Source organism: Lysinibacillus fusiformis (genome assembly GCF_003049525.1).
GTDB lineage: Bacteria > Bacillota > Bacilli > Bacillales_A > Planococcaceae > Lysinibacillus > Lysinibacillus fusiformis.
This window is the reverse complement of the sequence record NZ_PYWL01000011.1, coordinates 57,672-115,342: the sequence shown is the minus strand read 5'-3', so window position 1 is coordinate 115,342 and position 57,671 is coordinate 57,672. Positions and strand designations below refer to the sequence as shown.

General features: G+C 36.6%; 51 protein-coding genes, 4 pseudogenes and 1 other annotated feature (2 of these 56 cut by a window edge). Of the genes and pseudogenes, 39 read left to right on the top strand and 16 right to left on the bottom strand.

Features of this window, described 5'->3' with window-relative positions; genetic code table 11:
* Positions 1–601 carry the 5' portion of a helix-turn-helix transcriptional regulator gene (locus tag C9J29_RS19475; RefSeq protein WP_107922638.1) on the bottom strand. 344 nt of this gene lie to the left of the window's left edge, so the window shows 601 of its 945 coding nt (coding positions 1–601); the start codon lies at positions 599–601; the stop codon falls past the left edge of the window.
* A gap of 100 nt (positions 602–701) precedes the next feature.
* On the opposite strand from C9J29_RS19475, the gene C9J29_RS19470 reads away from it, so the two are divergent.
* Positions 702–1,232: a dihydrofolate reductase family protein gene (locus tag C9J29_RS19470; protein ID WP_107922637.1), complete on the top strand. Its 531-nt coding sequence runs from the start codon at positions 702–704 to the stop codon at positions 1,230–1,232.
* 105 nt (positions 1,233–1,337) lie between these two features.
* Here C9J29_RS19470 and C9J29_RS19465 read toward each other — a convergent pair whose 3' ends face one another.
* Both C9J29_RS19465 and C9J29_RS19460 read right to left on the bottom strand, forming a co-directional pair.
* Complete coding sequence (locus C9J29_RS19465) at positions 1,338–2,360, bottom strand: serine hydrolase domain-containing protein (RefSeq protein WP_174804755.1); 1,023 nt, start codon at positions 2,358–2,360, stop codon at positions 1,338–1,340.
* A gap of 60 nt (positions 2,361–2,420) precedes the next feature.
* The gene (locus C9J29_RS19460; RefSeq protein WP_089987000.1) at positions 2,421–3,173 is read right to left on the bottom strand and encodes a class I SAM-dependent methyltransferase; all 753 of its coding nucleotides are present in this window, start codon (positions 3,171–3,173) and stop codon (positions 2,421–2,423) included.
* An 83-nt stretch (positions 3,174–3,256) separates the two neighbouring features.
* Here C9J29_RS19460 and C9J29_RS19455 point away from each other — a divergent pair, with 83 nt between their 5' ends.
* Positions 3,257–3,802 carry an AAA family ATPase gene (locus C9J29_RS19455; RefSeq protein WP_090002730.1) on the top strand — a complete coding sequence of 182 codons (546 nt, stop codon included), beginning with the start codon at positions 3,257–3,259 and terminating at the stop codon, positions 3,800–3,802.
* A 17-nt stretch (positions 3,803–3,819) separates the two neighbouring features.
* Here C9J29_RS19455 and ku read toward each other — a convergent pair whose 3' ends face one another.
* Entirely contained in the window at positions 3,820–4,641 is an 822-nt protein-coding gene (gene ku, locus C9J29_RS19450) for a non-homologous end joining protein Ku (protein ID WP_089987002.1), read from the bottom strand.
* A 108-nt stretch (positions 4,642–4,749) separates the two neighbouring features.
* Here ku and C9J29_RS19445 point away from each other — a divergent pair, with 108 nt between their 5' ends.
* Entirely contained in the window at positions 4,750–6,567 is a 1,818-nt protein-coding gene (locus C9J29_RS19445; protein WP_107922636.1) for a DNA ligase D, read from the top strand.
* A gap of 69 nt (positions 6,568–6,636) precedes the next feature.
* Here the strand turns inward: C9J29_RS19445 and C9J29_RS19440 are convergent, their stop codons facing one another.
* Entirely contained in the window at positions 6,637–7,599 is a 963-nt protein-coding gene (locus C9J29_RS19440; RefSeq protein ID WP_107922635.1) for an MBL fold metallo-hydrolase, read from the bottom strand.
* A 136-nt stretch (positions 7,600–7,735) separates the two neighbouring features.
* Between C9J29_RS19440 and C9J29_RS19435 the strand changes: the two genes are divergently transcribed.
* The 3 genes from C9J29_RS19435 (at position 7,736) to C9J29_RS19425 (ending at position 10,579) form a co-directional block, all read left to right on the top strand.
* Positions 7,736–9,211 carry a methyl-accepting chemotaxis protein gene (locus tag C9J29_RS19435; protein WP_107922634.1) on the top strand — a complete coding sequence of 492 codons (1,476 nt, stop codon included), beginning with the start codon at positions 7,736–7,738 and terminating at the stop codon, positions 9,209–9,211.
* A gap of 188 nt (positions 9,212–9,399) precedes the next feature.
* Positions 9,400–9,873: a GNAT family N-acetyltransferase gene (locus C9J29_RS19430; RefSeq protein ID WP_089987006.1), complete on the top strand. Its 474-nt coding sequence runs from the start codon at positions 9,400–9,402 to the stop codon at positions 9,871–9,873.
* 46 nt (positions 9,874–9,919) lie between these two features.
* Positions 9,920–10,579, top strand: a complete 660-nt coding sequence (locus C9J29_RS19425) for a hypothetical protein (RefSeq protein WP_089987007.1) — start codon at positions 9,920–9,922, stop codon at positions 10,577–10,579.
* Positions 10,580–10,767: 188 nt separating this feature from the next.
* Here the strand turns inward: C9J29_RS19425 and C9J29_RS19420 are convergent, their stop codons facing one another.
* Complete coding sequence (locus tag C9J29_RS19420; protein ID WP_107922633.1) at positions 10,768–11,421, bottom strand: hypothetical protein; 654 nt, start codon at positions 11,419–11,421, stop codon at positions 10,768–10,770.
* A gap of 523 nt (positions 11,422–11,944) precedes the next feature.
* Here C9J29_RS19420 and C9J29_RS19415 point away from each other — a divergent pair.
* Positions 11,945–12,493: a hypothetical protein gene (locus C9J29_RS19415; protein WP_107922632.1), complete on the top strand. Its 549-nt coding sequence runs from the start codon at positions 11,945–11,947 to the stop codon at positions 12,491–12,493.
* A gap of 223 nt (positions 12,494–12,716) precedes the next feature.
* Positions 12,717–13,403 carry a YetF domain-containing protein gene (locus C9J29_RS19410; RefSeq protein ID WP_107922631.1) on the top strand — a complete coding sequence of 229 codons (687 nt, stop codon included), beginning with the start codon at positions 12,717–12,719 and terminating at the stop codon, positions 13,401–13,403.
* A 253-nt stretch (positions 13,404–13,656) separates the two neighbouring features.
* Here the strand turns inward: C9J29_RS19410 and C9J29_RS19405 are convergent, their stop codons facing one another.
* Positions 13,657–14,046 (bottom strand): spore coat protein, encoded by a 390-nt coding sequence (locus tag C9J29_RS19405; protein ID WP_089987010.1) that lies wholly within the window; start codon positions 14,044–14,046, stop codon positions 13,657–13,659.
* Positions 14,047–15,116: 1,070 nt separating this feature from the next.
* Between C9J29_RS19405 and C9J29_RS24790 the strand changes: the two genes are divergently transcribed.
* The gene (locus C9J29_RS24790; RefSeq protein WP_008178632.1) at positions 15,117–15,347 is read left to right on the top strand and encodes a LuxR C-terminal-related transcriptional regulator; all 231 of its coding nucleotides are present in this window, start codon (positions 15,117–15,119) and stop codon (positions 15,345–15,347) included.
* Between the two features lie 232 nt (positions 15,348–15,579).
* Here C9J29_RS24790 and C9J29_RS19390 read toward each other — a convergent pair whose 3' ends face one another.
* The 3 genes from C9J29_RS19390 to C9J29_RS24515 all read right to left on the bottom strand — a co-directional run bounded on the left by C9J29_RS19390 (position 15,580) and on the right by C9J29_RS24515 (position 19,721).
* On the bottom strand, positions 15,580–16,608 hold the full coding sequence (locus C9J29_RS19390; RefSeq protein ID WP_008178634.1) for an alpha/beta fold hydrolase: 1,029 nt from the start codon (positions 16,606–16,608) through the stop codon (positions 15,580–15,582).
* Positions 16,609–17,487: 879 nt separating this feature from the next.
* Positions 17,488–18,717 (bottom strand): type I restriction endonuclease, encoded by a 1,230-nt coding sequence (locus C9J29_RS19385; RefSeq protein ID WP_107922648.1) that lies wholly within the window; start codon positions 18,715–18,717, stop codon positions 17,488–17,490.
* A 359-nt stretch (positions 18,718–19,076) separates the two neighbouring features.
* The gene (locus C9J29_RS24515; protein ID WP_089987011.1) at positions 19,077–19,721 is read right to left on the bottom strand and encodes an SHOCT domain-containing protein; all 645 of its coding nucleotides are present in this window, start codon (positions 19,719–19,721) and stop codon (positions 19,077–19,079) included.
* A 1,011-nt stretch (positions 19,722–20,732) separates the two neighbouring features.
* Between C9J29_RS24515 and C9J29_RS25185 the strand changes: the two are divergent.
* The 5 genes and pseudogenes from C9J29_RS25185 to C9J29_RS19340 all read left to right on the top strand — a co-directional run.
* Positions 20,733–20,843: pseudogene (locus C9J29_RS25185) on the top strand (hypothetical protein); the annotation flags it as partial.
* A 252-nt stretch (positions 20,844–21,095) separates the two neighbouring features.
* Positions 21,096–22,316, top strand: a complete 1,221-nt coding sequence (locus tag C9J29_RS19355; protein WP_164908716.1) for a stalk domain-containing protein — start codon at positions 21,096–21,098, stop codon at positions 22,314–22,316.
* 565 nt (positions 22,317–22,881) lie between these two features.
* A complete protein-coding gene (locus tag C9J29_RS19350) occupies positions 22,882–23,169 on the top strand; it encodes a hypothetical protein (RefSeq protein ID WP_089987013.1) in 288 nt (95 codons plus the stop codon).
* A 1-nt stretch (position 23,170) separates the two neighbouring features.
* Positions 23,171–23,893: a hypothetical protein gene (locus C9J29_RS19345; protein WP_107922628.1), complete on the top strand. Its 723-nt coding sequence runs from the start codon at positions 23,171–23,173 to the stop codon at positions 23,891–23,893.
* Positions 23,894–24,116: 223 nt separating this feature from the next.
* The gene (locus C9J29_RS19340) at positions 24,117–24,572 is read left to right on the top strand and encodes a GNAT family N-acetyltransferase (protein WP_090002718.1); all 456 of its coding nucleotides are present in this window, start codon (positions 24,117–24,119) and stop codon (positions 24,570–24,572) included.
* Between the two features lie 1,095 nt (positions 24,573–25,667).
* On the opposite strand, the gene C9J29_RS19325 is transcribed toward C9J29_RS19340, so the two are convergent.
* On the bottom strand, positions 25,668–25,838 hold the full coding sequence (locus C9J29_RS19325) for an Arm DNA-binding domain-containing protein (RefSeq protein ID WP_107922627.1): 171 nt from the start codon (positions 25,836–25,838) through the stop codon (positions 25,668–25,670).
* Positions 25,839–26,245: 407 nt separating this feature from the next.
* Here C9J29_RS19325 and C9J29_RS24995 point away from each other — a divergent pair, with 407 nt between their 5' ends.
* From C9J29_RS24995 to C9J29_RS19300, 5 genes and pseudogenes are all read left to right on the top strand, one after another.
* The gene (locus tag C9J29_RS24995) at positions 26,246–26,404 is read left to right on the top strand and encodes a CD1375 family protein (protein ID WP_307723801.1); all 159 of its coding nucleotides are present in this window, start codon (positions 26,246–26,248) and stop codon (positions 26,402–26,404) included.
* A gap of 219 nt (positions 26,405–26,623) precedes the next feature.
* Positions 26,624–27,001, top strand: a pseudogene (locus C9J29_RS19315) (BclA C-terminal domain-containing protein); the annotation flags it as partial.
* A gap of 94 nt (positions 27,002–27,095) precedes the next feature.
* Positions 27,096–27,500, top strand: coding sequence for a phage holin family protein (locus C9J29_RS19310; RefSeq protein ID WP_089987019.1), 405 nt, complete (start codon positions 27,096–27,098; stop codon positions 27,498–27,500).
* Positions 27,497–27,646 (top strand): annotated as a pseudogene (locus C9J29_RS24780) (XlyB); the annotation flags it as partial. The gene C9J29_RS19310 and the pseudogene C9J29_RS24780, both read left to right, overlap by 4 nt.
* A gap of 223 nt (positions 27,647–27,869) precedes the next feature.
* Positions 27,870–29,443 (top strand): annotated as a pseudogene (locus tag C9J29_RS19300) (IS3 family transposase).
* Positions 29,444–29,535: 92 nt separating this feature from the next.
* Here C9J29_RS19300 and C9J29_RS19295 read toward each other — a convergent pair.
* Positions 29,536–30,144, bottom strand: a complete 609-nt coding sequence (locus C9J29_RS19295; protein WP_089987390.1) for a hypothetical protein — start codon at positions 30,142–30,144, stop codon at positions 29,536–29,538.
* 145 nt (positions 30,145–30,289) lie between these two features.
* Between C9J29_RS19295 and C9J29_RS24390 the strand changes: the two genes are divergently transcribed.
* The 4 genes from C9J29_RS24390 (at position 30,290) to C9J29_RS19280 (ending at position 36,139) form a co-directional block, all read left to right on the top strand.
* Positions 30,290–30,436 carry a hypothetical protein gene (locus C9J29_RS24390; RefSeq protein WP_164908715.1) on the top strand — a complete coding sequence of 49 codons (147 nt, stop codon included), beginning with the start codon at positions 30,290–30,292 and terminating at the stop codon, positions 30,434–30,436.
* 188 nt (positions 30,437–30,624) lie between these two features.
* Complete coding sequence (locus tag C9J29_RS25095; RefSeq protein WP_307723802.1) at positions 30,625–30,846, top strand: YhjD family protein; 222 nt, start codon at positions 30,625–30,627, stop codon at positions 30,844–30,846.
* A gap of 761 nt (positions 30,847–31,607) precedes the next feature.
* Complete coding sequence (gene acnA, locus C9J29_RS19285) at positions 31,608–34,313, top strand: aconitate hydratase AcnA (protein WP_008178676.1); 2,706 nt, start codon at positions 31,608–31,610, stop codon at positions 34,311–34,313.
* Between the two features lie 41 nt (positions 34,314–34,354).
* Positions 34,355–36,139: an S-layer homology domain-containing protein gene (locus C9J29_RS19280; protein WP_237068880.1), complete on the top strand. Its 1,785-nt coding sequence runs from the start codon at positions 34,355–34,357 to the stop codon at positions 36,137–36,139.
* A 57-nt stretch (positions 36,140–36,196) separates the two neighbouring features.
* Here the strand turns inward: C9J29_RS19280 and C9J29_RS19275 are convergent, their stop codons facing one another.
* A complete protein-coding gene (locus C9J29_RS19275; RefSeq protein ID WP_107922624.1) occupies positions 36,197–36,781 on the bottom strand; it encodes a DJ-1/PfpI family protein in 585 nt (194 codons plus the stop codon).
* A gap of 139 nt (positions 36,782–36,920) precedes the next feature.
* Between C9J29_RS19275 and C9J29_RS19270 the strand changes: the two genes are divergently transcribed.
* The 4 genes from C9J29_RS19270 to ileS all read left to right on the top strand — a co-directional run bounded on the left by C9J29_RS19270 (position 36,921) and on the right by ileS (position 42,526).
* Positions 36,921–37,367: an Lrp/AsnC family transcriptional regulator gene (locus C9J29_RS19270; RefSeq protein WP_036148580.1), complete on the top strand. Its 447-nt coding sequence runs from the start codon at positions 36,921–36,923 to the stop codon at positions 37,365–37,367.
* A 517-nt stretch (positions 37,368–37,884) separates the two neighbouring features.
* A complete protein-coding gene (locus tag C9J29_RS24775; protein ID WP_237068879.1) occupies positions 37,885–38,235 on the top strand; it encodes a hypothetical protein in 351 nt (116 codons plus the stop codon).
* On the top strand, positions 38,232–39,074 hold the full coding sequence (locus tag C9J29_RS19260) for a DUF2785 domain-containing protein (RefSeq protein ID WP_107922623.1): 843 nt from the start codon (positions 38,232–38,234) through the stop codon (positions 39,072–39,074). Before C9J29_RS24775 ends, C9J29_RS19260 begins: the two co-directional genes overlap by 4 nt.
* Positions 39,075–39,133: 59 nt before the next feature.
* Positions 39,134–39,372 (top strand) — a binding site (T-box leader).
* 61 nt (positions 39,373–39,433) lie between these two features.
* Positions 39,434–42,526 carry an isoleucine--tRNA ligase gene (ileS, locus tag C9J29_RS19255; RefSeq protein WP_107922622.1) on the top strand — a complete coding sequence of 1,031 codons (3,093 nt, stop codon included), beginning with the start codon at positions 39,434–39,436 and terminating at the stop codon, positions 42,524–42,526.
* A 41-nt stretch (positions 42,527–42,567) separates the two neighbouring features.
* Here ileS and C9J29_RS19250 read toward each other — a convergent pair whose 3' ends face one another.
* Positions 42,568–43,170 carry a LysE/ArgO family amino acid transporter gene (locus tag C9J29_RS19250; RefSeq protein ID WP_107922621.1) on the bottom strand — a complete coding sequence of 201 codons (603 nt, stop codon included), beginning with the start codon at positions 43,168–43,170 and terminating at the stop codon, positions 42,568–42,570.
* Positions 43,171–43,277: 107 nt separating this feature from the next.
* Here C9J29_RS19250 and C9J29_RS19245 point away from each other — a divergent pair, with 107 nt between their 5' ends.
* Positions 43,278–44,714, top strand: coding sequence for an aminotransferase-like domain-containing protein (locus tag C9J29_RS19245; RefSeq protein WP_043990508.1), 1,437 nt, complete (start codon positions 43,278–43,280; stop codon positions 44,712–44,714).
* 188 nt (positions 44,715–44,902) lie between these two features.
* Positions 44,903–46,078: an oxalate decarboxylase family bicupin gene (locus C9J29_RS19240; protein WP_153062682.1), complete on the top strand. Its 1,176-nt coding sequence runs from the start codon at positions 44,903–44,905 to the stop codon at positions 46,076–46,078.
* A 37-nt stretch (positions 46,079–46,115) separates the two neighbouring features.
* Here C9J29_RS19240 and C9J29_RS19235 read toward each other — a convergent pair whose 3' ends face one another.
* Positions 46,116–47,267, bottom strand: coding sequence for an MFS transporter (locus C9J29_RS19235; RefSeq protein ID WP_089987383.1), 1,152 nt, complete (start codon positions 47,265–47,267; stop codon positions 46,116–46,118).
* 98 nt (positions 47,268–47,365) lie between these two features.
* On the opposite strand from C9J29_RS19235, the gene yeiL reads away from it, so the two are divergent.
* Complete coding sequence (gene yeiL / locus C9J29_RS19230; protein WP_008178698.1) at positions 47,366–48,028, top strand: transcriptional regulator YeiL; 663 nt, start codon at positions 47,366–47,368, stop codon at positions 48,026–48,028.
* 59 nt (positions 48,029–48,087) lie between these two features.
* On the opposite strand, the gene C9J29_RS19225 is transcribed toward yeiL, so the two are convergent.
* Positions 48,088–48,402 (bottom strand): hypothetical protein, encoded by a 315-nt coding sequence (locus tag C9J29_RS19225; RefSeq protein WP_107922620.1) that lies wholly within the window; start codon positions 48,400–48,402, stop codon positions 48,088–48,090.
* A gap of 283 nt (positions 48,403–48,685) precedes the next feature.
* Here C9J29_RS19225 and C9J29_RS19220 point away from each other — a divergent pair, with 283 nt between their 5' ends.
* From C9J29_RS19220 to C9J29_RS19185, 9 genes are all read left to right on the top strand, one after another.
* Positions 48,686–49,666 (top strand): diaminopimelate dehydrogenase, encoded by a 981-nt coding sequence (locus tag C9J29_RS19220; RefSeq protein ID WP_036126156.1) that lies wholly within the window; start codon positions 48,686–48,688, stop codon positions 49,664–49,666.
* Between the two features lie 143 nt (positions 49,667–49,809).
* A complete protein-coding gene (locus tag C9J29_RS24770) occupies positions 49,810–51,447 on the top strand; it encodes a winged helix-turn-helix domain-containing protein (RefSeq protein ID WP_237068878.1) in 1,638 nt (545 codons plus the stop codon).
* Complete coding sequence (locus C9J29_RS24765) at positions 51,354–52,997, top strand: AfsR/SARP family transcriptional regulator (RefSeq protein WP_237068877.1); 1,644 nt, start codon at positions 51,354–51,356, stop codon at positions 52,995–52,997. Before C9J29_RS24770 ends, C9J29_RS24765 begins: the two co-directional genes overlap by 94 nt.
* Before the next feature lie 96 nt (positions 52,998–53,093).
* A complete protein-coding gene (locus C9J29_RS19210; RefSeq protein ID WP_089987391.1) occupies positions 53,094–53,930 on the top strand; it encodes an alpha/beta fold hydrolase in 837 nt (278 codons plus the stop codon).
* Positions 53,923–54,474 carry a GNAT family N-acetyltransferase gene (locus tag C9J29_RS19205; RefSeq protein ID WP_107922619.1) on the top strand — a complete coding sequence of 184 codons (552 nt, stop codon included), beginning with the start codon at positions 53,923–53,925 and terminating at the stop codon, positions 54,472–54,474. The genes C9J29_RS19210 and C9J29_RS19205 overlap by 8 nt, the downstream gene beginning before the upstream one ends.
* Positions 54,475–54,565: 91 nt before the next feature.
* A complete protein-coding gene (locus C9J29_RS19200) occupies positions 54,566–54,982 on the top strand; it encodes a GNAT family N-acetyltransferase (protein ID WP_328005606.1) in 417 nt (138 codons plus the stop codon).
* Between the two features lie 611 nt (positions 54,983–55,593).
* Entirely contained in the window at positions 55,594–56,832 is a 1,239-nt protein-coding gene (locus tag C9J29_RS19195; protein ID WP_107922618.1) for a substrate-binding domain-containing protein, read from the top strand.
* Positions 56,833–56,891: 59 nt separating this feature from the next.
* On the top strand, positions 56,892–57,668 hold the full coding sequence (locus C9J29_RS19190; protein WP_025116332.1) for an ABC transporter ATP-binding protein: 777 nt from the start codon (positions 56,892–56,894) through the stop codon (positions 57,666–57,668).
* Positions 57,643–57,671 carry the 5' end (the start) of an ABC transporter ATP-binding protein gene (locus C9J29_RS19185; protein WP_008178717.1) on the top strand. It continues 679 nt past the right edge of the window, so 29 of the gene's 708 nt are visible here — the first part of the coding sequence; the start codon lies at positions 57,643–57,645; its stop codon lies beyond the right edge, outside the window. Before C9J29_RS19190 ends, C9J29_RS19185 begins: the two co-directional genes overlap by 26 nt.

The window sequence follows — 57,671 nt, the reverse complement described above, 5'->3', positions numbered from 1 at the left end:
GAATGCGATCGACTCGAAATAGAAGGGTTTTTTCTGTTTGTAAATGAATGGCAGGCATATACCATAAGCCGTCATGCGCATACACCCCAATGGGATGGACATGCTTAGTTGTGATGCCTGATTTTGATTCATATTGAATGTCTAATTGTGAATGGTTAATAATCGCTTCTAATACATCTGATAATAGTGGTGTAGATATAGCGCGTTTAGGGTTCCAAAAGGCTATATAGGATTGCAAACTACCTACCTTTTTTTGAGCCTCCTTCTGCAAGGATTCGTATAGTTTTTGTGACACGGACTTCATTTCCGTATTAAAAGGTAAATCACGATAATAGTGCAACGATTGGAACGCAAAGAAAATAGCGACCGCTTCTTCCTCTGTAAATAAAATAGGGGGAAGGATTGTACTTGAAAGCACTGTATATCCACCATTTCTTCCTTGCTCCGCATAAATTGGTAGCCCCATATCACTTAAATCTAACAGATAGCGATGTACAGTTCGTACCGAAATGTTGAAGGCATCGGCAATTTCCTGGGCTGTAAATTGCTTTTTAGCGCTGACAAATAACAAAATATCAATTAATCGTTTAGCCTTGGACATATTTTTTCACCTTTTTAATTAAACATGTCAATAGTTGTCATGTTTTATGTTTAGTATAGACGTTGTACAAAAGATTTTCAAAAGAAGAGGAGCTGACATAATGTCACGAGAAATAGTGGTATTTATCGGAATAAGTTTAGATGGGTTTATAGCGAAAGAAAATGGTGACTTACAGTGGCTGGAAGAAACAGAGGGAGAAGGGGATAATGGCTATACGGATATGTATCAAACAATTGATACAGTTATAATGGGAAAACGAACATATGATTATATCATGGAACATAATGATACATTCCCATACCCTGATAAGAAATGTTATGTGTTCAGCGAATCTCAAACGGGAAAAGTTGAGCATGTGGAGTTTGTTCAAGGGGATTTGGTGGCATTTACTAAGAATTTAACACAACAACCAGGCACAAAAATTTGGATGGTCGGTGGTGCTGATATATTGGATGCTTTTTTACAGGAGCAGTTGGTTGATGAATGGATCATCACCATTACCCCACATTTATTAGGGGCAGGTATTCCATTATTTAAACAGCCCCGACCTTTTGAAGATTTAAAACTGCTTGAGATAAAGCGATACGGTCAAATGGTTCAAATGCATTACAAGGTGAAGAAAGAAGCGTAAGATACTATGGATTAAAAGGAAAGGATAGATGATGAAAATCTATCCTTTTTTTCATGGGATCATTTATATAAATGTAAGACATCTTATATAGTCATTCACCTTTCGTTAAACCGACAAGACAAAGGAGCGGTAAATATCACCCATAATTCCTTGCATTTGATGGACACCTGAATCCGTGTTAGACATTACAACAAAGCCTTTTTCTAAATAGGGGTAAGCAACTAGCATGCACTGATAGCCAACACCCCAGCCTAAAGTGGAAATTTCAACTTGTTCACCTTGGCCATCAAGAAATACGCCAAGCCCTACAGATTCATTACAACCTTGTGCATGCATGAGTTCATGCATGGTAGGAGCTGTCAGACCTAGTTTTCCTTTTCCTTTAAATGTTTGCATCATATCGATTAACAACTTAGCCAAATCCGAGGGTGTCGTCCAAATGCCACATGCTGCATAATAAGGATACAACGGGTGGCTTGGTATCGTTCTAGTACCATCCTTATGATGCCCACTTGCTGTATGAGCTATTGGGAGTGAAGATGAAAAAAAGCTGTGATGCATAGCTAATGGTTGAAAAATTAGGTCGTCCATGAGAGAAGAAAAGGGCGTGTTTGTGACTTCCTCAATTAGCAATTGAATGATGCAATAGCCTGCATCAGAATAATGAAATTTTTGATTGGGTTCAAGTGTGCTTACGATTGGACTCTGACAATAAGGCGTTGCACCTTGTAATAAATCCTTCATTGATGGCCATTGAGCCAAAGAATGTAGGGGAGAAAAGCTATCTGCTGGATCAACAATACCAGATTGATGACTTAATAAGCTTCGTACTGTCACTTTTTTTGCCCGCGTATACTCACTCTCTGGCAACTTCCAAGAGAGAAGATTACGATTAATATCCTCATCTAAGTCGATTTTTCCTTGCTCTGCTAGCTTTAGCACTAAAATGCTTGTCAATAATTTACTAATCGAACAGGCATTAAAAATGGTTTCCTCATTTACATAATCCATTGACCCAATTTCTAACACTCCAAGGCACTCAGTTCTTTGAATCTCTCCATGTTTAATAAAAGCAAGACTAAGCCCTGTAATTTGTTTCTGCACCATACGGTCATAAATTGTCAGCATATAATATAGACTCCTAGTTTTTCTTGTATGATAACATGAGGAAGGAATGTATGTTCTTATCTATAGTGAACGTACATGAATAATCATAGAGGGACTTTGTGCATGATATTCATGTTTCTGCCATGTACCATATAGGTGTATCAATTCAAAGCCATTTTGCTGTAATAGTCTCATCATTTCCAGTGGGTATGTATAGCGCAGTAAAATGGAATCCTCGTAGGTTTTTCCACCTTGTTGATGGACGGCATGGCACGTTAAAATTTGCGTGACAGGGTTATATTCCTCACGATGGAAGGTGATTCGTTGTTTACCATTGCTAGTGACCGTTTGTTCCTCATATTCATCAATGACTGAAAGCTCATTTAAAATAGCATTTCTTGTATCGAAGAGAAACTCGCCACCTGGCTGTAAATGCTTTTTAACAGATTGCAATAAGGCGTTTTGACTGTCATTCGTTAAAAAATGTTGAAATGAATTGCCTGTCATATACATAAATTTTGTAGTGATAGGCAGTTGTAGCTGTGTACAATCTTGTACGATAAATTGTACTTCTACATTTTGTTTTTGTGCTTTTTCGATAGCATGCTGAATCATCCCTTCATGAAGGTCAATCCCAAAGACAGGAATTCCATGAGTAGCTAATGGAATAGCAATCCGGCCAGTGCCACAGGCTAATTCAATAATGGGGTCTTTTTTCGTACCAAGATAGCGTTGAATATAGTGATGGTCGTCTTGATAGTTGGCATAGAGAGCGTCATAATCGGATGGATTATTATAAGTCTGTAAATTATTTTCGAAATTGTGTGGCTTCATCTTGTCCTCCTATTTTCTATTATTTAAATCATTGTATAATAAAGGTAAAATTTCTACAAAGATACACGAGAGGTGATGCTACAATGGCAATGGAATTTCCGCAAAAAATACATATTATTGGCTCTGTTGGTAGTGGGAAAACAACATTAGCACGATCATTATCCAAAACTCTTCAGCTTCCTTTTCATGAATTAGACAATGTCGTTTGGATTCGCAAACCATCGGGGGATATGAGAAGGACGGAGCAAGAAAGGCAGGAATATCTACAAAGTATTATCCAAACGGATGGGTGGATTATTGAAGGAATTCATCAAGAGGAATGGGTGACACAAAGCTTCCAGCAAGCGGATTGTATCATCTTTTTGGATACGCCTTATAAAATTCGTACTGCTCGAATTATTAAGAGATTTTTTAAACAAAAAATAGGGATTGAAAAAGCCCATTATGAGCCAACCTTTTCGATTTTTTTTAAAATGTTTCGATGGAATAAACGTTTTGAGAAGGTGGGGAAGCCTAAATTTTTTAGCAATCAGGAAGACATAGTAGGTAAACTAGTAGTCGTTCGGCATAAAAAGGATGTAGAAAATTATTTTCGTCAGTTCCAACCAATAAAAAGCGTATCCCGCTGAATGGATACGCTTCTTGTTTAGGCATTTTTCTTTGTGCGTGTTGTACGCTTTCTTGTCGTAGGCTTTTTCGTTTTATCTAAGGATGCCTGTAGCGCTGTCATTAAATCTGTGACATTGTCAGGAACTGGTCGTTGCTGATCGCTCGTGGCTACCATATTGGTTGCTCTCTTCTCTTCGATTAATTCCAGCAATGCATTCCGGTAGTCATCAGTATATTTCTCTGGGTTAAATGTGGTTGTTAATTGGTCGACAAGCATTAGAGCTGTCTCTAATTCCTTTGGTACAACGTCTTGCTCGCTTGGAATATTCGGGACATCACCAACACTTCTTACTTCATCAGGATAATGAATGGTCTCCATCACGAGGGCATTTTGATACACTCGCACGACCGCAAGCTGTTCTTTTGAACGAATAATGATTTTAGCAATGCCAATTTTACCTGATTGCTCTAACGTTTTGCGCAATAACGAATAGGCTTTAGCACCAGTAGAATCAGGGGATAGGAAATAGGTGCGTTCAAAATATATCGGATCGATTTCCGTTAATTGTACAAAATCGATAATTTCTACGGCTTTCTCTTCATTTTCTTTTCGTAGGTTCTCTAAATCATCTTGATCCAGTACGACAAATTTATTTTTTGTATATTCATATGCTTTTACAATATCCTCATCTTTTACTTCTTGATTGCAGCCTTCGCAAACCTTTTTATAGCTAATTGGTGTATGGCATTCCTTATGGAGCTGTCGCAGTTTAATATCTTTGTTTTCCGTAGCGGCATGAAGCTTTACTGGGATATTGACAAGTCCAAAGGAAATGCTTCCTTTCCATACTGTATGCATATAATTGTCACCTCGTTTTTCTTACTATGATATATTTTGCAGTTTTTTATGTATCGTAAATCGAAATCGTCAAACACTGTAGATAAAAAGCAAGGTAGGTATTGTGTCATGAAACCAATGCTTTTAACAGAAACAAATGACATTCCATTAGGGGATGAGTGGCTTTATGAAACGAAATATGATGGCTTTCGATGCCTCTTACTATGGGATGAACAACCGATGCTTATTAGTAGAAATGGACGCAATTTAAATCATTCTTTTCCTGAAATTATAGAGTATTGTCACCAAATATATGCCTCTGTAAAAGCATTTTTACCACTCACCTTTGATGGGGAGCTAGTGTATTTAAACAATTCATATAAAAGTGAATTTTTAGTTGTTCAACAAAGAGGGAGAATGCAAAATCAAGATGTCATTGCCAAACATGCACAAGCTTTTCCGATGCGGCTTCTAGTGTTTGATGTGTTAACGTTGAAAGGGGAATCATTCAGCAATCGTTATTTAAAAACTCGTAAAGAGCAATTGGCGAGGCTAGCGGCAAAGGTAAAGCTTCCAAATGTAGATTATGAAGACAGAAGTGCCATACAAATTGTGCAGGCTAGTGAGGAAAGTAAGATTTTATGGCAGGCGATCAAGGTCTACAATGGGGAAGGAATGGTTGCAAAGAAGAGAACAAGTAAATGGCTAGATAACACACGTTCAAGCCATTGGTTGAAAATTAAAAACTGGCGTTATGTGTCGGTCATTGTGACGCAATATGATCATAGTAATGGTTATTTTCAAGGCTCGATTTATGATGAAGGACATTTACGAGAGGTCGTTACATTTAAACATGGCATGAAGGAGGAAGAGCATCAAACACTCGTTGCTTTTTTCCAGGCTCAAGGGCAACGTAAGAAAGAATTATGGACGCTAGCGCCCTCTATTTGTGTGGATATTGCCTGCATAGATTTTGATGGTAGTAAGCTCCGCGAGCCAAAATTTCATGCCTTTCGATTGGAATTATCACCATATAGTTGTCAATGGCAGCATATGCAGCGTCAACTGTTTCCTATTCCTGAAACAGTTCCCATTACACATCCCGACAAACCTGTATGGCCAGAAATAGGTGTGACAAAGGATCATTATTTATCGTATCTACAAAGTGTTTCGCCATACTTGTTGCCATTTCTTCAAGATCGACCATTAACAGTAATACGCTATCCACATGGTGTGCCAGGGGAAAGCTTTTATCAAAAGAGTAGACCAGATAAACTACCTAACTTTGTTGCCACTGCGATGATGGATGAGATTGATTATATTGTCTGTAATAATCTTGAAACATTGTTATGGCTGGGCAATCAATTGGCATTAGAATTGCACATTCCATTTCAAACGCGACAAACCATGTATCCGACAGAGATTGTCTTTGATTTAGATCCCCCTTCAACGGACCATTTTTCTTTGGCGATTGCAGGTGCTCTAGATTTAAAAGAAATTATTGATTACTTTCAGCTACAATCATTTGTCAAAACTTCGGGCGGGAAAGGCTTACAGCTCTATATCCCGTTACCTGCAAACAAATTTACCTATGAGGAAGTTCGTGTCTTTACTGAATTTGTTTGTCGTTTTTTATGCCAGCAAAAGCCACATCTATATACGATTGAGCGCTTGAAAAAGAATCGTCATAATAAATTATATTTAGACTATGTGCAGCATGCTGAAGGCAAGACAATTATTGCCCCATACTCCACTCGTGGAAATGAATTAGGCTTAGTCGCAACGCCACTCCATTGGGAAGAGGTTAATGACGACTTAAAACCTTATTACTTTTCGATTCCTGCTGTTATGGAGCGGATGAAGAAAATCAGTAATCCCTTTAAATACTTTCGAGAAGTAGGAGAACAACAGGATTTTCAAGTGGTTTTAGAGCGTTTAAAAGAATAAATTCTCTATATTGAAAGCGACTTTTCATCCATATAAAAAAGGAGATGCCTGAGACATCTCCTTTTACGATTAAAGTGGTACCTGTGCTTTCACTTTTTCTAAATAATCCAATATTCCCATCGATGACACAATGGTATCGAAAGGGATGGTTTGATAGACAGGGTGATTTGGCGGTATATCATTTGCTTGTAAATAGCTAAATAAAAGCTCTTTTAAGCGAGCATCCAAATAGTGAACTTGTTCCTGGAACTGGCTGGATGCTGCTTGTGCTTTACGGCCTTCTTCTAAGAAAAGAGGTGTCCAATAGCGTACTTGACGGTATGCCTCTGGTGGATTTTTATAAGCCCCATAATGACCAAAATATAATTCACTCGCCTGTAGCTTTTCGTACAATTGAATGGAGTTCTCCATCGTTTCAGGATTGTACTGGTTTGGGGAAGTGGAAGGTATGATTAAATCTATTGCTTCACCGTCCATTTCTGGGTAACGTACACCCGTTGTATCCCCCACAAAAAGGCCGTTAGTAGCGGAATAAAGCATAGAAACATGATGCTTGGCATGACCTTCTGTATGATAAAACGTTAAATGATGTTGTCCTAAATGGAGTTGTTGTTCATGGCTTACTTCAATAATTCGTGCTGCATCAATGGGCACAATCGGATCAAAAAGACGGTCAAATTCGGTCCCATAAACGCCTTTCGCGCTGGAAATAAGCCTGCTCGGATCAATCATATGTGCCGATCCTCTTGGGTGAACGACTAATTTTGCATGAGGACAGTTTTGTAAAAATAATCCTGCACCACCAGCATGGTCCAAATGAATATGTGTCACAATGACATAATGAATATCCTCTAAAGCAATATTTAATTCCTTCAATCCTTCCATAATGTATGGAACGGATGGACTAGCAGACGTTTCGATTAAGGTTATTTTTTCATCAATTAATAGATAGGAGCTTGTTCGCTGTTCCCTATTTAAATCATGTGTATCAATACAATAAAAATTTGCGGCGATTTGTTGGACTCTACTCAAATGAATTTCCCCCTTTAATTTCGAAAATGTGAAACATATGCTCTAAAAGTCAAATTTTAGCTACAAAAAGTAGTAGTTATACTATATAATAATAGAAAATTAAACTGAATGTCCATTCATTTTTAGGGGGAGCGTTATGAAGAACAAAATTCGTTATGATACAAGGAAGGTGCACCGAGTTAATTTGGCAATAATATCGATTTTAGCCATTCTAATTTGTGGACCTATGATCCTATCAAAAGGAATACTATTTTTATTTGTCGGACTAGCTGTCATCGCTTTAGCGGTGTGTAATTATTTCTTGCCGATTAAAACTTATGTGAAGGGATTTATCTTTGGTCTTATTCCATCAAGCGTAGTGTTTACATTATTTTTACTAGATAGTTTTTCATTGAATAAACATTATATTTTGCTGTGCACAATTGCTATTATTGCCCTTTATTTTAAAAAGGAATTAATCGTGTTTTTTGGAATACTGACTAATATTAGTTTTATCATTTTATATTTGGTCAACTCGTCATCTTTGTTAGGTCCGTTTGACGACATCATTGTTTTCGTCACACTTCTAGCGATTATGAACGGCGTCATTATTGCTTTTTATTTATTAGCTAAATGGGGCAATGAGCTAATTAAACATGCAGAAATTCAGCAAAATGAAGTCCAAGCTTCCTTCAATCAATTACAAAATATATTTCGGGAAATAGAGAAAAGTAGCCAGGCATTGGACGAGCATGTGACACAATTCCAACAAACAATGCAAAGTATTTCAAGCTCTAGTAAACAAATATTGGTAGCGACTGAGGATATTTCTGCAAGTATTCAGCAAGAGGCTTCTAGCTTGCATATGATTCATGGCACTATGAGTGATTCTGTTCATTTTGTAAATGAAACTTTGACGATTTCAAAGGACACAGTGGTGAAATCTACTGAACTTCAACAAGAGGTTTTAGCAGGATGGGCTAAAATGCAAGACGCAATGGCTCAAATGGGCGTGATGAGTCATGCGATGAGTTCAACCGCAGAAACTGTCAACGAGCTTCAAAATAGTTTACAAACAGTGGATAGCTTGTTGCAGGGTATCACACATATTGCACAGCAGACAAATTTATTGGCACTAAATGCAGCGATTGAAGCAGCTAGGGCTGGGGAGCATGGGAAGGGGTTTGCTATTGTAGCGGAAGAAGTGCGAAAGCTAGCAGAGGAAAGTGCAGCCATTACAGTCAGTATTACGAATGTGACGAAAACCTTATTTGAGAAATCGACGGAGGCTCATCAACGTTCTGATGATGGTGAAAAAGCATTGCAGCACGGGGAACAGCTTTTACAGGATGTCAGTCATTTCTTTAATATTTTAAAGGATTCATTTACGCAAACGAATACAGATTTGACGAGAGGCATGCACGAATTAAGCAGTGCCATCTCACAGTTTGAGGCAATTCAAATGCAAATTGAAAGGCTGAATAAAATGACAGAGCAAAATGCCACATCAACAGGTGATATATTGCTTTCTGTGGAGGACGAAAATCACCTCTTAGTGAAGATGTCGGATACGACAAATCGCATACAGACTTTAAGTCATACATTAAAATCATTGGTTATGGCAAAGATTTGAGGCAAATATTGAAATTGAAATAATTGGTAGGGTAAAATAACAGTATGATTAAACATCTTAGATCGAGGGTATAGTGTTGTTATTCATCTGAGATATCCGAATGACAAATTAAACTCATATGCATTGGTAGCGTGTTCTCTATAATGCTGACCAATTTAAAGGTGAAGTTGAAAGGGAGGAAGGATACCATGAATATTCGTAGTTTACAGAGTGCAGATTATTATACGTTATCGCCAGTGATTAATGAGTGGTGGGGCGGAAGGAATATGTCAGATAAACTGCCTAAATTATTTTTCGATCACTTTACGAACACAAGCCTCATTATGGAAAAGGATGGCGAGATTATTGGTTTTCTTGTCGGCTTTTTATCGCAATCCAACACAAATGAAGCGTTCATTCATTTTGTAGGGGTTCACCCTGATTACAGAAAACAGAATATTGCAAAAAGGTTGTATGATGTATTTTTCCATGTGGTGAAACAGTATCATCGTAATATCGTTAAGTGTGTGACATCACCTATAAACGAAGTGTCCATTGCCTTTCACACAAATATGGGGTTCAGAATGGAGAAAGGTGACAAGGTGATGGAAAATATGTCAATCCATAGTGGTTATGGCGGCGAAAATCAAGACCGTGTGTTATTTTATAAAATTCTACAGTAATTTACGGTACTGAACTTGCATATAGTCCCGAATAAGGGGGCTATAAATGTTTATCAAAAAACTATTTACCTTATGGTTTCTTCTTGCCATCATCGTTTGTGGTGGCTTTTTCTTTTTTGCAAATATACCTATTCAATATGCGGAGAAATCAAATGTTTCTCTATCGCAACCTACTAACGATGAACTAATAGATTATATGCAGCACTACCAATTTCTAATGAGTGATATTGCTATGGCCCTGCAAAAAGAATCTTATATCTTTTATGTAGATTATGGTGTACTGCCGAATAGAAAAATAGAGCTCCTTGTGTCAACACCTGAAAAGATAGATCAGTTGTCCAAACAAAAAATAGAGGAAATGATGCTTGAATGTATTCAAAAAAATGATTTAAATCCAATATCGTTTCAAATGACAATTAAAAATCTTTATGATCCTGTGACCATGAACTCGACCAGACTTAGCTATAATGATGTTATGGCTCATTTATTTGAAGCGATGACTGCACAACAAGTTGGTTCCTTTAGCATCGATTACACGATTTCATCAGAAATTGTCCACATCATCATCAATTTAACAGAAGAGAAAGATGATGTGATACAAAAGAAAGCTCGACAAGTAGCCGAAGATATCATCAAGCTTCATCAGCTTGATGTACAGCAATTCCATATAGAAATACAAAATAAAATGTTTGCGTACGATAAATGAATAAAGAAATGCCAGATTTCGAGCGCTCATTTTTAAATGCTGAGCAGACCATTATGGTTTTGCTCTTTTTTTGTAGAAAGAAAAGGGAAAAAGAATGAGTAAATATCTTTTTATTAAATAATTGCGCCCGATTGTTGAAATCAAGTCGGTGATTTGTCTTTTGCATGTTAAAGTAAAGCACCTGTTCGTTAAACAATTACTGTATTATCTTTCTTCTTTAATGTCCCTATCCAAATATCTCCTTTGTCGAGACTATATTGCAGGAAACCCCCAAATTCATTTTCAAATTTTATGGTTTCATAGGCTTTTCCCTTAATTTTTGACATTTCTTTTTCAGTTAAACCTCCTTCTTCTAACCATTCATTCAATTCGTTTTCATCGTAATAATCAGTCTCAATGTGCAAATCCCATTGGAATTCTTCTAACTTATCCCTCAAGGAATGAAATTTATTGAAAGGGAATTCCTTGTTTTCTTCCCTTATTTTGAAGGCTTTATTATAGCAATCAAAACAATCTCTATATGCAACGACTATCTGTGAATTGATAAAATTAGGGTCATAAAGCCAGATTTTTAAATAAAATTCTTCATTTTCATCCATCATTTTTTGATGCCACTCCAAGTAAACTTCAATCATTGCATCAAGTAAAAGTTGATTATACCAATTGGGAGGGTTTTTTCGTACCCATGCATAAAAGGGATGAATCCATAATTTTTCGTATTCTCTATGGTAATTCCTTAAATAGTGAATATCTAAATTTATTGCGTTTTGCTTCCATCTTTCAATTTTTCTCTTCTGTCTTTTCCAACCTCGTATTTTCTTCTTTTTTGAGTAATAGAACACTTGTACACTTCCTTTGGTAGCTTATATAACTCAATAATATTTTAACTTCTTGTTGAACTAAAACCTGCTTCTTTAGTTTAATTGAAAATCTTAACAGTTTCTTTCCTCCATAACGATTCCTTTAAATGTGTTACTCAAGAAAATGGCCTGATTGTAGAATAAGAAAAGATCCTGCATATCAAATTGATTACTTGTTTTTTATAGCATTCTTAATTAATGAAATTCTGAGGAATACATTCACGAACACCAGAATTTCTCAATGAGTTAAATAAAAATGATTAATAGAAATATTCTTAAGAGTCGGTTTCAGTATGACTACTAAAGAAAGATACGTTGAATATATGATTTTACTATTTATTAACGAATGGTCATCTTGAATGAAAGGTCGAAGGAATCTAACTGATTTGTACACAGATACTAGTGATCGATGAAAAGTGTTTTCTATATTAATAAATGTTTTTTTGTAATAGTTATAGTGAAATCCCTTCATATTCTGTATATTTGTGTATGAGGAGGAGATTTAATGGCTAGAAAATGGATGTTACCATTACTTTTATTACTAGGTGCTTTAATGGCTGCATGTAGTGAGGATCAAAAAAAAGCTGGGGACGTGGAAGTAACCATTCCCGCTTTATTTTTCGAAGGACAGGACATTGATTCTGTTATTTCTAAGGCAAAAAATAGTGGGATTAAAGAAATCATTAAAAATGATGATGGTTCTTTAACTTATAAAATGGCTAAACCAGAGCACGAAGAAATGATGAAAGGCTTAAAAGAAGGTATTTTAGCAAATGTAGACAAGATTAAAGCTAGTGATGATTTCAAATCTGTCAAAGATATTACATATAACAAATCCTTTTCAGAATTCACTGTATCTGTAAACAAAAAAGAGTTTGAAAGTAGTCTTGATACAATGGCATCAGTCGGGCTTGCTTTAACGGGTATGTACTATCAATTATTTAATGGTGCAGACGTGGAGAATTACAAAGTGACAGTAATTTTTAATGACGAATCAAGTGGAGAAGTGATTAATACCATGGTTTATCCAGATGTTTTAAACGAGAAGAAATAATGAAAGTACACCTGCATAAATGTTCTTTCATATTGTTGACGAAAGCCGTTGAGAAGTTCATTCTCGATGGCTTTTGTCATTTAAAATTTATTTGATCGTCGTACAAAATGCAAATTCTCAAAAATTTAGCATAAGAAGATGTTTCATGTCCATTCTAATAGTCAACAGAGATTTAAGGAGTTGAATAAAGTATGGACCATTTTTTTCATTAAATTTTTGGGAAATGACACTTAGAACCATATTATCCTTTTTAGCACTACTAATATTGGCCAGAATCCTTGGGAAGAAACAACTTGGTCAACTCACTTTTTTTCATTATATAACAGGGATTTCCATTGGTTCTATTGCATCTCAAATCGCTGCAGTCGCCGAAACACCCTTTTTAGATGGACTAATATCGTTAATATGGTGGTGTTTTTTAACATTTATAATAACCATCATTACATTAAAATCTAAAAAAGCACGTGTACTCTTTGATGATAAACCGACTATTGTCATTCAAAATGGTCTAATTTTAGAATCTGCTTTAAAGAAAAACCGTTTGCATATGGACGAACTAACAATGATGTTAAGGGAGCAAGCTGTTTTTTCTGTACAAGACATACAATTTGCAATACTTGAAACAGATGGCAAGCTTAGTGTTTTACACAAAACACCAGTTCAATCAGCTACAAAGCAAGATGTTAAAGCAGACGTTACACCTCCAATATATTTGCCAACAGAGGTCATCTCAGATGGTCAACTTATTGTCGAAAATTTGGTGGAACTTGAATTAACAGAAGACTGGCTTAATAAGAAGTTGAAAAAGCAAAATGTCCAGAACATAAAAGATGTGTATTTTGCACAAGTTCAAACAAATGGATCATTATATATCAGTCTTAAAGAAAAAAATAATCAATCAATTCCTTAACATTCTGTATCACTGTATGTATTCACTCTATACCAACAGTTAAAAGTCATATCCTAACATTGAAAATGATTGTTTGAGGTGTGTTCGCCTGAGGATATAAAGAGGATTTTAGTATGCATTACACGTGATAGTTCTAGTCATAGAGCATGTATAGATTTAAAGTATTGAGCCATCTCTAAAAAGAAGAGATGGCTTAAGGTTTTTTTGAGTGAGCAAAATCAAAGAAAAATGTTACTGAATGTTGGATTTTTTATTAATTAATGAAGTCTTGTGGAACACATTCACGAACGCCAGAATTTCTTAATGAGTTAAATAAAGCTGCGCTGATTCTTAAAATAACATTGTTATCAGTACCATTTTCTAAATCATAGATGACAAAGTATGAATTATCGACTGTAAAAATACATTTTCGTTCTAATGTAAATCCAGGTGGTACAGGAGGAAGATTAAAACGTGGTACAACTACAGGTGTATCTCCTTCATCTCTGATAAAATTGAAAGTTTGTTGGTCAATCTCATAGATATTAACTGGATCAATCTCCACACCTTGATCTGGAATTGTAATTTCATCTTCAACTAATAGGAAAAAGCGTTCATTTCTAAAGTTGAAAAGACTTCTCGCTCCAATTTCAAATGATGCCATTTTATATTCACCTCCTTTTCTAATTAATATTTTATTCATATCGAATACAGATGATTGGACAATTAGTAAGGTGGAGTGAAGATATAGTAAAAATTATTACTTCAATACTTATAATTAGCCATGTTGTATCTGGACCGAAGTCAATTCTATAGGGCACTTTTGAGTAAAGAAACTAAAAAAGGTCACTTGGGATATAAGTGACCATTAGTAAAAAGATTCGGATGTGTAAGGCTAAATTAGCTTCACATTACTATTAATATGTCAAGATAGCTGTATATTTATAGTGAATTGCCGTGAAATAAATTTAAAAATAAAAAAAGCTGTAGCATCACACGCTACAGTAAACTAATGAACAATATGAGTAAAGAAACTAAAAAAGGGTCACTGAGTGTGAGTGACCCTAAGTAACAATTCAGGAGGTTCTTGTTAAACTTGTTTAGCTTAACACTACTATTTATATGCTTAAATAATATGGGTTTTATAGTTAATTGCCTTTGGAATAGAAAAAGAGCGGTTAAAATATACCTCTAAAAAACTCAGAAAATCCCATATTGATTGGGATAGCCTAAATAAAGAATTCTAGCAGGGCAATTGGACCAAGTAAAAAATTATAAAACTTCTTAGGCAAAATATTTCCCAATAGAATTTTATAAATTACTGCACATCCTATCATTACAACAGGTAGCAATAACATCGGTGGAATGAAATATAGCAGATATCTACCAAGTGATAATCCTGTAAACATGTCCATTTATTTACCTTATTATGTATTTCGTGTAAATTATAACATGAAAAAGCCGCAGCGTTTGCATACGCTACAGCTCGAATTGGTATATGCCCTTTGAATAATGGCTTAGTCATTAGCATTATAACACAAATTAGGAGGGCAAACCTATGTTAAAAAAAGAACAATAACGATTACACCAGATGCATTAGATTCAATGATTACAGAATACATGGTTAACGCCATCAAAGAAATGTGATCAGAAATGGTTATAGGGGCAAAAACGGCATAGTATGGTATCGAGGCTACACTACCAAAGGCAGCAGGTGGCGTAGGCGATCCGATTATGCAAGATGCTATTAGACGTTCGAAAAATATAAAGCATGTTGCAGAGTATGAGAAGAAGCTATTAGAGGTACAAATGCTTATTGAACGAGTTACTGGCGACAGAGAGGTTCAAGTACTGAATTGGATGTTAGACGGCGATTCGCAACGTTGGATAGGCCAACATATGGCTTTATCAGCAACGAGTATTAAACGAATTAAGGATAACATTGTAAAACAGATGATTGCTTGATTTGGGGACATGTGCTCCATGAAAGATTTTGTACAGGCGGGTGAAGTAACGGAAACCATTGAAACTTGGTCATTTACGATGAACTACTAAGCAAATGAAATTGTCATTAATATAATTATCGGAAGAAAAATAATCCAATTAAGAGTGTGTGAATAATAAATAGGCATATACGAAAGAAATGCTACAGCACACATGCAAGAAAGCTTGTACATGGTGCCGTAGCATGGAAAAATTATCTACTGTCTTGCTTTACTTCTTCAATAAATACCCTGAGGTTTTCAGCGATTTCTTTTGATTGAGTATGGTGTAAATAATGTGTTCCTTCAAATGTCATCACTTTTCCATGTATAGAATCTTTTACTTGCTCTTCATGTAGTGTTGACCATCCTTCAATCGCTGCACTATTCGGTTGTAAAAAGAAAATAACAGGCAGGTTTTTTGGGAATGTTAAATTTTCAGCTGCTTTAAAATTAGGAGATCTATTTTCTATTTCATTCACAATAGTTGGATTTCTAAAGTTTTTGTAAGAAAGAATTCTCATTTGTTCTTTTGTTTCATCATCAACTGGTAGTGCAGCATATGGGTCAGCACTTAGTTTCATTATCAATCTGCCTAGACCTGATTCTTTGAGTAGTGTAATTACAGAATTAGGTATCGGAGATTCAACAACCTTATCACCATATTGCCTTGGAACACTGCTATCGATCCCGGCAAATGCACTCACTTCGTTTTCATATTTATTCACATAATCTAGTGCGTAAATGCCCGAAATGGAGTGACCCATTAGAATATAGCGGTCAATTTTAAGAATCTGTAAGGCTTCGTGGATTTCACTTACAATATTTTCTGTGCTCCGTTCTTTTTCGGTTATATCACTTAATCCATAACCGAAAGGCTCAATCACTACAACTTTGTAAAATGGCGATAACTCTTCTACTAGCGGCTTAAAATCAAGTGCTGGTGTTCCTGTTCCCAAACCTGGCAGTAGCACGACTGTTTCTGCGCCTTGTCCTTCAATCAAAACATTCATATTTTTCCCATCTACTGTTACAGACTGACCATAAGGTTTTATTTTTGCTGCTTCTAATTTGCTACTGATCTTATCAATCACAAAAACAATGGCTATAAAAACGACAATTATTATAACTATTGCTGCTAAAATTTTAAGTAAAATGATAAGTAATTTTTTCATCTTATTAGCTGGTTTTTTTTCTGTTGTTGTGTCCAATTCCATTTTTTCACCTCTCGTATTTTCACGCATTTCGTCTCCTATCGTTTTGGGCTACCTTTAAGTGCCCTAAGGAAAGCCTAACCGACGAAGATGAACTCACAGTGACGACAAAATGAACTGAGTATGAACAAGTGAAAGATATTGTGTAGTAACTTTTTTGGTAAAAGTTACCGAAATCAAAACGGTGAGGAAGATTTAATTTTATCTAAATAGAAATTATTGTAAGTCGTGAAAAAGGGAATGAATAAATGCACAGAAGGTGACATAAAAAAAATATTAATTTTTCCTTCTATATAAAATGGTAGCTGTCCAAAACTGGGGCACTTTTTTTAGAAAAATCTACATGTACATCAGAAAGTGTCCCAATTAAATACACTTAGTTAGATAGGTAGTACATAAAATTATTTGCCTTGAATTCCTGGTACTCACGAAATAGGGGATACATATGAAATTGATCGCCTGAATGAAATAGGGCATGTGAAAGCTCATGTCAAAAATTTTGCCATTGTTGCTGTGGCGATTGGTTTTTATTAAGGAAAATATAATATCGACCATCAATAAATAAGGCTTGACTCTTATCTGACCAATAAAAAATTTCAAGCCCATTCTAAAGGCTATTTCTTCAAAATTCAGTAGGACAGGGTCCATAATGCCCAAACGAGTGTAAAACTGTTGGACATAGTCTTCAAGGTGAGTATAGTGGAAGTGAATCAACCTCTAATAAGAAATTAAGAACGTAAGTTTTGTTTGAGAGTACAATAAAACCCCACTTTTGGGAAGTGGGGTTACTTGGAGATTAATGCTTGAATAAAAGGTATTTGGTAATTGTTGCAATTAAAGTCTCTTGGTTGTTGGCGAAAGCCTTGAACTCAGCATCGACTTTTTTCAGGTTGTCATATAGGAATTCGACTACTTGATGTTTCTAAAAAACTTCTCTGTGTCTTCAATTTTAGAAATAAGGTTAGGAATGTCTCTAAATGATAGGTTGTTTAGACAACTTTTCAAGAAGTACGTAGTCTCATTATTATTTTTATTAAACCGGGAACCTAATCGGGCGTTAATGAAACCAGTCTCTTTAAGAATAGGGTTTTCATCCAAAAATTTTGCTATTTCGTTTGATTTAACTGTATATAGTTTTATATCTTCCTTTTGATTAACATACTGACCAACTAAATACCCCACAATTGTAGAACCCTGTGTTACAACCGAAGAAATAAAGAAATCACTTAATGGATTACCTTTTTCAACTGAGTATTCTTCAGATGTTAACTTTAGTAATTTTATGTAAGAGTCTGGATTGGGTAATACAATCGTTACTCCCTCAAACTCTTCAAATTTCCCTAGTGAGTCAATTTCATCCTGAGTGAAGTAAACTTTTTTCTCTTCTTTTGTAACATCTTCTATGCTAGTAACAGCAATCTCTTGAGAAGATCGTGATGTATCTATATTAAATTTTTCACTAATTACTTCAGATATTGCCTCTTGAATACTCTTCACTATTAAAGGGCGAGAGGTGTTAATAAACTGTTGAGTTACCTTAAATTTAAACCGTTCTTTAATAACAAATTTGATAAAATCATCATTTGGGGATTCAAAAATTTCTTTTATTACAGATTTAAATGATTGAAAATATATTAACGATTCAGCGAGGATTTTTACTGTTTCTTGATCATATAAATTTTTAGAAAACTTAATCAGATTTTCAAAATCCTCTTCATTATGATTTATAATATTGAAGATAAAAAAGGGCTTAGAATCCATTATATTTGAGTTATTTAAATCAGTAAAAAAGTGATACTCAATTCCATTTGTTAGGATACCTAATTTCACACTAGGGAATGTGCTGAAATATCTACTTAATTGTGGGGCGCTTTTATTAATTTTCATATTGATCGATTTTGCCTCAATAAAAATTCGAGGTTGCCCATTGATTGAAATAGCATAGTCCACTTTTTCATTTTTTTTATGAAAATCAGCTGTGAATTCTGGAGTGACTTCTTGGGGGCTATAGGTATCGTAACCTAACCCTTTAAGCAATGGTAAAACAAGAAATTGTTTTGTAGATTCTTCGTTTTTAATTAGTTCACTATTTTCTGAAATCACGTTGTTTAATAATTCTATAGTTTCTTTTAGATTCATTTGAACACTCTCTCCCTTTGTGTTGAAATAATACAAGTCGCAAACTTCGGAATAAAAATTTCTCATTGGATTAAATCCATTTTTTATATCAGTAGTCAATAATTTTTGCGTAAATATACCTATAATGATGACAAAAAAATAATATAACATAATTAAGTAATTTTCCCAATAAGGGTGCTATAACAGGACATGTTTATGTCATGTCCTGTTAATAGAATGTTCAATTAGCTTTTAAAGCTCAGCTTTATCTTTCAATATCTCTCACAACTTACCTAGCTCTCAAATATTTTTAATAATTTTACTAAATATTTGTAAATGAAATGGAGTATTGATTATTATCTTCCACATGCCATATTGAATTAGCCTAAAATTTTTTTCTTTTCTTCTAAAAATTCTTCTTCAGTTAAAATCCCTTTATCTCGTAAATTCGCAATTTTTTCTAAGTCACTATATGGATCTGCTGAGGTTGATAATTTCTTTTTATCATTAGTCATACGAGGGTTATCTTTGCTATCTTGCATTTGTTTTTGCACAACATCTATAAACTTGTTTAAACGATCATCATTTAAAATATCATCAAATGTTGCACGTAAAGCAGGAGTGAGGATTGTCAATTCTTTTTGAGCAATACCATCAGAGGCAAGTAAAACTCCTTCCATATATTTATAGTTAAATGGTGTATATAATTGGAGATTACCAATTTTTGTAACAAAAACCACTCGCATATTTGTTGCTATCAAAAGACCTTTTTTTTCTAAATTTCCAAAATCGTATTCAGCTGGTAAAGAGGAGAGTACAATTTCATTGGCCAATTGCACAGTGTTTTCGAAATAATCGATTGCTGGCTTATAAAAGGTGTACTTCATCCCTCTATATAAACTAGTCCCCACATATTTCTCTCGCTGTTGGATATCCTCTTGTTTTGTACGTTCTTTTGCATCTATAACAGCTTGTCTTTCTGGAGTATTTTCAAATGTCCCCATTATTTTTTTGAAAAAGCTCATTTTGTCACCTCGTATTTATTTTCCTGAAATGATTAGGTAAAAGAATAGTATATAAACATAAATAAGTAAATTTCCCAATAGTGGTGCTATTAAAAGACATGTTTATAACATGTCCTTTTCATAGTTATTATTATGTTACTTTTAGTTTTAATTATAAATCGATTATTTGTTTCTCTCCAAATAACGATTACAATTCCCCTTTATCCTTCAAAATTCCCACAGCTTACGTAGTTTTTCTAAGTCCTCTTCTTTGATTTCGGTAGCTCCTTGTACCATTTTTCAAGAGTAGGATTGTTTGCGAAAGCCTGGAACTCTGCTTCGTCATTTTCGGTTTGGGTTTCGTCTGTAGAATTTGGTTCTAGGTAACCAGCCTTAACTATTAACTCTTTATAGTCCTAATTGTATGCTTTTGATAAAAGTTTCAGTGTTTCAGGGGTAGGGTTTACATGTTTTCCTGAACGTCTATTAAATCCTTTTTCGATAGTGTCTAAGTATGTATGACTAATACCAATACGTTTACTGGCGTTTCGTAAAGACTCACTACCTCTTAATTCATTCAGTAATTCACCTAGTGTGTTGTTTTCATGTAATCACCACCTGTAATACATACTTTACAATACTTTAAATAATTTATGTATTTAATTTAACTAAAATAAATGTTAATCATTGTTGACAATTAAGTAAACCTTGTATTACACCAAGTGCACAGTAGGTGTTATTCTTGGTTAACAAACTAAGGGATATAAGGATGAAAACAGGGATGTCAGTTTCAGAACTGGCTCGAAGTTAGCATTACAGATTGCTCAAACTTTAAATAAGGATGCAAAAGATATTTTTTTGGTGATTTTGTTATACATAGTTTACAAAGAGGCGTTATTTAAAATTACCTTCTAACAATTCAAAATCCACAAACAATATGAGGGGAGTGCCGTAAAAAGAAGTCATCTATACAGGTGAATTATTTGGGGTAGAATGGAAAATCAAAGTAGATAACATCATTATGATCGTGGATTTTTCAGCGATTTAAAGAGTACCCAAGAGCTTAGTAAACGATACTGGAGTGAGGAATATAATACTTGGGTTTCATTTGTACATGCCTTTCAATGCTGTGGCAGCTACTAACGACTTCGCTACAGCCAAATACAAGGGCGTACAAGGTAACAATATCACGTTTGTCATTCAGGCTAATGTACCCTATCAATGGCTGATAAAGCATGTGTCATCGGATCACTGTAAGTCAAAATTGAAGATGACAAAAAGCAGGGACGCGAAGTGAAACGTGGATCTCGAAAAGTTAAAAATTAGATAATTATGCTAGATAGCTATAGAGTAATCTCTTCTTATTATGTATATTTGTGTATAAGGAGGGGTATTATGAAAAGAATTTTAATACTTATATTCACTGTAGTTATAACACTGAATATATCTACTACAGCTTTCGCAATCGACGTATTTTACCAAAATAAAAAAGTGGAAATGGACGTGCAACCAAAAGTTGTTAATGGTAGTACATTAGTTCCGATACGTGCTATCAATACCGCTTTAAAAGGCGAAACAAAATGGAATCAATCAAAACAACAGGTGGAAATTGTTAAAGATGGCCATAAAATAATTTTAGAAATTGGGAAAAATAGTGCATTAGTTGATGCTAAGGTTGTAAACTTAATCACGCCTGCACAAGTAATATCGAATCGTACTTATGTGCCTTTACGCTTTATATCTGAATATTTTGGGCACGATGTTATATGGGATAGTGCCACCCAGAGCATTTTAATCGATACAGATATAGCTATAATTGACAAACAAGCAAACATTTCAACTCATTTTGATACTATCATAGATATAAATAGTATTGATTTCGGAAAAATTTATGAAGTCAATGGAACAGGAAAATATTCTGATTATAAAAAGTTAATTGGTTATCCATATGAAAATCATTATTCTATTTACTATACTGGAAACTCTTCTTCTTATAGTGTTACCTATGAAGATTTAAAGCCGAAAGATTTGAAAGAGAAAATCAGTTGGATATACGATGGGAAAACTTATACTCATACAAGAAGTCAACTATATAGTTTTTTCTCAGATATTACTACGCTAGAGCGTTTGTTGGGGCAGAATGACGGTATAATAAATCAAAATTGGTTAGCAAAAACATTCGGTGAAACATACCAGGATTGGTTTACCCAAGGTTTATATTCACAAGAAGCCACTAGAATAGTTGATAGATATCTAGAAGTTAAAGAAGGTATTAATATTATGGATAGAGATCCATTTAATGATATAGATTTAGAAAACATAGAACCCAATGAATGGATTTCATTGAAAGAGTTTCATATGAATTCAGAGGGAATGGATTTCTCTGCACATGCAAAACGAGTAGGGGATAAAACCGTTTTAATAATGGCTTTCTCAATAATTAGCCCTCTTACTGGCACTGTTGAAAAAGTAATATACGAAGTTCCAGATATGCCCATAGATTATCTGGATAATGAAAAAGATATTGAAACTACTTTTAACGGAATACGATTTAAAATTTTTAATGGAGATACTTACATTAATCGAGAAGATTTAAAAAATAAAGGCATTTTATAATTTGTAACTCAAGAACACCAAAACAGTGATTTTATGGTGTTCTTTTTATTTATGCCAAAAAAAGGTGAGATCATGGCAACAATTCACACTGCGATACTAATTGAAGATCGTTTGAGTCAACCTATTAGGGCTATGCACAAAAGCTTGCATTAGCTGAATCAGCAGAGGCATAACAACAAGAAAAAATAGAAAATTAATTAGCTATTGCAGAATTGGCGGAATTAATAGCAACTAAAGAGGTAATATAATGAATGTTGTGGCGGGAGGCTGTACAAACATTATTCGATAACGAAAACAAGTAGTCGTAGCATTATGCATTAATCTAAACCATTAACATTTTTGAAGAACTATTAACATTCATCAGTATATTTTCATAGATTTATTTATATAATTAGTAGTGGGGAAATAAGTACTATATTTACTGCTGACGGATCGCCGTATGCGATGAAAGTCGCCCGTGCGGTGAAGGCTCGTTATAAAACATAGAGACAGAGAAGGATAAGGCGAGAATAGCAATGTAGCTCCACAAATAACAAGTATTTATATCTATAAGGATATTAACAATTTGTACACTAAGGCAGAAATAAAGTTTTCACAGCCTGTTCAAGATTCGACTGTAGTGGCAGGGGAATTTCAATTTGGAGATATTTCAAGCCAATATTTTATGGGTTCTTCATTTAATACTTTACGCCCAAACCTACCATCTACACCAGAACAAATAAATGATGAGTTTATTACTGTAGAGTTTACACCAAAAACTACAGTGGCTACAGTAAAATACACTAAGGGATCCTTAAAAGGTGTAAATGGTGTAGAGGTTGAATCACAATCTGTGACACCAGTGGTAGAATAAGGTGAAATATCAACAGAATATTGAACAAGAATGGTTAATTGATGAACAAGAAAATTCATTAAATATTGTCGTTACTACTAAAGTAGGTAGTTCACACCTAGTAGAACTGTTAGCTCATTTTGCAGCTGAATATGGAACAAGTAATAAGGATATCTATGTCCAAGTATCTGAAGTGCAATTTTCTAAAGACAATGAGGTAACTGCAGGTAAATGGAAGAAGGAAATATCCCAGCATGTTTTTATACTGGATGCTTTGAAAACCAAAGACCTGCCAATCTTTAGTCGCAATCATTTAAAAGAAGGATTTACTGTTCATTCAATTCAAGAGTTAACACCACAAGAGGTTGATTTTATTCGAAAAGGTGAAAATGTTTGGTTTCCAACTAGATACCATCCACTTTGTTATGAAACAATAGCAGATAATAGCTTGATTTTACGCCGACATAATGAGTTAATAGGCTGGTGTGTTGTGTTACCATCTACCAATCAATTGCTGATGTATGATAATCTTTTTGTTAAAGAAAGATATCAATTATTGGGAAGAAGCTTATCATTGTTTTGGCACGCTATATCGATACAATTAAAGAGAACACAAATGAAGTATCTTACATTTGTAGTAGATGGAGAAAATGAAAAGATGTTAAAAGTCTTGCAAAATAAAGTTCATGTTCCACTAGTTGACCATCAAAAAGTGACTGTGTTTAAATTAATGAAGACTGTTTAATAGTGGACATAAACCGTAGTAATAAAATTACTTTTTGTTAAGGATGCGTCAGATTGACGTGTCCTTTTTATGCCTTTCACATTCATCTGTGGAGGGCTATTTTTATACAACAAGACCTAAAGCAATGCACTGTGCCGAGTTGTGCTAAAAACTAATTATAAGTGTAATTACGGAAAGCTTGAAAAAATGTTAAGATTAAAGGATAGATTAGGAGGGAAATAAAGTGATTTCTTTAAAACCTATGAACCACGAAGAGTTCAAACAATATATTAGTTATGCAATTGAAGACTATGCAAAAGACAAAATTGCTTCCGGAAATTGGAGTGAAGATGAAGCGATTGACTTGTCGAGGGAATCATTTGAACGACTACTACCCAATGGTGAGAAGACCGAAAATAATCATTTATCGTCTATCTTTCATGACGATATTTTAGTTGGAATGATTTGGATTTCGCAAAAAACCCCTAATGAAGGTTTTATTTATGATTTTGTGATTTTTGAACAATATCAAGGGCAAGGGTATGGCAAGAAAGCAATGAAAGAAGCTGAAATTATTGCTAAACAGTTAGGTATGAATAAAATTGGTTTAAACGTTTTTGGTCATAATAAAATAGCTCGTGGGTTATATGAAAAAATGGGTTATGAAATTACGAATATAACAATGGCTAAAACAATTTGATAATGTAAGTAAATGCCCGTTATCTAAATTGGTAATGGGCATTTTTATGTTTTTATTTACTGCCTATCTTACTTCTTTATGTAAAACCAGAAAATCTTTAAGTGACCAAATGAAGAAAAGTAATGGTAAACCAGTGATGAATAAAAATCCTAAAATGAATGAAACCATAGGGATTTCTCCGCTATCAGTTGCCATAACACCGATAAAAAGCCCTAATGGACTAGTCGCACTTAAAATCAAGAAATTGGTCACGCAGGTAAATTTGTAATACTTTAAGGTGGATTCTTTAGGTTCTTTTTTTCTGAAAAAGAAGTAAAAGATAATTTGATAAAGATAAAAAATGGGTATACATAATAGTCCAAACGATGCGAACGTCATTTAAAAATCACCTCAATATCAATTTTGGGAATTTCGCATAGAATGTTGAGCTATAATATCTTAACAATGTATTGCTCTATTTCATATATGTAATTATTTCCACAAAAAATACTTCTCAAAATATAAACACTCGTACTATAAAAAGCAAACGAAAGTTCTTATTGAGAGGATGGAGTTGTATGTTGAATCCTGAGCAAAGGCGACTATTTCATAAATCTTTAATTCTAAAAATGGCAGTTCAATCATTAGTGACGTTCATATAGCTATAGCTGGTAATGATGTGGTACTCAGATATGCTAATATGGCTTTGAAAACTCAGGTTGAAAAATTATTAATCAGTCATTTGAATAATCAACAGGCAATCGAGTGACTAGTATTAATGATTTTTAATTTTCAATTATAAATGGGTTAATAATAATCCATAAGTAAAAGTTACTGTAAATAAAATTTTTTCTTCTATTTAATAAAATAGTTCCTGTCCAAACTTTTTTTATTATCATTTATCTGGGTACCTTTTTTAAAAAAAACTACGAGTACCCCAAAAAGTGCCCTAGTTAAAATACACTTAGTTAGATAGGTATAGAAACCCTTTTAAAAACAAACCCTTTTTATTATGCACATCAAAAAATTAAAAACATCAGGATAGCAACCAAGGTCATAAGTTATGCTTATAGTTTTTTTTTATAGAATCCTTGATTATCAAGGGTTGGGGAGGGGCTATGCTTTTTCAGCCTCTGTGCTTGTGCTAAAATTCTGTCTTGTTTTTTCTCTACGTACACCAGTATGATCATAAAATTTGTAACGGAAGGCATATTTCTTTTTCTTATTTGTATCATAATACCAATAAATATTTTCCTTTTTAGTACTATTAAGTTTCTTTCTAACCATATTGTCCACTTCCTATCTAACTGACACGGACAGGTACATAAATTAGAGTTTAAGGACAATTAGAACATCACTCCTTTCACAGTAACTATTAAGCAGATAAGCCATATTAAACTCACTTATGAACTGTCCTATATCTATCATCTCATATTTAAAAATGACATATTATGCAACCTCTGCATATTATGATTATTGTTATATTGTGTTAATCTTCTATAAGCAAAATCGTACTCTACGTTAAAGATTTGCATTACTTGAATAATTGTTTGTGCTGTATGATTATGTATCAACAATTCCTCCATTTCATCAGCCTTTATGATGTTATTAAGTAAATAAATCTGATCTGTTTCAGCAACTAGCTTACGAATTTCAGCATCAGTTTTAGCATCCACATTCCATAACGGATTAAATTGTATCTCCCATTGGCTAAATTATATTGGGATTTAATTAAAATGAATTTGAGAACAGTTGACCAAGTGCCATTATTATGGCGTGAAGATGTACAAGCATTACTCGATAACGAAGTTAAGAAAACGCAGCATAAGCTAGCGTTATTTTTTATAAATTAATCTAAACCATTAACATTTTTGTAGAACTATTAACATTCCTCAATATTTTTTCTTTGATTTATGCATATAATTAAAAGTAGGGGAAATAAGTTATAATATCTACTTCTGACGGATCGCCGTATGCGATGAAAGTCGCTCGTACGGTGAAGGCTCGTTATAAAACTTAGAGATAGAGAAGGATAAGACGAGAATAGTACAGTTTTAAACTCTGCCAAAAACACAAGTGGGTCAGTAATTGCTGTGATATTGAGTGGAACAGATATCCCATTACCTAACGATCAACAGTTAAATAATGTGAATGTAAATGGAGGAAGTACTACTTTTACAGTTCAACAATCAGGAACTTATGAACTTGAGTATCATGTTTATCTCACGACACCTTTATTGGTAAATTCTAGAATAATATTAAATGGCACTGAACTGCCAGATAGTGTGATAGTACCAGTAACAGCTATGGATCATTTAACTAAAAAAGCTACAGTAAACTTAAACGCTGGTGATACTTTAAGTTTGCAATTATATAATCTTTTGGGTGTAGCTATTTTAACTCCTGGTGATCCGACTAAGGTTACTTTATTGAGTATTACAAAGAAATAAATTTTACAAAGGACGCTCATATTGAGTGTCTTTTGTTTTGCCTTCCACAACTATCTGTGGAGGGCTTTTATATTGGGAAAAGGGAAGTGTTCATATGGAAAAATGGATTGCTGTAGTAAGTGGAACAATAGGCACTATCATTTCATATTCAGTGGATGGTCTAGGAATGGCAGTTACTGTTTTGATTGGCATTATGGCTATTGATTACCTTACAGGAATTATGGGTGGTATCGTTAATCAAAATTTAAACAGTCGTACAGGCTTCAACGGTATCATTCGAAAAATTTATTACTTAATGCTAGTTGGCTCAGTTTACTTATTATCCGTTGTAATTCCTGGCATCGAGTATGCAGGGGATGGGGCAGCTATAGCATTTTGTGTACTAGAATTCATTTCAATTACAGAAAACGGAACAAAGATGGGCTTGCCAATGCCTGACTTCATTAAAAATATTTTAGCAATCGTGAAGGATAAAACAGGAGAGGGTGAGGTTAGATGAGCTACGTATTTAAACAGACTTTTTTACCTTCAAACAAGTATTCATTAAAGGCTCCATATACCATGGCACCACAGTTCATTACCGTACACAATACAGCTAATGATGCACCAGCAGAAAATGAAATTTCGTATATGGTTGGCAATAATAAGATTATATTCAACAAGCAGTCGATAAGGGTTTGATTGATAAATCTTGGTTAGTTAAATTCGAAAATGGTACTATGACGAGTGGTGATTTTGAAGGCTTGATAATTATTATTGCACAGCGTAGTAATTAAAATGTAAAGACCAAGATAGCTTAATTGATACGCTCCCTATTAGGTAGACAGATGAAAAAATAAAATCTGTTTATCTAAGGGGAGTATTTTTTATGGGGCGATGCAAACATCCACTCGAGTTGAAACTACATATCCTTCAATTGTTCGAAGAAGGTCACTATTCTATCAATGAATTGTGTGAAAGGTTTTCAATAGATCATCAAACTTTTCATAGATGGAAAATGAAATTTGAGGCAGGTGGACGTGAAGGATTACAAGAAGCTACTTCATGTAAGTTCTATTCAAAAGAGTTAAAATTAGCGGCTGTGGAGGACTACATTCAACGAAATTATTCACAGATGGAGGTGTTGGCGAAATACGAGATTAGCAGTACCTCCGTTTTAAAAAGCTGGGTAAAAAAGTATACTAGTCATAGTGAAATAAAAGATTCAGGTAAAGGAATGAGTCAAGCTATGACAGAAGGAAGAAAGACAACTTTTGAAGAACGTATTGAGATTGTCGAGTACTGTTTGAAGCACCAGAAAAATTATTAGTTGGCAGCGCACACCTATGGTGTTTCGTATCAACAGGTATATCAATGGACGAAGAAATTTGAAACGAACGGTGAAGAGGGATTACGTGATCGTCGTGGTCGCACAAAAGATGAAGTCGAATTAACCGTTGAGGAGAAATTGAAATTAGAGATTCAACGTATTGAACGTGAAAATGAACGTTTACGTGTAGAAAATTTATTTTTAAAAAAGTTAGAGGAAATCGAAAGGAGGCGTCGCTAAGCCAAGTACGTCTACAGCAACGCTATTTAGCGATTCAAGAATTACATAGAGAGGAAGAACTTTCGATTCTTTTACTATGTGAAATAGCTGATGTTTCGCGTGCAGCTTACTATAAGTGGCTAAGTCGCAAGCCTTCTAACAGAGAAGTTGAAAATGAAGCAATTTTAAAGGACATTCATCTCCTTTACCAACAAGTAGATGGTATTTACGGCTATCGTCGTACAACGTTGACCATCAATCGTCAGCGAAAAGAAAATAATCAAACGATGGTTAACGAAAAGCGTATTTATCGTTTAATGCAGATTAGTGGATTGAAGTCTGTTATTCGTAGAAAGCGCAAGCCTTATCGTAAATCCCCAGCACATCATGTGGCGGAGAACGGATTAAATCGAGCATTTACATCGAAAAAGCCAAATGAAAAATGGTGTACAGATGTCACAGAGTTTAAGTATGGAAATGGGAAAAAAGCTTATTTAAGTGCAATTATCGATTTATATGATGGTTCAATTGTGAGTTATGTGTTCGGTCATTCGAATAATAATTCCCTTGTTTTCAAAACAATAAAATCAGCTATTCAATCATTACAATCAGGCGAACAGCCATTAATACATAGTGATCGAGGTTTTCAATATACATCGAAGGAATTTAAGCGAATTGTGGAAACTGCCAATATGACACAGAGTATGTCCCGTATTGGTCGATGTATTGATAACGGACCAATTGAATCATTTTGGGGCACATTGAAGTGTGAGAAGTATTATTTAGATAAGTACAATTCATATGAAGAGTTAAAACTAGCGATTGATGATTATATTCATTTTTATAATTACTATCGTTATCAGAAACGATTAAGCGGCTTGAGTCCGTTAGAATTTAGGACTCAAGCCGCTTAATACATTTTTATTATTTCCACTGTCTACTTGACGGGGGGCAGTTCATAATTGCTTTCTTGGTCTATATTTATTTTTATTCTTCTACATTATTTTCAATTAACTGATACGCCTGTAAAAGTTAAGGAATCAGGATCCCTGATAACCATTGAAACAAAAACATCCCCTTTTTTATATTTAACTGCATGGTATGCAATTCCGTCTAATTCGGAATCTCCTTCCTTTTTAATTTTCCACCCATTCTTCATTATAATAAGTTTATAATCGATTGGGATTCTTTTACCAGAAACTCTATCCCATGTTATTATATATGAACTTACTGAACCAATTTTGCCTTTAGATTTTATCTCCACATCTTTTGGTACTGGAAAACCATATAAGAATTCTTCTTTTTCATATCTTGAGTCTATAATATTGGTATATATATAAAATGTTCCTACAGCTACTACTAATGCAAGTGCAACGACAATTGCTATTTTTTTCATCACAGTGAACATTCCAAACGAGAGAAAATCTGTTTCGGTTGGGGCTTTGTTTTGGACTTCGTTTCGTATACTCCCTGATAATTCTCTAGATTCTCTAGTTTTTCTCGTTGAAGTATCTTCAAAAATCGTATTACAAAATTCACATTTCACAAATACTAAACCATCTCTATATACTTTCTTAAAAGGATTACTGGCTAAACAATTAGGACAATTATTCATTTTTATTCACCTCAATATATCTAACTACTATTTCCATTTTAGGTAATTAGATATGTTTTGTACATAGAAATAAAAGTGGGTCATCGATTTTATTGAAGGGAATTAACCTAAAATGTAGAAACATCTATAATAAGGGGTGAAGATTATGAGCTATGAAGTAATAGTGCCAGTAAAATTTTTATTCAAACGTAAGCCTGATAATGTACCAATCAAAGGTTTATCAAGCCTGCATTTAACTCACGAAGAACATGAAGCACTAACAGATGATGTAGCTCTATACCTTTTAAAATAACAGGGTTACAACGTAATCAGAATGGTCCATAGAGATGAGAATATTATAGCTGTAAATTTCAAAGAAAGATTTTAAAGGTTATCAAATACGATAGCATTTTTTATTTCCAGAAATTTTATCTTGTCAAAATACAAACGACTGTTCTAAAATAATACAAACGAATGTTCTTATTGAGGGGATGGAGTTGTATGTTGAATCCTGAACAACGGCGACTATTTCATAAATTTTTGATTCTAGAAATGGCAGTTCAATCATTACAACGTGATTTCTCAGTAATTGAAAATTTGAAAATGAGTAAAGTTTATTTACCCATCCTCGAAAAATTACTAAAAGACATAACCCAAGATTATTACCATTCAAAGATTATTGGTAAAAGACAAAATAAGGTTAGTAAGGATAGAGAAGATTGACGAGTATTTTAGTGATGTCCAAATTGCAACAGCTGGTAATGATGTTGTACTCAGGTATGCTAATATGGCTCTTAAAACACAAGTAGAAAAAACAAGTAGAAAAATTATTAATCAGTCATTAAAATAAAAATCACGCTTTAAAATGAAAATCAGTACCTGGTAAAATTTATAGGTATTATTCTCGGAAGAGTCTACACATCACGCTAAGTAATAGAGAAATAAAAATAAAAAGTGTTGAATTAAAAAAGAATTTCTCCAAATGTATTTACGCTCTTGTTAGTTATTTGTAATAATAAAATTGTATCGATATTGTGGGATGTTGTCAGTACATAAAAAAATGCCACAGGATGTGGCAAAGAAATAATATTAACTTTAAGCACTTTAAATTTTTTCTTCTATATTATATAAAAAAGTACTGACCACACTTTTTTACATTTTCATTTTACTAACTGGGGTACCTTTTTTTAAAAAAACTACGAGTACCCCAGCAAGTGCCCCACAAAGTGCCTCAGTTAAATACATTTAAATACACTTAGTTAGAAAGGTATAGAAACACTCATAAAAACAAAACCTTGATATTATGCACATCAAAAAAATAAAAACATCAGGATAGCAACCAAGGTCATAAGTTATGCTTATCAAAAAAGATAATATTAATGTAATTTACTTATGAATATAAATGCGTTATCATGGGTATTGGAGAAAAGATGCTACACTTTTATAAAGCCTTTTCAAAAAGATATATTTAGGGGGATCCGCAAATGGCACAAGGTAATTTACACAACAGCCGCGCATCATTCGAAGTAAATGGTAAAACTTACAATTACTATGATTTAGCTGCGATTGAAAAAGCTGGCGTTGCAAAAGTTTCAAACCTTCCTTACTCAATTAAAGTTTTATTAGAATCTGTTTTACGTCAATATGATGCATATGTAATTAAAGAAGAGCACGTAAACGAATTAGCAAAATGGGGCAATGGTGCTGATCCAGAAGCAGAAGTACCATTCAAGCCTTCTCGCGTTGTATTACAAGACTTTACTGGTGTACCAGTAGTTGTTGACCTTGCATCTCTTCGTTCAGCAATGAAGGAAATGGGCGGCGACCCAAGCAAAATCAACCCTGCTATTCCAGTTGACCTTGTAATTGACCACTCAGTACAAGTTGACAAATACGGTAATGCATCTGCACTACAAGCAAACATGGACCTAGAATTTGAACGTAACGCTGAGCGTTATAACTTCTTAAAATGGGCTCAAACTGCTTACAATAACTTCCGTGCTGTACCACCAGCAACAGGTATCGTTCACCAAGTAAACTTAGAGTACTTAGCTCCAGTTGTACACGTAAACGAAAATGCTGATGGCACATTCGAAACATTCCCAGATTCAGTAGTAGGTACTGACTCTCATACAACTATGATCAACGGAATTGGCGTTCTTGGATGGGGCGTAGGTGGTATCGAAGCTGAAGCAGGTATGCTTGGTCAACCTTCATACTTCCCAATTCCAGAAGTTATCGGTGTTAAATTAGTGGGCGACCTTCCAAACGGAACTACTGCTACTGACTTAGCATTAAAAGTAACACAAGTATTACGTCAACGTGGCGTAGTTGGTAAATTCGTTGAGTTCTTCGGACCTGGCGTATCTAAATTACCACTAGCTGACCGTGCGACAATCTCTAACATGGCTCCTGAATATGGTGCTACATGTGGTTACTTCGCAATTGACGAAGAATCATTAAACTACATGCGTTTAACTGGTCGTGACGAAGAGCACATCGCGGTTGTAGAATCTTACTTAAAGTCTAACCACATGTTCTTCGATCCAACTTTAGAGCCAGTTTACACTGACGTATTAGAAGTAAACTTAGCTGAAATCGAACCAAACCTTTCTGGTCCAAAACGTCCACAAGACTTAATTCCACTATCTCAAATGCGTTCTCGTTACAAAGAAGCAGTAGTGGCACCACAAGGTACACAAGGTTTCGGTTTAACAGAAGATGAATTCGCAAAAACATCTGTAGCAAAATTCGCTGAAGGCGATGTAGAAATTCCAACAGGTGCTGTTGCAATCGCTGCGATCACTTCTTGTACAAATACATCTAACCCATACGTATTAATTGCTGCGGGCTTAGTAGCGAAAAAAGCTGTAGAAAAAGGTCTAACAGTACCTAAATGGGTTAAAACTTCTTTAGCACCAGGTTCTAAAGTTGTAACTGGTTACCTTGAAGATTCAGGTTTACAAACTTACCTTGACCAAATCGGTTTCAACACTGTAGGTTACGGTTGTACAACATGTATCGGTAACTCAGGTCCATTATTACCTGAAATCGAAGATGCAATTAAAGAAAATGACTTATTTGTAACATCAGTTCTTTCTGGTAACCGTAACTTCGAAGGTCGTGTACACCCACTTGTAAAAGCTAACTACTTAGCTTCTCCACCACTTGTTGTTGCTTATGCACTTGCTGGTACAGTGGATGTTGACCTACAAAAAGATTCATTTGGTAAAGACAAAGATGGCAACGAAGTATTCTTCGCTGATATCTGGCCTTCAACTGAAGAAGTTAACGCAGTATTAGGTACTGTAGTTAACCGTGAATTATTCCAAAAAGAATACGAAACTGTATTCACAGCTAACGAAAAATGGAATGCAATTGAAACATCAACTGAGTCTCTATATACATTTGATGATAAATCAACTTACATCCAAAACCCACCATTCTTCCAAGGTCTTGCGAAAGAACCAGAAGCTATCAAAGGCTTAGACGGCTTACGCATTATGGCGAAGTTCGGTGACTCAATCACAACTGACCATATTTCTCCAGCTGGTGCCATCGGTAAAGATACACCTGCAGGTAAATATTTAATTGAAAACGGTGTTGCTATCCGTGACTTCAACTCTTACGGTTCTCGTCGTGGTAACCACGAAGTAATGATGCGTGGTACATTTGCAAACATCCGTATCCGTAACCAAGTTGCTCCAGGTACAGAAGGTGGATTCACTACTTACTGGCCAACAGGCGACGTAGAGTACATCTATGACGCATGTATGAAATACCAAGAGCAAGGTACTGGCTTAGTCGTACTTGCTGGTAACGACTACGGTATGGGTTCTTCTCGTGACTGGGCTGCGAAAGGTACATTCCTACTTGGCGTGAAAACTGTTATCGCACAATCTTACGAGCGTATCCACCGTTCTAACTTAGTAATGATGGGTGTTCTTCCACTTCAATTCATGCCAGGTGAATCTGCTGAAACTCTAGGCTTAACTGGTAAAGAAGAAATCTCTGTAAACATTACTGATAACGTGAAACCACGTGAAATCTTAACAGTAACTGCTAAATCTGAAGACGGCACAGTTAAAACTTTCCAAGCTTTAGCTCGTTTCGACTCAGAAGTAGAAGTAGACTACTACCGTCATGGTGGTATCCTACAAATGGTTCTACGCGCAAAAGCTGCTGAGTAATCATAACATTCACAAGCCGATCTCTTAGGAGGTCGGCTTTTTTGTTTGCTCATGAAATCCTTATGAAGTCATGGAGAGAAAAGGAGAGAACAGCCAAAGTGACGGATAAAACGGAGAAAGTGACGGATAGCGGGGCAAAAGTGACGGATAAAACGGAGAAAGTGACGGATAGTGGGGCAAAAGTGACGGATAAAACGGAGAAAGTGACGGATAGCGAGGCAGTAGTGACGGATAAAGCCCTAAATGTGACAGAGAGAAAAACCAATAAGCTTGAAAATTTCCAAATACATAGCATTTTCCCAAATGTTTATATAAAATTAAAGGGTAAGCCTTTAAATTTTTACATAAATGGGGGAAGAGTTATCATGACAAAGAAAAAAAGTAAGTTTTTTATGGCGGCAACTTCGGCGGTGGCCATTACGGCGGTGGCTGTTGTACCTGCATCGGCAGCTAGTCCATTTAAAGATGTAAGTGAAGATTATGCACATTATAAAAGTATTTCAACATTATATGCAGCTGATATAATTAATGGTTTTCCGGATGGAACATTTAAACCAACACAGGATGTAACACGCGGACAAGCAGTGAAGATGATTGCGGTGGCTTTCGATCTTACAACAACGGATGTAGAAAATCCGAATTTCAAGGATGTCGATTCAACTAGTCCATACTATAAGGCGATTGTTACATTGGTTAATTTAGGTGTTGTAAATGGCTATGAGGATGATACTTTCCGACCTGATGAGACGATTACGCGTGGACAGATGGCGGTTATGGTGGCACAGGCAACAGGCTTAACAGCAGAAGGAAAAAGTCCATTTATGGATGTACCTCAAACTAGTCCATTTGCAGATGCTGTAACGGCATTGCATGAAGCAGGAATTGCGAAGGGCGTGACGGCAACAGAATTCGGGGTGGATAAAAATGTAACGCGTGGTCAGTTAGCGACATTTATTGTTAACGCCTTAGGCTTAGAACAGCCTTCAACTGGGGAAGATAAGGAGCCGGTAACGGAAGAAAAGCCTGAAGCAAACGATCATGCTTTACTAGAAGAAGTGTTCACGAAAGCATTAGCTAAGCAAAAAGAATTAAAAAGCATGAAGGCTACAATGACAATGTCGCAGTCAGTAGAAGCAAAAGATGGTCAGGAAACCATGAAAATGGATTCTAAAGGCAATATGAAGATGGAGATTGTTACAGAACCGATGCAATTCTTTGCAGATGGTACGATGTCATTAACAGAGCCAACAAGCGGTGAAGCGATTAATTTGCCAATTAAAATGTATATGACGGCTAAAGATGGTATGTATATGTATGAGGCAGAGCAGAAGGCTTGGGTAAAATTCCCGAAACAATTATTTGAAGATGTTCTCAGTCAAACAGGCATGCAGCCAGATGCAGCGGAACAATTAGAGATGCTACAATCTTTTGCTGAGGATTTCACTTTAAAGGAAACAGCAGAACGTTATGAATTAACCTTGAAAGGTTCTGGTGATAAATTCACAGAGTTGGTGAAGCAGCAAATTGGTGCCATGGATTTAGGAATGGATGCTGATTTGGATGGACAATTAGGCAATATGTCTTTTGATAGCCTTACTTACAAATTAGTGATTAATAAAAAGACATTTAATGTTGAAGAGATTGCTATGGATATGTCATTAAGCATGAAAGTAGAAGGCAATACGATTAAAACAAAACAGCAAATGAGTATCAAATATCATGATTTCAATGCAGTGACGACAATTACAATTCCAAAAGATGTGCTAGACAATGCGAAGGAAATCGATTTAAGCACACCTGAAACAGTGCCACCAGTAAGCAAATAATAGTGAATTTAAAAGTAGGTTACGCCAAATACATGGCGTAGCCTACTTTTTTATCAATTAATGAAAACCCATTAGGTCTTTTACTCTTGCTGTATTGGTGGTAGATGTCAGTGTTTCTAGTAAGCGAAAGGCTACATCAAAGGCTGTTCCTGGGTTGGAGGAAGTAATAATATGATCTGTTTGCACAATTCGATCGTTGACAATAATCGCACCGTAGCTTTCTAACTGTGCTAATCGTTTACTAGTTGGATGGTTATAGGTTGTTGCCTGACGATTGTGGAGTATACCACTATGTCCCAATATTAAGGAAGCTACACAGATCGTTGCAATTGGCTTTTGCTGTTCATGAAAATGCCGGACAACCGCTTGAAATTCCTCACTAAAGGCATCCTCATAAAAGCCCGCTTCCTCAAAGCCACCTGGGATAGCCAATGCATCAAATTCTGCTAAATCAATGTTATGGAGTAATTTTTCAGGAGCGACCTTAAAATTCCATGTGCATTGAAGCTGTGTATGTAATCCTACAGTGACAACCTCTGTTGATCCATCACCCTCCCATTTATTCCAACCAAGTACATCTGTAAAAACACTTGCTTCCACGGCCTCAAAGCCATTTGCTAAAAGTAACATTATTTTTTTCATTTGTTTCTGCCTCCTTTATGCTTTTATTGTAATTAAAGAAGCCAACCAATAACAGAAGCTGTATAATGTATTTTAGATAAATCTCCTTATTAAAACAGGAATTATACGAAAAAAACTTGATTAAGAAAGGTGATTAGTGGTGGATCAAATTGATACTCAAATTTTACAGCAGTTACAGCAGAATGCCAAAATCTCAATGAAGGAATTAGCCGCTATCGTTCATTTATCTTCTCCTGCTGTAATTGAACGCGTCAAAAAACTCGAGGAACAAGGTGTGATTGAAGGATATCACGCTAAAGTGAACATCAAAAAAATGGAACGTACCATTCAGGCGATTATTTTATTTAAATCCATCGATTGTAAAAGCCTATCTGCTTTTTGTAATAGTCACCCGGATGTTCTTGAATGTTATCGTGTAGCAGGGGAGATTAGCTATATTGTTAAACTAGCAACCTATTCAGTAGAAACATTAGAGCAATTTATTGATGCGACCATGCCCTATGGTACACCCTCCACGAATATCGTATTATCTTCAAATGAAAAAAAGGTGATCACACCTTTTACGGGTCTTAACGATAATATGTAAGCTTCATGAGACATCGGCTGTTTTGAAAAGGTGATTGAGTGGAAGTGCCCTATAGCGAGATGAATGGCAAAGCAGTATCGACTAATAATTTTCAATAAGGGAGTCTGTTGTAAATAGCAGGCTCTTTTTTGTTTGTAGCCAAGCTTTTCTTAGTTGCTGGATTCAGTTACAATAGTTGTAATAATTTTCTAGAGAAAGGTTTGATGAGTTGATATTTGCTCTATTGGATAATGCGACTGCTTTTTTCCTAAGCCTTCCACTCCTACTCATTTATTTGAAAAGTAAGCCACAGGGAGAATCCACTTGGCGTTGGTCGATGCCATTATGGATTTTCAATTACTTAGGCATTCGATATTTTGTTTCGTTTGGAGAATTGTTTTGGGTAGTCCTATGTTGGCAGTTACTATTTTTGTGGCCCTTAAGTATAACAATGTATATTCATTTATTTAATAAAGAAAAGAATTGGGCTTTTTACATAGGTTTGAAGAAGAAATATGTACTTATTATAGGGTCCTTCATGGTTCTATTCGGTGGTACTCTAGTCTATTCACTATTTCAGGCAAATCACCAGGTTATTGCTTTTCACCGACAGGTAATGGCGGAGATTGAGTCAAATCCAGATCGTCAGGATTATTTGATGCATCACACAATTGCCCCTTCCACACTTCTGGGTGTAGCAGATGATATAGCTGAGGTTCGCAAGGGGAAAATAGTTGCTTCCACATTACCTTGGCGTAGCAAGGTAATAGTGCACATGGACAATTGGCAAAAGGAATTTACATATGTCCGTTTTTACGATGGTTGGAAGTTAGATGGGCTCTACAGTGAGAACATAACAATAATGAACAAAGGGGAGTCTGACAATTGATACAGAATATATTGATAGCAGGGGATTTAAAGGATAAGCTAAGCGCAATAAAACAAGGTCAAACAGCATGGGAACAAGTGAATCAAGAACAGCTTTTACAGTCTATGCTAGCCCATATCGGCTCTACTGACAGTGAACTAAGAGATACTTATATTTATAGTAGCTTCTATGAATGGATACTAGAAAAAAATCTGCTGGATCATCGTTGCTTGACTAAGCTATGGCATTATTGTTTGGATCATTTATTACTGAATGGTATTGAGGAAGAGGAATCAGATGGGGTCTTTACTCGTTCCTTTACGACTTTATTAGTAGCGCTTATATTAGCAAGAGATTTAAAGGATAACTTTTTATCGCAGGACAGCATAGAGGAAGGTCAAACAAAGTTACTGGCCTATGTAAAAGCTGAAATGGATGTAAGGGGCTTTGTACCTGGCAAGGGATGGGCTCATAGTGTGGCACATGTATCAGATGCGATGGATGAACTTGTGAAAAATCCTAAAATAAAGAAAACTGCCTATGATGATATGTTACATGCCATATGGTCCATGTATTTACAGCCTCATTATATCTTTATCCATGATGAGGATGAAAGGCTGTTAGTGCCCATTTTTGCGATGTTGGAGCGAGGATTAGCACAAAATGAAGTCGTCCAATTAATACAGCAAATGCCAGCAACCTTATCGACATTAAAAGACCAATTGGATGAAGCAAATTTTTATATTGTAAGGTTTAATTGTAAAACATTGCTAAAGAGCTTTTTTATTCAAACGAATCACCAAGCTCAATATGCATCTTTACATCAAAGCATTGTCACTTGTCTAAATGAAATTAATTAAGATTGTCCACCGTTGACAGACAATTGGTAATTTGATAAGATGAGTGACAATAAAAGCATACAAATTCGTTGATGAGAAAAAGTAATGTTTCATTTTGTTCTACAGAGAGCCGACATTTGGTGGAAGTCGGTGTGCAGGTGTTACATGAAAATCCTCTCTGAGAAGGTTGGCTGAAAATAGTAAGCTAACTCGGGTGTCTACCGTTAAAAAGAACACGTATGATAGTACGTTGCTGAGTGCTATTGACTAAGATGTCAATAGAATTAGGGTGGTATTCGCGGTTAACCCCGTCCCTTTCCTTGGGACGGGGTTTTTTGTATGCCTTTTATACAAAATAATATTGTATAGGAGGAAATAAAATGAAAGCAGAACAAAAGAAGGAAACGACGCTTGAACGAGAAACTCGGATACGGGCATTGTGGGAGCAAGAGGGAACGTTTTTAACTTCCGTCACAAATCGAGCTGGACAGCAACCCTTTGTATTTTATGAGGGACCACCAACAGCAAATGGTTTACCACATGTCGGGCATGCCTTTGGTAGAACGATTAAAGATGTAGTGGCCCGCTTTAAAACCATGCAAGGGTATTTAGTTGAACGAAAAGCAGGCTGGGATACACATGGTTTACCTGTAGAACTAGGTGTAGAAAAGGCATTAGGTATATCAGGGAAGCAGGAGATTGAGAATTATGGAGTGGAGCGTTTTATTCAAGCGTGTAAAAATAGTGTTTTCACCTACGAACAGAAATGGCGTTCCTTTACAGAACAGCTTGGCTATTGGCTGGATATGGATGATCCATATCTCACATTAAGTAATGACTATATAGAATCAGTGTGGCATATTTTAAGCCATGTTCATAAGGAACAACTTTTATATAAAGGGCATCGAGTTTCACCATATTGCCCGAGTTGTCAAACATCCTTAAGCTCACATGAAGTAGCACAGGGCTATAAGGATGTGAAAGATTTATCTGTCACAGCCATGTTTAAGCTTGCTGATCGTGATGAATACTTCTTAGGCTGGACAACAACACCATGGACATTACCTGCTAATGTGGCATTGGCGATGAATCCATCTCTACAATATGTACGTGTAAAGCAAGGGGATCAAGTGTTTATTCTAGCCAAATCATTGGTATCAAAGGTTTTCACTGAAGCTGTGGAAATTTTAAGTGAGCATACTGGGCAGGAATTTGCTGGTGTGTCGTATCAACCATTATTTTCATATGTAACTGTTCATCCAGGTCATGTTGTCGTGATGGCTGATTATGTCACTGAGAATAGCGGTACAGGGATTGTGCATATTGCTCCAGCGTATGGGGAGGACGATTATAAAACAGTTCAACAGCATGGCTTGTCCTTTGTCAATGTAGTGGATCTGAAAGGCTGTTACACAGAAGAGGTGCCAGAGCTAGTCGGACGCTTTGTGAAAGATTGTGATGTGGACATTATAAAAATGCTTGCGAAAAAGGAGCTCTTATTTAGTAAAGAAAAATATGAGCATAGCTACCCGCATTGCTGGCGATGTGATTCTCCATTATTGTACTATGCAACGGACAGCTGGTTTATCAAAATGACCGCTTTAAAAGAGCAGTTATTACAAAACAATCAGCAAGTGACTTGGTATCCTAATCATATTAAGGACGGTCGATTTGGCCATTTTCTAGAAAATATAGTGGATTGGAATATAAGCCGTAACCGCTATTGGGGTACACCGTTGAATGTCTGGATTTGTCAGGATTGCGGGCATGAGGAGGCTCCCAACAGTATCGCAACGTTAAGAAAATTAGCCAAGGGAGATGTCGAACAACAAATCGAGCTTCATAAACCATTTATTGATGAAATTGTATGTATTTGTTCTACTTGTCAAGGGGATATGACGCGTACACCAGAGGTAATTGATGTATGGTTTGACAGCGGCTCAATGCCTTTTGCTCAGCAACATTATCCTTTCGAAGATGTTAAAACTTTTCACAATCAGTTTCCAGCAGATGTTGTAATTGAGGGGATCGACCAAACTCGAGGTTTTTTCTATAGCTTATTAGCGGTATCGACGTTATTCACAGGAAAGCCAGCTTATAAACAGGTGTTATCATTAGGGCATGTGTTAGATGAACATGGACAAAAGATGTCAAAAAGTAAAGGCAATGCTTTAGAGCCTGTAGAGCTAATAGAGCAATATGGAGCAGATGCATTACGTTGGGCGTTTTTAGTTGATAGCTCGCCTTGGAATCCAAAGCGTTTTTCCAAAAAGATTGTGGTTGATGCTAAATCAAAGCTAGTGGATACATTGGAAAATACCTTTAAGTTTTATCAGCTCTATGCCAACATTGATGAATTTACGTATGATGCTACAAATACTGGTACACGAACACCTTTAGATCAGTGGATATTGTCCCGACTGCATCATACAATCCAGCTTGTGACAACTGCTATGGATGAATATCAATTTACACATGCAACTAGGGAAATTGCACAATTAATGGAAGAGCTAAGTAATTGGTACATTCGTCGATCCCGTGCCAGATTTTGGGCACATGGGCTGACAGCGGATAAACGGGGCGCATTTAGTACCCTTTATGAGGTTTTAACGAACATTTGCCGATTACTTGCACCATTCACACCCTTTATCACAGAGGATATTTACCGACAATTAACAGGCAAGAGTGTGCATATAGAAGACTATCCAATCTACGACGAAAAACTAGTGAATCACCAGCTTGAACAAGAAATGGCTACGGTTTTAACAGTTGTAGAGCTTGGCAGGAGTATTCGTAATAGTCAGGGGATGAAGGTTAAACAGCCCTTAAGTTTGCTTATTGTTGCTATATCTGGAGAGCTGACTGATTATCAAGCCTATAGCGAGCTAATTCAAGAGGAATTAAACATGAAAGCTTGCAAATGGACACATGATTTCTCTGCATATGAAAGCATCCAATATAAGCTTAATTTTAAAACAGCTGGTGCCGCATTTGGTTCAAAGGTCAATCAAGTAAAGTCGTATATGATGACGTTAACGGATCAAGAGAAAGAACAGCTACAGCGAAATGCGGAATTACCAATCATGTTAGAAGGGCAGCAGCTAAACTTGTTATCAAGCCATGTCATAGCTGAAGCGATTGTGAAAGACCACTATATTTTAGCTGAAGATAGCACTTGCCGTGTATTGATGAATGTTCAACTAACCGAGAGTTTGCTACAAGAGGGGCAAATGCGAGAATTAATTCGGTTCATCCAAGATTCTCGTAAAAAGTGGCAGCTGCCTGTTGAACAATATATATCGATTGCCTTTCGCGGTAGTGAAGAGGTACTTTCCATCATTCAGCAGCATGAAGCGTTATTACAAGCTAATGTATTAGTCAAATCCATACATTATGGTGAAGAACGGACAGAGGGGAGATCGGCAGAAACAGAGCTATTTGATGAAAAGCTCATGGTTTTTGTCTCCTTATAAAAGAAATGCTCAGGAGAAATCCTGAGCATTTTCTATGTAGGTTACAGGAAGCCAAAAGCGAGATAACAAGCTGTTGCCCAAATAAAAATGGCTGAGCATTTATTAAAAATACTCATCAGATTACCAGAGCTATCGAGCTTTTGGAAAGAGGCTCCGGTTAAAGTAAGGCCGAAAAACCATAGCCAAGAAATGAGGACACATGCCGTAGTGAAGATGATTTGCTCTGTACCACTATATTTTAAGGCACTTGTGCCAATGACCCCAATCGTATCTAATATGGCATGTGGATTCAGAAGTGACACAGAAAGTGCGAAAAGAATTTGTTTTTTTACGGGAAGTGCTTCACTCGGATCGGCAGTTGCTGGACTAGAGCGCCAAATCGTATAGCCCATATAAAGTAAGAACAATATACCAATCGACATCAAGGTAATACGTAACCAGTCAAATTGTAGGACGATTAATGATAGACCAAAAACCGCCAGTAAAATTAACATTGTGTCGCAAATAGCAGCTGTCACACTTGCTGGCAGAGCGCGCCATATAGTTGGCTGTGTAGCACCTTGTGAAAAAACAAAAACATTTTGTACACCTAATGGCAAAATAAGACCGAATGCTAAAATGATGCCATGAAAAAATGCTTCCAACGATTAATCCCTCCTTTCTTTATTCATTTTAGCTATGGTATAACTAAAAGAAAACGACCAATTGGATGGTTTTTTATCCACCCAATTTTAAATGGAAGGTGATGACCATGAGCTGGCAGCCAAATAGACAAAGTGACAGCACATTACAGCAACAAATTGTTCAATGGGTAACAGCACAAGTCGAAAGAGGTGATTGGGCAGCAGGGACCAAACTACCTACTCAAAGACAGTTGGCCATGCAATTTGGCGTGAATCGCAGTACAGTTCAACAGGCTTTAGAGGAACTAAAGGCGATGGGCGTCCTTGAAGCAACGGTAGGCTCAGGAGTTTATGTCACAAGCAATTCCTGGCATGCTCTCCTTCAACAAACACAGCCAAACTGGCAAAACTATATTGAAACGAGCCTGCATAAGCCAAATTACCATACGATCCAATTAATTAACGAATATGAGCAGCGAGATGATGTGATTCGATTAGGAACAGGAGAACTAGCACCGAGTCTGTTACCAACAGAGGAAATGGAAGCTTCCCTAAGGGAGCTTTCATTGCAGCCCAAAACATTAGGCTACTCATCCCCACAGGGCAATGACGAACTCCGGGCAGCTATTTGTGATTATGTAAAGAAACGAGGGATTGAAGCGGAGCCTCAGAACGTTTGTATTGTCTCTGGCGCACTACAAGCTTTACAGCTAATTGCCGTTGGTTTATTAGAGCAAGGGTCCATCGTCTTTCAGGAACCAACCTCCTATTTGAATTCTGTTCATCCTTTTCAATCAGTTGGAATGCAAATGATTGGGATACAACGTGATGAACAGCTTGCTCAGACGCTGTCTCAAAGGAAGCGAAAAAAACAAGCCGTGTTTTATGCCATTCCTACCTTGCATAATCCAACTAACTATGTATGGACATCTTTGGAAAAAAAGCAGCTCTATGAGGTTTGCCAAGCAGAACGCATTCCTATAATTGAGGATGATGTTTACCATGAATTGCTTTTTGAGGACTCATTACCACCGATAAAGGCAATGGATAGTAGTGGACAGGTTCTTTATATTGGTAGTGTCTCGAAAACCTTAAGCCCTGGATTACGCATTGGGTGGCTAATTGGACCAACGACAGTTATTGAACGATTAGCGGATATAAAAATGCAAACAGACTATGGCTCCAGTGCTATTTCACAAGAAATTGTGCTGCATTGGCTACGGTCAGGAAAATATGAAAAACATTTAATACGTTTACGTCAACAATTACAGAATCGTGCTGATTTTACAGAACGAATTTTACAGGAAAAATTTAGAGGGGTGGCTGACTGGCATAAGCCAAAGGGAGGCTTTTACATTTGGCTTAAGTTCCACAAGCCTGTTATCGATAAGGATTTCTTTCTCAAGCTATTACAGCGTCGTGTTTTAATTAACCCAGGCTATATTTACGATCTTCAGGATCAGCATCATATTCGATTATCCTATGCCTATGCAACCTACGAGGAATTGGAGGAAGGCTTAGAAATTTTGCATGAATGTGTGATGGAGGCTACGGATATTTTGTAACGCACGTACATGATGGCTGCACAGTTTGCAAAAAGTAAGAGTTGAATTCAAAATCAGTGAAACGAAATAATAGGTGAAAACCGTCCCTGAAAGTAAAGTGCATAATCCAAGCTGTATACCCATACATTTTAGAGAATCATAGCATTTTAGTTCGATTTCTAACATAAAGAGGTGAATAATTGGAAAATATGTCGTCAGGTTATTTTCAGGTGCCTCAGCCTATGCGTAGTGATGGGGCAGGAGGCATAGATAAAGGGCCACGCGATATTATGCGAGATTTAGAAAATCCTGATATGCTGGTGCCGCCGACAACAGATGCAGGTTTGATTCCAAACCTACGATTTTCATTTTCAGACACGCATATGACCTTGAATCAAGGGGGCTGGTCGCGCGAAATTACGGTCCGTGAATTACCAATTGCGACAACAATGGCAGGTGTTAATATGAGTTTGACACCGGGGGGCGTACGTGAGCTACACTGGCATCAGCAGGCAGAGTGGTCTTATATGCTATTGGGGCACGCGCGTATTACGGCAGTCGATCAAAATGGCTGTAACTTTATTGCGGATGTAGGTCCAGGGGATTTGTGGTATTTTCCACCAGGAATTCCTCATTCCATACAGGGATTAGCGGGTGGCTGTGAATTTTTATTAGTCTTTGATGATGGGAATTTCTCTGATCTCAATACACTTTCAATTTCAGATTGGTTTGCTCATACGCCAAAGGAAGTGCTGTCAGCGAACTTTGGTGTACCGATTAGTGCCTTTGACGATATTCCGAGTGAACAGGTGTATATTTATCAAGACAATGTTCCTGGATCGATTGACTCGCAAAAAATTCAATCTCCCTATGGTAAGGTGCCACAAACCTTTAAGCACCGTTTGCTAGCTCAGCCACCCTTGAAAACACCAGGTGGCAGTGTCCGTATTGTTGATTCGACCAATTTCCCAATCTCTAAAAATATTGCGGCAGCATTAGTGGAAATTGAGCCTGGGGCAATGCGGGAGCTGCATTGGCATCCGAATAATGATGAATGGCAATATTATCTACAAGGAAAAGGGCGTATGACGGTATTCACTGGAGATGGAACTGCACGAACATTCGATTATCGTGCAGGAGATGTCGGCTATGTGCCGTTTGCGACCGGTCACTATATTGAAAATACGGGTACGGAGCCATTATGGTTTTTAGAAATGTTTAAAAGTGACCGTTTCCAGGACGTCTCTTTAAATCAATGGATGGCGCTAACACCAATCGAACTGGTACAAAGCAATCTACACGTTGGTCCGGAGCTAATACAAGCGCTAAGAAAAGAAAAGTGGCCTGTGGTGAAATATCCTGGATTTTCCTATTATCCGAAATGAAAAACGCAGGTGAAGTAATTCTCACCTGCGTTTTAAATTAATATTGATATTTGCTACGTGTCATGAGCAATATAGCGATGGCTGGAACGGTACAAATTAACATAGCTGCAAAGGACAAACCAGGCGATATTTCGTATAAATAGCCTCCCAAAAATGTCAGGATGGCTGTGCTTAACCCCATCGCTAATGCAGAATATATACCCTGTGCGTTTGGAATTTGCTCCTTTGGTAGGGTTTGCGTTAGATAACGAATAAAAGCAAAATGTGCCAGAGCAAAGGAGAACGCATGCAAAGTTTGAGAGGCAATAAATACCCAAACATTTGGGAATATAAATATTAGTAACCAACGAAGAGAAGACCCGCTAGCTGCTAACAGTAATAAAGAAGAAGAACGCCATTTCGTAAATAATGTATCGGCCTTCATAAAGTATAAAATTTCACAAATAACCGCGATGTTAATAATCATGCCCATATAAAATGGATCTACATGTAAGTCTTCCAAGTATATATAACCGTAGCTATAATAGGAGGCATGTGCACCTTGCAATAAAATAACAATGAATAAGACAATAGGGAAGCCTTTAATATTCCATAGTGTTTTCATGGACAATGATTTTGCACGTTGCTCTTTTGTCGGAACAAGTAGCAATTCCTTTGGTGTAGCGAATAGCTGCATAAGCAACATGCCAATTAAACCAATGATCATGCTCCAAAAGATAATGTTTTTACCGAATACTCCTGTTAGCATACTAATAATTAATACGGCAATAACAAAGCCAAAGGAACCATAGGAGCGGCTTTTACCATAATGAATGTTGCCATATTGGACAAGCGTTGCGGCACTACTTTCTACAGCTGGTAACAGTGCTGGGTAAAAAATACTAAATAAAATAGTTACAACTAATAATGCACTAAAGCCTGAACTAGGTATGTACAGCAGTGCTGTCAGAAGAGCACCGACTGCTAAAATGGTAATGAGTCGTTTATTATTTACATATTTAGCAAGCGTAGGGAAGAAGAAAAGATTAGACGTGGCACGGGCGAGTAACCCACAGCCCATTACAACGCTTGCCTGCGACACAGTCAGATGTTTAGCATCCACAAGCCACCCTGTCCAGTAGGGTAAGAATATGCCCCAAGTAATAAAAAATGTAAAGAAATTTTGAGAAAGCCATCGTTGATTATTCATAAATTTACCGTACCTCCATTTAACTATGTTGAATAATAGCACGTTCATCGCTACAATAATGTGAGATATCTCATATTTTTCAGAGGAGAGAGTAAAAAATGCATATTCTAACAGCAGAAAATCGCACCCATTATCTCGAAAAATATCCGATCCATGACTTTTTCTCATTTGATATTGATCCCTATTTAGAAGTTTGTGAATTTGATAAAGGAGAATGGATTTTCCAGGAAGGCTCCTTTCCAGAAACATTGTATTACATGATTGAAGGCAAGGCGAAGCTTTATATGACGCATAAGAATGGCAAGGTTTCGCTTATCGAATATTTAGAGGGGCCTTTATTTATGGGAGAAATTGAATTGTTAAATGAGGCAAGATATACGAAGGGAATTCAAACAGTAACGAAGACAATTTGTTACTCCATTACTCAGTCATGTAAGGAAAAGTTACTTGCTGATGTATTATTTTTACGCCGACTTTGCGTATTTTTAGGGGAAAAGGCAACAAAAATGACCTCCAAATATACACAAAATCAGGCATATCCTTTTGAAAGTCGTTTAGCAGCATTTATTCAATTATCGGCTGATCAGGGTGTCTATAAGGAAAAACATACAGAAATCTGTGAGTATTTAGGGGTTTCCTATCGCCATTTATTATATGTATTGGCTCAGTTTTGTGAGGAGAAAATTTTAGAGAAACGCAAGACTGGCTACCATATTATTGATGAAAAACGCCTCGCACAATTGGCTCAGGAGATTCAGTAGTTGGGGAATTAAAATTAGGAGGAGCATGATCTAGACTCGATAATACTGTTCTTCAGACTTCAAGTTAAGAAGTCATAGCTAGATTTGTTGTATTCGCTTTTTTTTATGAGCCAGCGAGCAATTTCCTTACCGCTATTATAAAAGTCGACTTCATTAACCCTGTTTTTTTGGATGGATTTGTCTAAGGTGTCTTCCGAAACGTCAAAAGGTAGAACACCGATACATAAATGTTTGTTTGGTGAAAAACTTTCAAGCGGTTTCCTTACAGTTTGAAACGCTTCACTGTTGTGATCCACAGAATTTTGTGTCATATGGAATGCAAGTAGTTCTCCTTGTGCCGTTGTTGTGCTTAATGAGTAACCAGTACTTTTCATTCAACATGCCCCCTTTTGTCGTTACATTTATTGTACAAGACTGGTTCGAAAAATAGCCGTCATTTACAAGGCTTTAACGAAAACTTAAAGGTTCATGGAATATTTAGTAATTTGTAACCGTATTCATACCATCATTGGATAAAAATCATAGAAAACTGATATATATTCTTTCAAAAAAACTCATACTCAAACTATTGTGAATTTTTCTAACACGAAGTATTATTGTAGTTAGATTTAACGTGAAGGTTTTCACAAAGTCGCGTAATCGTGAGGAGGAATTTTAATGAGTGCAATTCGAGTAGGTATTGTTGGTTATGGAAATTTAGGTCGTGGTGTGGAGTATGCTATATCACAAAATCCAGATATGGAAGTAGTAGCGGTGTTCACACGTCGAGACCCTTCAACAGTAAACGTAGCTAGCAATGCGAGCGTATATTTAGTAGAGGACGCTGAAAAATTCCAAAATGACATTGATGTTATGATTTTATGTGGGGGCTCAGCAACAGATTTACCAGAGCAAGGTCCACATTTTGCTCAATGGTTTAATACAATTGATAGCTTCGATACACATGCGAAAATTCCTGAATTTTTCGATGCGGTTGATGCAGCAGCTCAAAAGTCTGGCAAAGTATCTGTCATCTCAGTTGGTTGGGATCCAGGTTTATTCTCATTAAATCGTCTATTAGGTGAATCTGTATTACCAGTTGGTACAACGTATACTTTCTGGGGAGATGGTCTAAGTCAAGGTCACTCGGATGCAGTTCGTCGTATTGAAGGCGTTAAAAATGCTGTGCAATACACTTTACCAATTAAAGAAGCAGTAGATCGTGTACGTAACGGTGAAAATCCAGAGCTAACAACACGTGAGAAACATGCTCGTGAATGCTGGGTTGTACTAGAAGACGGCGCAGATGCGGCAAAAGTAGAACAAGAAATTGTGACAATGCCTAACTACTTCGATGAATATAATACAACTGTAAACTTCATTTCTGAAGAAGAATTTACAGCAAACCACACAGGTATGCCACATGGTGGTTTTGTGATCCGCAGTGGTGATAGTGGTGCAAACGATAAACAAATTCTTGAATTCTCATTAAAATTAGAAAGTAATCCAAACTTCACGTCTAGTGTTTTAGTCGCTTATGCACGTGCAGCACACCGTCTAAGCCAAGCTGGTGATAAAGGGGCGAAAACAGTATTTGATATCCCATTCAGTCTGCTTTCACCAAAATCAGCTGCTGAATTACGTAAAGAATTACTATAATCATGGAACAAAAGCCCGATTATCATTATTTGATAGTCGGGTATTTTATTTATTTCCATCAAAGCTATAAAAATATGGTAAACTGTCAATAATTTAATAATCTGAATTTTTGTAACCTTACACAAACGGAGGTTATCGTTTCCATGACAGATATTATCATACAATCCAAATGTATAGCACCAAATCCATCCAAGCATTGTATTAATCGAGCGTCACTGATGAGAACATTAAAAAAAAGTCATCAGCATACATGCACACTTATTCATAGTGGGGCAGGGTATGGCAAGACGACCACCCTCACTCAATTTCTGTACCACGAATCTCGACGATTTTCCTGGTACAGTATTTCTGATGAAGATGATACGATTTTACCCTTTTTGACGCATCTTTTTTTCAGTGTACAACGAATTGTGCCTAATTTTGGTCAGACATTTGATACATGGGACCAATTATCTCGCTTTCCGAAAATGGAGGAGCTCAATCGCTGGTATAAGCTGTTTGTCAATTGCTTATGTAACATGGATGAGCCGCTCCTAATTGTTATAGATGACTATCATCTCGTCGATCATGTATTTCACATAAATTATTTAATGGAGAAAATCATTGAGTTTGCGCCGCCAACTGTTCATTTCATTATCGCCTCTAGAACATTACCTAATTGGGATATTACGAGGAAATTAAAGCTACAAAAAAGATTACTTGTTATCACAGAGAAGGAGCTAGCATTTTCAAACGAGGAGATTGCTGTATTTTTTGAAGAATATGTAGATGTGCATTTATCAAGCTCTGAAGTCGCAAAGATTTTGGAAATGACAGAAGGTTGGGCTATTAGCATTTCTTTACTAGCAGAGCAATGGCATCATGCTCCCTTAGATCATTGGCTAACCATCCCGACAAATGATCTCTTCCGCTATTTGTCGGAAGAAGTTTATAGTACGATGACATCCACTGAACAAGAGGTCATCTTAAAATTGGCGATTTTTCCAAACTTTTCAGCAAAATTATTAGAGGATTTTTATGGCTCTGAACTTGCACAAATGTTGAATCCATTCACGCAACGCCACGTATTTATTCAGCCCGCTACAACAGATGGCATTTATCGATTCCACGCGTTGTTTAGTCGTTTTTTAGAAATAAAATGGCAACAGTATCCGCATCAATATAATGACCTTCATCAACAAGCTGCGTTGTTTTATGTGGATCAACATAATGTTCAAGCTGCCCTTTATCATGCCTTTAAAACGAATGATCCCAATTTTTGCGGAGAGCTCTTACAGCTCCATGCAGAGCCATTAATTCGAGCTGGTCAATTCGAATGGTTGTTAGAAAAAATCAATCGCTTTACCATACAAGAAAAAACAAAGTTTTATAAATTATATTATTTTGAGGGAGAATGCCATCGCTACCGTGCTTTTTATGAAAAAGCTAAGCAATCCTATGAGAAATGTGCAACCATTGCACAGCGGCAGCGGGATGATGTTTATGTGACAAAAGCACAAGCAGGATTAGCCCATATCTATTTAGACACAATTCAGCCAGCATTGGCAGAACCTCATTTAGAAAAAGCTTTAGAGCTCGCCAAATATACTCCCTTACCGAAGACAGAATTAGTAGAGCTCCAACGTCAATACGCTGAAAATTTAGTAAACTTAGGGAAGGCAAGGGGGCACAATTATTTATCGATAATGTGGCTTTACCAGAGGATGTTGTACAACGCGCCAATGTCGATGTACGTGTCTTACTGCGCACAGGGCAGTTGCAAGAGGCAAAAGAATTATTAGGAAAACGGCTTGAATTACCACCTCAGCTCGTCGCAACTCATCGTGAAAGTGAATTGTTAGCAGCTTTTGTCTATACATTGTTAGGGGAAGGAAAGGATGCTTGGTATGCGGCCCAGCACGGTATTCAGAGAGGTTTACGCGAAAAGTCTGTCTTCATTGAGGCTGTTGGCTATATTCGAAAAGCACATGCTTTGTTATTAATGGAGTACTCAGATTATCAAGGGGCTTGTCATGCCTATGAAAAAGCATTGACATTAATGAATACGATTAACATCTCACGGGTTAAGGCAGAACCATATATGGGACTGGCCATCGTCAAACATATGCTAGGGGATATGGAAGCTGCTAAGAAATATTTAGCGCTTGGCTTACAGGAAACGGAACAGGTCCAAGATGCTTGGATGACGGCGCTAATTCTCCTAGCAGAGGTGAAAATCAATGTTTCCCAGCATGAAACGGCACAGGCGAAGGAGTTGTTAATAAAAGCCCAGCAACTGTTTCAAGAATGTGGTGATCGTAATGGGCTGATGCATGTTTTATTTTATCAATCTGTGATTGCCTTTCAAGAGAAGTCAATCGAACAATTTCAATCTTTATTTCAACAGTTCCCCCAATCGTGCATGACAAATGGCTATCATTATTTTCTGCAAAAGAAAATGATCCTTGGCCCAAGCAATCAAATGATTTTTTATGAGCTATTACAATACAGTCAACAATGCGGTAGTGAAGAGCATGCAGCCATCGTTGGGCTGCGACAATTTTTACAGGCGGAAGATAGTATGAGCTACTCGCATGACGAAATTCAGCTCCAACTTTTCGGGAGCGTAAGCCTAATAAGGGGACAACGAAAGCTTGAAGATAAAGAGTGGCAGCGTGATAAGGCAAAGGAGTTATTCGTGTATTTGTATTGTCATCGTCATCGCTTTACACCGAAGGAAGAAATTGCACAAGCATTATGGCCTGAACGGAGCGTTGAGTCCTTGGATCGAGATTTTAAAGTGGTTTTGAATACCTTACTAAAAGTACTGGAACCACAACGACATGCCAGACAGGATAGCCTTTTTATTCAGCGGAAAAATAATATGTATCAGTTACAGCATATCTCTTTTCTTCAAATTGACGTAGAACGCTTTCATTATTACTTCCATTTAGGCATGGAGGAATTTGATCCAGAGCTGTCCAATGAATGGCTACAATTAGCTCTAGCGAGTTATACGGACGCATTATATGCGGAAAAAAAACAACTAGACTGGCTGACACAGGATCGCGAAAAACTACAGTATTTATATATTGAGGTACTTGAACGCCTAGCTCAAAACGCTACAAGACAGCAACAGTATAAAAAGACTATTGGCTACGCAGAGAGGATGGTTCGAGAGGACCCGTTATGGGAGGAAGGGTATCGTCTGCTCATGTATAGTCATTACCAACTTCAAAACCGTTCACTAGCCTTGAAATGGTATGAAAAATGCGTCCAACAATTACAGCAGGAATTGAACACTACTCCAATGGAATCAACAATGGCTGTTTATGATTTGATTATGGGGTAGAGAATGTTGGCAAAAAAAGCTTACTCAGTGTGGGGGACTCATGATTCGAACGTGAAAGAAAACTTTATTTTAGACCATATATTCGGAGGTACAACAATGCCATTTTGTCAGACTAGTAAAGCGAATATTTACTATGAAATAATCGGAACAGGAATACCTATTATTATGCTACACGGTTTTACGCCTGATCATCGGTTAATGAAGGGGTGTATGGAGCCGGTTTTTTTAGAGCAAGAGGGGTGGAAACGTATCTATTTTGACCTTCCTGGGATGGGTAAGACTACGAACTATTCATCGATTCAAAACTCAGATGAAATGTTAGAAGTGGTCAATGAATTTATACAAGCACTGATTCCCGATGAACCCTACTTGCTGGTGGGTGAATCTTATGGGGGCTATTTAGCGCGTGGAATTATGCGAAAGTCAGCTGAGCGGCTTTTAGGGGCTGCCTTTATTTGTCCTCTTATTATTCCAGAGAAGGAGCAACGTACAGTGCCAGAACATTGTGTTGTGACATCAGATTATGCCTTTTTATCAACATTAAGCCAGCAGGAGCTAGTAGATTTTCAGTCAAATCAAGTTGTTCTGAATGCTTATAATTGGAAGCGATATACAGCAGAGGTTCTAGTAGGATGTAGTATAGCAGATCATGCATTTTTAGAAAAAATTCAGCAAAGTTACAGCTTCTCTTTTGCTGTGGATGAACAGTCCTTTGCTAAACCATCCATCTTCCTATTAGGCAAACAGGATTCCGTTGTTGGTTATGAGGATGCCTTTGCGATTTTAAAAAAATTCCCTAGAGCAACCTTCGCAATAGTAGATATCGCTGGTCATAATTTGCAAATTGAACAACCTGAGTTGTTTACCAATTTAATGAGTGAATGGTTGAATCGAGTAGAGGCAGAACAAGGGAGGCATAATCAAAATGATTAAAAATAATGACTTAATACTAGCAAGTGACATGGTCATTTTACGAGAATTCATGGAACATGACTGGGCAGATGTTCATCAATATGCCTCACAAGAAATTGTCTGTCAGTATCAAATCTGGGGGCCGAATACTGAGGAGGATTCTAAAGAGTTTATTCATGATGTACTGAAAGAAGCAAAGCTGACGCCAAGAGAAAGATATGTGTTTGCCATTATTTATCAAGGAAAGCTAATAGGTGCGGTAGAGCTCATGATGAGGGATTTTACAAACAAGGTTGGAGAAATTGGGTACATCGTAAACCCTGAATACTGGGGAAAAGGCATAGCTACGGAAAGTGCTAAGTTAGTCATAACTTTCGGTTTTGAAACATTAAACCTCCACCGCATCTATGCAACATGCGACCCAAGAAATATTGGATCATCCAAAGTGTTAGAAAAAATAGGAATGACAAAAGAAGGGATTCTGCGCGAAAACTTGTTAATGAAGGATGATGTTTGGCGAGATTCATTATTGTATAGCGTATTAAAACAGGAATGGTCAAAATAGGTACCTACAAGCTAAATCGATGTTTGAGGCGGTCAACAAATGGCTAGTAAACTATCGATAGGATATGCTAAATGAATGGGGGAGCTAGTATTTGTTACTATATAAAAACAATCTAGAGGATATTTCATCTGATATGTTAAAGGGCTTTTTTGTCGATTGGCCGAACCCACCAAGCCCACAAACACATCTAAAGCTGTTGGAAAATAGCAGCAAAGTCGTTATGGCTCTTGATGAGCAATCCAATCAAATAGTTGGATTTATAACAGCCATTAGTGATGGAGTTCTATCTGCCTATATACCATTTCTTGAAGTGCTTCCTCCTTATAAAAGTAAAGGTATTGGCAAGGAATTAATCAATAGAATGCTCATTGAGCTTCAATATATATACATGATTGATCTATGTTGTGACGATGACTTAGTTCCTTTGTATGAGAAATTTGGAATGATGAAATCCAATGGTATGCTCATTAGAAATTACAGTATGCAGTCGGGAGTATCGAAAGAATAGCTCCAAAATATAAAAGACAAAAATGTTGTACTTTCAACGTTTTTGTCTTCTTTTTTTATCGGTTTGAATTTAGAACGTGGCGCTCGTCGTGTACCTCAGTTCTCAAAACGTTAATTTCAACATTTTTCTATAAAAGACTCTTTCTACTTTTGAAAGGGTCTTTTTGCATGAATAAAGTAGTCATTATAAAAAGTAATCTTTGGAGTTGTCTGAAGATTACTTAATACAATTTCTAGAAGGATATCTCTGGATTATTTTCGACTAAATGGTGGGTGGCAGAAGCGATATCCCTTTCTTGTAATTGTACGGCAAAGCGTGTGAAATTTTACTGATTGTAAAATTTCACACGCTTTTTAATTTAGAGGTGAGTTTTGACCTGCCGTTGCGCTATGCTTCACTTTCGGGACAGAAAAATACTCTGCACTTTTCGTGCAGATAAAAACCTGTTTTGTCCCTGCCGTTGCGTTTCACTTCACTTTCGGGACAGAAAAATGATCCGGTCCTCTTGGCCGGATCATTTTTTGTAACTAATTTGTAACTGGTCTTTTATATAGTGAGGTCATAGCAACGAAAGCGCTTTCTTTGGAGAGAATTTTGAAGGGGGATATGGGATGAGGAAGCATTGGTTTTGGTTTCTTTTAGTGATGGTAGCTGTGTTGTTGGTGGCTTGTAGCGAAAAAGATACGAAGGAAGAGGCTGCGGATGCAGATACTACTGATGGTGAGACGAAGGCTGTTACGGCGGAAGGGGAAACGATTAGGATTGGGGTGCTTGCTTCGTTAACAGGGGCACTTGAGTCTTATGGAAAACAAACGCAGCGTGGATTTGATTTAGGGATAAAGTATGCCACTGGGGGTACGATGGAGGTCAATGGGAAAAAAATTGAGATTATTTATGAGGATACGGAGACGAAGCCTGAGGTGGCTGTACAAAAGGCCACAAAGCTATTAGAGGATGATCAGGTTGATTTTCTAGTAGGTTCGTCAAGCTCTGGTGATACGTTGGCTGTCCTTCCACTTGCAGAGGAGTATGAAAAAATTATGGTCGTGGAGCCTGCGGTAGCAGATAGTATTACAGGGTCAGAATTTAATGAATATATTTTCCGTACAGGACGTAATTCATCACAGGATGCGTATGCTGCGGCGGCAGCTATTGCGGGAGATGGTGTGAAGATTGCAACGTTTGCGCCAGATTATTCATTTGGCTGGGACGGTGTGAATGCATTTAAGACAGCTGCAGAGAAGTTGGGAGCAGAAATTGTGCTAGAGGAGTATGCAGATCCAGCCGCAACAGACTTTACGTCGAATCTGCAAAAGGTGATGGATGCTAAGCCAGATTATTTATTTGTCGTATGGGCAGGGGCAAATTCTCCTTGGAATCAAATTGCTGATCTTAAAATTCAAGAAAAAGGCATTAAAATTTCTACGGGTGCGCCTGATATTATTGCGCTTCAATTTATGAATCCATTAGTTGGTATGGAAGGCTTCTCCGTGTACTATCATACGTTACCTCAAAATGATGTGAATAAATGGTTAGTGGAGGAGCATCAAAAACGTTTCAATGAGGTACCGGATTTATTTACACCTGGAGGTATGTCCGCAGCTATTTCGATTGTAGAGGCATTGAAGAAATCGGATGGGGATGCCGATGCCAATAAGCTAATTGATGTGATGGAAGGCATGTCATTTGAGACACCGAAAGGCACGATGACCTTCCGTGAAGAGGATCACCAAGCCCTTCAATCTATGTATTCCATTCGATTAGAAAATCAAGAAGGTGTGGATTACCCAGTACCAGTCCTTATTCGTGAGCTGAGTCCTGAGGAAACAGCCCCACCTGTTATGAATTAGCATATGGGAGGCAGAAATTCTGTCTCTCTACATAACTAGTAGAAGGGAAGGGAGTAGAGATGGAGCCTATATTACACACTGATAATTTAACAATCCGTTTTGGTGGGCATACAGCGGTGGATGGTGTCAATTTTCAAATGCCTGAAAAGCATCTGAAGTCCATTATTGGACCGAATGGTGCGGGTAAAACAACATTCTTTAATTTAATTAGTGGTGAATTAAAGCCAACTGCGGGTGATGTTTATTTTAAGGGGCAATCATTGGCACAAAAGTCGGCCATTGAAAGAACACGTATGGGTTTAGGTCGATCCTTTCAAATTACGAATGTTTTTCCAAACTTAACGGTTTTAGAAAATGTTCGTTTAGCTGTGCAGTCCAAGGAGAAAATCCGTTATCAGCTATTTCGGCACTATAAAAGCTATAAGGCGATCACTGAAAAAGCAGAAGAGCTATTAGCACTTGTGTTACTAGATAATAAACGCGACGCCCTTACAACGATGCTTTCACATGGGGAGAAAAGGAAGCTTGAGATTGCTATGCTGCTTGCGTTAGATACGGAAATTCTGTTACTGGATGAACCAACTGCTGGCATGTCTTTAGAGGAAGTACCAACCATTTTAGAAGTGATTCGCACAATAAAACAGCAGGGAAATAAGACCATTTTGCTTATTGAACACAAAATGGATATGATTTTAGATTTATCGGATTCGATAATGGTGTTGTTTAATGGTCAATTATTAGCAGATGGATCACCTGAGGAAATCATGAATAATGACACCGTACAACATGCATATTTGGGGGGATTGTACGATGAACACCTTACTGACACTAAATGAGGT

Coding starts and splice junctions, on each gene's coding strand:
- C9J29_RS19470 (WP_107922637.1), top strand. CDS start 702: ATGTCACGAGAAATAGTGGTATTTATCGGAATAAGTTTAGATGGGTTT.
- C9J29_RS19465 (WP_174804755.1), bottom strand. CDS start 2,360: ATGCTGACAATTTATGACCGTATGGTGCAGAAACAAATTACAGGGCTT.
- C9J29_RS19460 (WP_089987000.1), bottom strand. CDS start 3,173: ATGAAGCCACACAATTTCGAAAATAATTTACAGACTTATAATAATCCA.
- C9J29_RS19455 (WP_090002730.1), top strand. CDS start 3,257: ATGGCAATGGAATTTCCGCAAAAAATACATATTATTGGCTCTGTTGGT.
- ku (WP_089987002.1), bottom strand. CDS start 4,641: ATGCATACAGTATGGAAAGGAAGCATTTCCTTTGGACTTGTCAATATC.
- C9J29_RS19445 (WP_107922636.1), top strand. CDS start 4,750: ATGAAACCAATGCTTTTAACAGAAACAAATGACATTCCATTAGGGGAT.
- C9J29_RS19435 (WP_107922634.1), top strand. CDS start 7,736: ATGAAGAACAAAATTCGTTATGATACAAGGAAGGTGCACCGAGTTAAT.
- C9J29_RS19430 (WP_089987006.1), top strand. CDS start 9,400: ATGAATATTCGTAGTTTACAGAGTGCAGATTATTATACGTTATCGCCA.
- C9J29_RS19425 (WP_089987007.1), top strand. CDS start 9,920: ATGTTTATCAAAAAACTATTTACCTTATGGTTTCTTCTTGCCATCATC.
- C9J29_RS19415 (WP_107922632.1), top strand. CDS start 11,945: ATGGCTAGAAAATGGATGTTACCATTACTTTTATTACTAGGTGCTTTA.
- C9J29_RS19410 (WP_107922631.1), top strand. CDS start 12,717: ATGACACTTAGAACCATATTATCCTTTTTAGCACTACTAATATTGGCC.
- C9J29_RS19405 (WP_089987010.1), bottom strand. CDS start 14,046: ATGGCATCATTTGAAATTGGAGCGAGAAGTCTTTTCAACTTTAGAAAT.
- C9J29_RS24790 (WP_008178632.1), top strand. CDS start 15,117: ATGCAAGATGCTATTAGACGTTCGAAAAATATAAAGCATGTTGCAGAG.
- C9J29_RS19390 (WP_008178634.1), bottom strand. CDS start 16,608: ATGCGTGAAAATACGAGAGGTGAAAAAATGGAATTGGACACAACAACA.
- C9J29_RS19385 (WP_107922648.1), bottom strand. CDS start 18,717: ATGAATCTAAAAGAAACTATAGAATTATTAAACAACGTGATTTCAGAA.
- C9J29_RS24515 (WP_089987011.1), bottom strand. CDS start 19,721: ATGAGCTTTTTCAAAAAAATAATGGGGACATTTGAAAATACTCCAGAA.
- C9J29_RS19355 (WP_164908716.1), top strand. CDS start 21,096: ATGAAAAGAATTTTAATACTTATATTCACTGTAGTTATAACACTGAAT.
- C9J29_RS19325 (WP_107922627.1), bottom strand. CDS start 25,838: ATGGTTAGAAAGAAACTTAATAGTACTAAAAAGGAAAATATTTATTGG.
- C9J29_RS19310 (WP_089987019.1), top strand. CDS start 27,096: ATGGAAAAATGGATTGCTGTAGTAAGTGGAACAATAGGCACTATCATT.
- C9J29_RS19295 (WP_089987390.1), bottom strand. CDS start 30,144: ATGAATAATTGTCCTAATTGTTTAGCCAGTAATCCTTTTAAGAAAGTA.
- C9J29_RS24390 (WP_164908715.1), top strand. CDS start 30,290: ATGAGCTATGAAGTAATAGTGCCAGTAAAATTTTTATTCAAACGTAAG.
- C9J29_RS25095 (WP_307723802.1), top strand. CDS start 30,625: ATGTTGAATCCTGAACAACGGCGACTATTTCATAAATTTTTGATTCTA.
- acnA (WP_008178676.1), top strand. CDS start 31,608: ATGGCACAAGGTAATTTACACAACAGCCGCGCATCATTCGAAGTAAAT.
- C9J29_RS19275 (WP_107922624.1), bottom strand. CDS start 36,781: ATGAAAAAAATAATGTTACTTTTAGCAAATGGCTTTGAGGCCGTGGAA.
- C9J29_RS24775 (WP_237068879.1), top strand. CDS start 37,885: ATGGTTCTATTCGGTGGTACTCTAGTCTATTCACTATTTCAGGCAAAT.
- ileS (WP_107922622.1), top strand. CDS start 39,434: ATGAAAGCAGAACAAAAGAAGGAAACGACGCTTGAACGAGAAACTCGG.
- C9J29_RS19245 (WP_043990508.1), top strand. CDS start 43,278: ATGAGCTGGCAGCCAAATAGACAAAGTGACAGCACATTACAGCAACAA.
- C9J29_RS19240 (WP_153062682.1), top strand. CDS start 44,903: ATGTCGTCAGGTTATTTTCAGGTGCCTCAGCCTATGCGTAGTGATGGG.
- C9J29_RS19235 (WP_089987383.1), bottom strand. CDS start 47,267: ATGAATAATCAACGATGGCTTTCTCAAAATTTCTTTACATTTTTTATT.
- yeiL (WP_008178698.1), top strand. CDS start 47,366: ATGCATATTCTAACAGCAGAAAATCGCACCCATTATCTCGAAAAATAT.
- C9J29_RS19225 (WP_107922620.1), bottom strand. CDS start 48,402: ATGAAAAGTACTGGTTACTCATTAAGCACAACAACGGCACAAGGAGAA.
- C9J29_RS19220 (WP_036126156.1), top strand. CDS start 48,686: ATGAGTGCAATTCGAGTAGGTATTGTTGGTTATGGAAATTTAGGTCGT.
- C9J29_RS24770 (WP_237068878.1), top strand. CDS start 49,810: ATGACAGATATTATCATACAATCCAAATGTATAGCACCAAATCCATCC.
- C9J29_RS19210 (WP_089987391.1), top strand. CDS start 53,094: ATGCCATTTTGTCAGACTAGTAAAGCGAATATTTACTATGAAATAATC.
- C9J29_RS19205 (WP_107922619.1), top strand. CDS start 53,923: ATGATTAAAAATAATGACTTAATACTAGCAAGTGACATGGTCATTTTA.
- C9J29_RS19195 (WP_107922618.1), top strand. CDS start 55,594: ATGAGGAAGCATTGGTTTTGGTTTCTTTTAGTGATGGTAGCTGTGTTG.
- C9J29_RS19190 (WP_025116332.1), top strand. CDS start 56,892: ATGGAGCCTATATTACACACTGATAATTTAACAATCCGTTTTGGTGGG.